The following is a 56,867-nucleotide window of genomic DNA, read 5'->3' as shown; positions in this document are numbered from 1 at the left end:
GCGGTATGCCACCGCCGAGCACTGGATGATGGCCTGCAAGGCCCGGCTGTTCGGCGACGCGGATGCGGAGCGACAGGCGATAGCCGCCGTCCACCCGAAGCAGGCGAAGGACGCCGGCCGCTCGGTGCGCGGCTTCGACAGCGCGGAATGGGAGCGGCACCGCTTCGAGTACGTGGTCGCAGGCAACGTCCACAAGTTCGGCCAGGACGCGGCCCTGCGCGACCATCTGCTCGGCACGGGCTCCCGCGTACTCGTCGAGGCCAGCCCGCTGGACCGCATGTGGGGCATCGGGCTGGCCGCCGACGACGAGCGCGCCCAGGACCCGGCGCGCTGGCGCGGGCTGAACCTGCTCGGCTTCGCCCTCATGGAGGCACGGCAGCGGCTGATGGCGGAAGGGGCGTCCGTGGAGAGCTAGGCCAGGGCGACGAGCTGGGTGCCGGACCGGGCCGGGAAGCCCGCGAGATCCGGGACAGCGGCCGGCCCGGGCGCGGTTGAGGGCGTGAGGGCGGCTTCGTACGTGCGGGGGGCCGGGGTGGGGGCGACCTCGTACGTGCGGGCCCTCGCGGTGGGTACGGTCCCGTGCGTACGGGGGCCGGCAGCAGGTGCGGCCACGTACGTGCGGGGGCCCGGGGCGGGTGCGGCCTCATACGTGTCCGGGTCCTCCTCGTCGTCGGAACCGGATCCGCCGGAGGTGGAGCCGCCGGGGCCCGAATCGTCGGAGTAGCCGGGGGTCCACGGATCGTCGTCGCCCTCGTAGGTGGCGCTCGCCACCACGACGTAGCCGACCATGAGCACGCTCAGCAGGATCGCCACACCACCCAGGATCATCCCGGCCAGCGCGCTTCCGCCGTTGTTCGCCTCCCTCCTGTTCGCCTTCATGCGCCCGACGCCGCCGAAAATGATCGCGAGCACACCGAGGGCGAGGCCGAAGACCATGGTGAAGAAGAGCGCGGCGCCGCTGATCCCGAGGACGAGAGCGGCCGTACCGAACCCGTTGTTCGGACCGGCAGGCATCCAGTAGGGCTGGTACCCGGGCGGCAGTTGCTGCCCCGGAAGGCCACCCGGGTACGGAGCATCGCCCCAGCCACCGGTACCGGCGGTGCCGCCGGGACGGGGCGCGGTGCCGTACGCGTGCATGCCGTCACCGTACGGCTGCTCCCCGGCCCCGTACGGGGCCTCGGGCCGCGCCCCGTTCGCCCCGGCGCCGGCTATCGGCGGCACTCCGGAACCAGGCGGCGCGTACCCGCCCGCCACACCGGGCGCGGGGGGCGGCGGCGGAACGTCGTACCGACCGCCTGGGGCGTTTGCCTTCCCCAGAACGGCGGGGCCGTCCAGACCATCCGAAGCGACTGGAGCACCTGGGGAAATTGGTGTGCCCGCGGCGCTCGGGCTGTTCAGGTCGTCCGGCTCGTCCGAAGCAGCCGGAGCACTCGGTCTGTCCGCAGCGCTCGGAGAACCCAGGGCGCCCGACTTGCACGACTTGTCCAGTTTGCCCGTCTGGTCCGGGGCCGCCGTGACACCCGGCTCGTCCGACGTCGCGTTAGCGCTCGGCTCGTCTGAAGCAGTATGGGCATCCGGCTGTTCCGAAACGGCCTTGGCGCCCACCTCATCCGAAGCAGCGTTGGCATCCGGCTCGCCTGAGGCAGCCTTGGCCCTCGGCTGTTCCGAAGACACGGCCTTGGTACCCGGCTGTTCTGGACGGGCCGAGGCGCCCAAGGCACCCGAAACGCCCGGCCGATCGGCAGCATCCGTCCGGTCCGCGACACCCATCTGGTCCGCAGCGCCCACCCGGTCCGCAGCATCCTCCCGATCTGCGGCAGCCGCCCGGTCCGCAGCATCCATCCGATCGGTAGCGCTCGCCCCATGCGTAGCGCCCGGGGCGGTCGCCCCATGCGGGTTTCCCCTGGCGCCAGGCCTGCCCGGGGTGCTCGCCTTGCCCGGAGCGTCGAGAGTCGGAGCGTCAGCCCTGTCCGGAGTCCCCGGGGTCTCCTGTCCGTCCGTCGCAGGTGCAGCCACCCCGGCGCCTGCCTCGGCAGACTCGTGCGCCGCGGGCGCGGCCGCCGCCGGAGCAGGCGGCCGCGGTCCGGTCTGCACCGGCGCACCCGACACCGTCCGCACGCCCGCCGCCCGCACACCCGCCGGCGGCGCGGCCGACCGGCGTCGGTCCTCCGGCGGCGCCCACGGGTCGCGCGGCTCAGGCTGCTGACTGTCGGACATCGACACCCCCACATTCCCCCCACTTTTACTGTCCGACCATGCTAAGACCTGCACCGTTTCACCAAGACCTGCACCGTTCGGGCGACAGGCGCCCGCATACGTACGATGGCCCCCGTCCGCAGCATGCCCCGCTCGCCCTTCGCCAGGAGGAACCGTTGTCCGATCTCGACGCCTTCATCGCCGGACTGCCCAAGGCGGAGCTGCACGTCCACCACGTCGGATCGGCGTCCCCCCGCATCGTGGCCGAGCTGGCCGCCCGCCACCCGGACTCCGCGGTCCCCACCGACCCCGAAGCGCTCACCGACTACTTCACCTTCCGCGACTTCGCCCACTTCATCCAGGTCTACCTCTCCGTCGTGGACCTCATCCGCGACGCCACGGACGTCCGGCTGCTGACGTACGAGGTGGCCCGCGACATGGCGCGGCAGAACATCCGCTACGCCGAGCTGACCGTCACCCCGTACAGCTCCACCCGTCGCGGCATCCCGGACGAGGCCTTCGTCGAGGCCATAGAGGACGCGCGCCGTGCGGCGGAGACCGAGCTGGGCGTGGTGCTGCGCTGGTGCTTCGACATTCCCGGCGAGGCCGGGCTGGCAGCGGCCGAGGAGACCGCGCGGATCGCCTGTGACCTGCGCCCGGAGGGCCTGGTCTCGTTCGGGCTCGGCGGCCCGGAGATCGGTGTGCCGCGCTCGCAGTTCAAGCCGTACTTCGACCGCGCCATCGCCGCCGGCCTGCACTCGGTGCCGCACGCCGGCGAGACCACCGGCCCGCAGACGGTCTGGGACGCGCTCACCGACCTGCGCGCCGAGCGGATCGGCCACGGCACCAGTTCCGTCCAGGACCCGAAGCTGCTGGCGCACCTCGCCGAGCACCGCGTCCCGCTGGAGGTCTGCCCGACCTCGAACATCGCCACCCGCGCGGTGCGCACCCTCGACGAGCATCCGCTCAAGGAGATGGTCGACGCGGGCGTCCTGGTGACGATCAACAGTGACGACCCGCCGATGTTCGGCACCGACCTGTGCCTGGAGTACGGCGTCGCCGCGCGCCTGCTGGACCTCGACGCCGCCGGGGTCGCCGCCCTGGCCAAGAACGCCGTGGAGGCCTCGTTCATGGATGCCTCCGCCAAGGCGGCGCTGGCCACGGAGATCGACGACTACACCGCGGCGTGGCCGCGGTGAGGGCCGGGCGCCCCGCGCCCGCCCCGTCCCCGGCCTCGGAATCGGCGCCGGGTCCCGTCCCTGTCCCCGCCCCGGCGGCGCGAGCTATGTCGACCGGCCACGCCACACTGGCGTCCGCCGCCGGGCGGGTCGCGGTCATCGGCCATCGCGGCGCCCCGTACGACCACCGTGAGAACACCCTGGCCTCGCTCCGCGCCGCGCTCGAAGCAGGCGCCGACGCGGTGGAGGTCGATGTACGGCTGACCGCCGACCGGGTACCGGTCCTGCTGCACGACCCGACGCTGGAACGACTATGGGGCCACGACCGCCGTCTCTCCTCGCTCACGTATGCCCAGGTGCACGAGGCGACGGCCGGCGGTGTGCCCACGCTGCGCGACGCCCTCGCCCTCACGGCCGAGTACCCCTCCGCCCGGACTCTGGTCGACCTTCCTGACCCCGCGGCCGCGCAGGCCGCCGTCGGCGAAGTTCGCGAGTCCGGGACCGCCGACCGCGCGTACTACTGCGGCGGCGGGCTGTCCATGCTGGCCGTCCGCGCTGCCGACCCCACCGCCGAACTCGCCCTGTCCTGGAGCCGGACGGCCCCGCCCCGCCCCGAACTGCTGGCCCGCGTCCGTCCCCGCTGGCTCAACTACCATTTCGGCCTGGTCACCCGCGACCTGGTCGAACGGGCCCATGGCGCCGGCTACTTGTGCGCCGCCTGGACCACTGACACGCCCCGCGCCGCGCGCCGCCTCAAGCGCGCGGGCGTCGACGCCGTCACGACCAACCGGGTGGCCGCCGTACGCCCCGTGCTCTAACGCGCACCGGCCCCACCACCACACGCCGCCGCGCTCCGACGCGGCCGGTTCCGCCGCCGGACGCGCCATGCTCCGTCAGGCCCCGGCCCCACCACCGCACGCACCGCCACGCTCCAACGCGTACCGGTGCCGCCGCCGCACGCGCCAAGCACCGTCACGCCCCGGCCCCACCACCGCACGCGCCATGCTCCGTCACGCCCCGGGCCCACCACCGCACGCACCGCCGCGCTCCGACGCCTACCGACCCCGCCGCCGTACGCCCCGCGCTCCGACGCGTGCGGCATGCCGCCTGATTCGACCTGCGCGCACGGCTTGCCGTCCGCTGGCTCAGCGCCTGATCAACCGTCGCGCCACGATGTGGGACAGTGCCGTGGCCGCTCCGGCCGTGACCAGCCCGCTCACCGTGCCGCGCAGGTCCGTGGGCCTGATGCGCCCCGCGCGCCGCAGCCTGCCGCGCGCCCACAGGGCGTACGGGATGACGATCAGTGGTGAAGTGACCGAGCCGGGGGTGTAGCCACGTACGGCGGCGGCCTGTGCGAGGTGCACCAGGCCGTGCAGCCCGAATCCGTCCACCGCGCCCTGGAAGAACGCGGAGCGGCCGCCGGTACGGTGCCCGTGCGCCGACGCGGTGGCCACGATCGCCGCCATGGCGCCCACCGCGAGCGTGAACTCCCGCTGGTCGACGTTTTCCAGAGCATTCCAGAGCCGTTCCGGCGCTCCAGGGAATCGTTTCCTCAGCTCCGGCAGGCTCTGCCGGATCCAGCGTGGCCCGAAGGCCACCTCCTCCGCGTCGTGCACCGCCCAGGCGGCGAGCAGCCCGAAGGTGACGGCGGGACTCAGATCCTGCGAGGTCTTCGACATGAGCGTCGAGTCTGGCACGGCCCCAAAGCTCGATCTCATACGGCCACTTACGAAAGCTCTTGACCTTGCCACCGTGTCAAGCCGTCCACTGAGAGACGCCCCACCCCGTCGGACACCCCGCAACCAACCACCCGCGCCCCATGCCCCGTGCGCCATGCCCCAGCGCCCCACTCCCCAGGCCCAGGCCCCACGCGCCATGCCCCAGGCCCAGGCCCCACGCGCCATGCCCCAGACCCAGGCCCCACGCGCCATGCCCCAGACCCCACCTCCCTCTTCTCTTCCTTCCCCCCAACCCTTCACCCGAGGACCCCATGCTCACCTACACCGGCTCCGGCCCGTATTGCTACAGCAGTTCCCTCGCGATGGTGCTCGGCTCCGGCGCCGCCCCGTCGACCGCCGTCATCGAGACCCTCACGGGCTCGCCGTTCGGCTTCCAGCTCATCGGCGGCACCATGCCGCTGTTCGACCCGTACGGCTGGTACCCGGAAATCGGTCTGGACGCGGCCGTATCGGCGCTCGGCCTACGCTGTGTACGCAGCGCGGGCGGCACACAGGACGAGGCACTGGCCCGACTGGCCGCCGCGTGCGCCGATGGCCCCGTCCTGGCCGGCCCGCTGGAGATGGGCCTGCTGCTGCACCAGTCCGGCTCCGGCACCGCGGTCGGCGCCGACCACTACGTGGTGGTCCTCGCCGTGGAGAACGGCACCGTCCTCCTCCACGACCCGCACGGACACCCGTACGCGACGCTGCCCGCCCCGGCGTTCGCCAGCGCATGGCGCGCGGAGACGGTGCCGTACGCCGACGCCCCGTACGGGATGCGCTCCTCCTTCGTACGCGAGCGGGCCGTCGATCCGGCGGACGCCCTGTGGCAGACGCTGCCCGGCGCCGTGCGGTGGCTGGCCGGCCGCGACGACCTGCCGATGCCGCCCGGATCGCTGGGCGGAGCCGCCGCGAGCGAGGCACTGGCGGAGCAGGTCGCCACGGGCGACGTGTCCTCCGAGACCCGCGATCTGTTGACCACCTTCGCCATCCGGGTCGGCGCCCGTCGCCTCAACGACGCGGCCGCGTGCCTGGCCCCGCTGGGCCTGACCGTCCCGGCCGCCCTCCTGGCCGAACAGTCCCGCATCCTCGGCAGCTTGCAACACCCCGCCGTCTCAGGCGACGACCAAGCGCTGGAAGCGGGACTCCGACGGCTCGCCCCTACGTACGAACACCTGCGTACGGCCCTGGAGAAAGCCATCGCCCGGGGCGCGCCCCGCTGAACCGCGCGGCGGCCCGCCGCCTCACAGCCCCACGATGCCGTTCCACTCCTTGGCGAACGCCGGGCGTTCCTTGGAGGTGATGTCGCGGGCGATGGCGAGGCGCTTGCGCATGGTGCCGTCCGGGAAGATCAGCGGGTCCTCGGCCAGCGCGGCGCGTTCCTCGTCCTTGGAGGAGGCGAGGACGTCCCGTGCGGCCGGTACCGGGCAGACGTAGTTGACCCAGACGGCCAGCTCCGCGGCGATCTCCGGCCGGTAGTAGAAGTCGATCAGCCGTTCCGCGTTGCGCTTGTGTTCGGCGCGGCCGGGGATCATCAGGCTCTCGGCCCACAGTTCGGCGCCTTCCTGCGGCACCACGAACTCGATGTCCGGGTTGTCCTCCTTGAGCTGGATGACGTCACCCGAGTACGCCTGGGCCGCCAGCACGTCTCCCGAGGCCAGGTCCTTGATGTAGTCGTTGCCGGTGAAGCGCCGGATGTGCTTCTTCGACACGAGGCGGCGGATCCGGCCCGTCATCCGGTAGAAGTCATCCTCCGTCCACCGCGTGATGTCCACGCCGTCACCCTGCATGAGCATGGCGAAGGACTCGTCCAGCCCGGACAGCAGCGTCACCCGGCCGCGCAGGTCGTCCTTCCACAGGTCCGCGGTGTGCTGGATCTCCCGGCCGAGCTTCTTGCGGTTGTACGCGATGCCGGTGATGCCCGACTGCCACGGCACGGAGTGCCGGCGCCCCGGGTCGAAGTGCGGGTCCCGCAGCAGCGGGTCGAGGTGCCGCGCGACGTTCGGCTGGCGGGCCCGGTCCATCTCCTGCACCCAGCCGAGGCGTACGAAGCGGCCGCACATCCAGTCGCTGATGACGATCAGATCGCGGCCGGTCGGCTGGTGGTTCATCAGCGCCGGGCTGATCTTTCCGAAGAACTCGTCGTTGTCGTTGATCTCTTCGGTGTACGTCACCGTGATGCCGGAGTGCTTCTCGAACGCCTCCAGGGTGGGCCTCCGCTGCTTGTCGCGCTCGTCCACGTCGATGTACAGCGGCCAGTTGGCGAAGGTCAGCCGCCGGTCCCGGGCGGAGCGGTCCGGCGCGGCGCGGTCGGCCGGCCCGACGTACGCGGCGGGCACCCCGCATCCGGCCGCCGCCAGGGCCAGCGCCCCGACCGCTCCCGTACCGACCGTGCCCCGTAGCAGCGAACGCCGCGAAAGTTCAGCCATGGCGAGCACTCTCACGCGTGTGGGCAGCGGCGGCAAGCGACAGAACGTCGACTGCCGGGCCGCCGCCCACGACGGAGTGACGGGCGGCACACCGCGGTGCGCCGCCCGGCGGACGGGCTCAGCCGTCCAGCGACGTCATCACGTGCTTGATGCGCGTGTAGTCCTCGAAGCCGTAGCCCGAGAGGTCCTTGCCGTAGCCGGACTTCTTGAACCCGCCGTGCGGCATCTCGGCGACCAGCGGGATGTGGGTGTTGATCCACACGCATCCGAAGTCCAGCTTCTTGGACATCCGCATGGCGCGCGCGTGGTCCTTGGTCCACACCGAGGACGCCAGCGCGTACTCGACGCCGTTGGACCACTCGACGGCCTGGTCCTCGTCCCGGAAGGACTGGACGGTGATGACGGGGCCGAAGACCTCCTGCTGGACGATCTCGTCGTCCTGCTTGAGGCCGGAGACGACGGTCGGCGCGTAGAAGTAGCCCTTCTCGCCGACCTGGTGGCCGCCCGCCTCGATCTTGGCGTGCGCGGGCAGGCCGTCGATGAAGCGCTTGACCTGCGCGAGCTGGTTGGCGTTGTTCAGCGGGCCGTAGAGCACGTCCTCGTCGTCCACCGGGCCGGTCTTGGTGTCGGCTGCGGCCTTGGCGAGCGCGGTCACGAACTCGTCGTGGATGGTCTCGTGGACGAGCACGCGGGTCGCGGCCGTACAGTCCTGTCCGGCGTTGAAGTAGCCCGCCACGGAGATGTCCTCGACGGCCTTGGCGATGTCGGTGTCCTCGAAGACCACGACCGGCGCCTTGCCGCCCAGCTCCAGGTGGACCCGCTTGAGGTCCTTCGACGCGGACTCGGCGACCTGCATGCCGGCCCGCACGGAGCCGGTGATCGAGGCCATCGCGGGGGTCCGGTGCTCGACCATCAGGCGGCCGGTGTCCCGGTCGCCGCAGATGACGTTGAAGACGCCGCGGCTGTGGCCCAGTTCGTCCAGCACGCCGCCGATGATCTCGGCGATCAGCACCGACGAGGCGGGCGTGGTGTCGGACGGCTTGAGGACGACGGTGTTGCCCGCGGCCAGCGCCGGCGCGAACTTCCACACCGCCATCATCATCGGGTAGTTCCACGGCGCGACCTGCGCGCAGACGCCGACCGGCTCACGGCGGATGATGGACGTGAAGCCGTCCATGTACTCGCCCGCCGCGCGGCCCTCCAGCATCCGGGCGGCCCCCGCGAAGAAGCGGATCTGGTCCACCATCGGCGGGATCTCCTCCGAGCGCACGAGCGCGACCGGCTTGCCGCAGTTCTCCGACTCGGCGGCGATCAGCTCCTCGGCCCGCTCCTCGAAGCGGTCGGCGACCTTGAGCAGTACCTTCTGGCGCTCGGCCGGCACCAGGTCGCGCCAGGCGGGGAACGCGGCCTCGGCGGCGGCCATCGCGGCGTCGACGTCCGCTGCGGCGGACAGCGGGGCGGTGGCGTACGCCTCACCCGTGGCCGGGTTGACCACCTCCGTGGTCCGCCCGTCGGCGGCGTCCCGGAACTCCCCGTCGATGTAGTTGCGCAGCCGACGCAGTTCGGTGGTCACGGGCGACCCCTCCTAGTCAGGTGTCCAGTGGTTGAGATGCCCACCCTAGCCAGGGAGGCGACGTTTTCGACATACCCACAACGGATGAACAACGAAAACAGTGGCGCCGCGATCTCCAGACAACTGATTTCATCGAATCGGGGTTGCGGGACTGACGAGGCTCGTGCACAGTGAGGGCCGTGGCCACTCGTGACAGAAACGGCACCCAGTCGATCGACTCCGTCTCCCTGGCGATCATCGAGCAGCTCCAGGAGGACGGCCGCCGTCCGTACGCCGCGATCGGCAAGGCCGTGGGCCTGTCCGAGGCGGCGGTGCGGCAACGCGTACAGAAACTGCTCGACCAAGGCGTGATGCAGATCGTCGCGGTCACCGACCCCCTCACGGTCGGCTTCCGGCGGCAGGCGATGGTCGGGATCAACGTCGAAGGGGACCTCGACCCGGTGGCCGACGCCCTGACGGCCATGGAAGAGGTCGAATACGTCGTCATGACCGCGGGCTCCTTCGATCTCCTCATCGAGATCGTCTGCGAGGACGACGACCACCTCCTGGAAATGATCAACAGACGGATCCGCACGCTGCCCGGCGTCCGGACCACCGAGAGCTTCGTCTACCTCAAGCTCCGTAAGCAGACCTACACCTGGGGAACCAGATAGCCATGACTGCTGACCTCTCGAAGACGGCCTACGACCACCTGTGGATGCATTTCACCCGCATGTCGTCGTACGAGAACGCCCCCGTGCCGACGATCGTGCGCGGTGAGGGCACGAACATCTACGACGACAAGGGCAAGCGCTACATCGACGGCCTGGCCGGCCTCTTCGTCGTCCAGGCCGGGCACGGCCGCGCCGAACTCGCCGAGACCGCGCTCAAGCAGGCCCAGGAACTGGCGTTCTTCCCCATCTGGTCGTACGCCCACCCCAAAGCCGTCGAACTGGCCGAGCGGCTCGCGCACCACGCGCCCGGCGACCTGAACAAGGTCTTCTTCACCACCGGCGGCGGCGAGGCCGTCGAGACCGCGTGGAAGCTGGCCAAGCAGTACTTCAAGCTCACCGGCAAGCCCACCAAGCACAAGGTGATATCGCGTGCCGTGGCCTACCACGGCACGCCGCAGGGCGCCCTGTCCATCACCGGCCTGCCGGCCCTCAAGGCCCCGTTCGAGCCGCTGGTGCCCGGCGCGCACAAGGTGCCGAACACCAACATCTACCGGGCGCCGCTCTTCGGCGACGACCCCGAGGCGTTCGGCCGGTGGGCGGCCGACCAGATCGAGCAGCAGATCCTCTTCGAGGGCCCGGACACCGTCGCCGCCGTCTTCCTGGAGCCGGTGCAGAACGCGGGCGGCTGCTTCCCGCCCCCGCCCGGCTACTTCCAGCGGGTGCGCGAGATCTGCGACCGCCACGACGTGCTGCTCGTCTCCGACGAGGTCATCTGTGCCTTCGGCCGGCTCGGCACGGTCTTCGCCTGCGACAAGTTCGGCTACGTGCCGGACATGATCACCTGCGCCAAGGGCATGACCTCGGGTTACTCCCCCATCGGCGCCTGCGTCGTCTCCGACCGGCTGGCCGAACCGTTCTACAAGGGCGACAACACCTTCCTGCACGGCTACACCTTCGGCGGCCATCCGGTCTCCGCCGCCGTCGCCTGCGCCAACCTCGACATCTTCGAGCGGGAGAACCTCAACCAGCACGTGCTGGACACGGAGGAAACCTTTTTCTCGACGCTGAAGAAGCTCCACGACCTGCCGATCGTCGGCGACGTCCGCGGCAACGGCTTCTTCTACGGCATCGAACTCGTCAAGGACAAGACCACCAAGGAGTCCTTCAACGACGAGGAGACCGAGCGCGTCCTGTACGGCTTCCTCTCCAAGGCCCTCTTCGAGAACGGCCTGTACTGCCGCGCCGACGACCGAGGCGATCCGGTCATCCAGCTCGCCCCGCCGCTCATCGCCGACCGGCCGGTCTTCGACGAGATCGAGCAGATCCTGCGGGGGACGCTCACGGAGGCGTGGAGCAAGCTCTGACGCTCTGACGGGGCTGCCAGGCCAGGAGGCTTCGGTGGGGCGGCGGGCACCGGGCGGCGGGCACCGGGGGATCCGGGGCCCGGCGCCCGCACGCCTGCCACTACGCGAGCGGCTTTACGAGTGCACGCGCCCGCCCTCGATGCGAACAACGCCACGCACGTGCGGACCCGCACGCCCGACATGGGGGCGCGGAGCACGCGGCGCCGGGGCGCGAGGCGCGGGCAGGCGCGGCACGGGGCGCCAGAGTGCGGGTCACGGGCGGGCGCGGCATGCGGCGCCGGGGGGGGGCGGGGCGGCGCGGGCTGCGCCCGGGGGGGGTGTGGGTCACATGAGGCACGGGCCGGGCGCGGGGAACGGCGAACGCGGCATGGGGCGGGCGCGGGGCGGGACTTCGGCAGCGGGGCGTGGGGCACAGGCGAGCGCGGGTCACGGGCGGGCGCGGCACGGGCCTTTGGGGCATGGGGCGCGGGACACACTGGGCGCGGCACGGGCGCGGGGCATGGGCGAGCACACGGCATCATGGGGCATGGGCATGGGGCATGGGGCGCGGGCCAAGCGCGCTGCCTGGGGCACAGGGCCTGGGATACGGGCCGGCCCCGTGCCCCAGGCGCCCGCCCCGTGCCCCGGCATGGCGCGCGTGGCATGGAGCATGGGCCGGGCGCGGGCCCCAGGCGCCTGCCGCGTGCGCCGCGCTCCGGCGCCGCGCCCATCCCGCCTCGACGGTCGACCACTCACGCCGCTGCCACCGAGCCCCTCTCCTCCGGCTGCCACCGCCCCTCCTCCCCCTCCTTCTCCGTCGGTCAGGATTCTTCATATAAGCCACCATTTGAGTGAACCTGTGCCGCGGTAAGCGGCGAGCGCCGAATACCGAGGGTCGCCACTCCTTACCGTGCCAGTGACCGATACTCTCCATGGTCGTTCACCCGGTTGGGGGAACGATCGGACGCGACGAGCATGAGGTGCGCAGATGGTGGCCCCACCTGACAACGACGTTCTCTGGGCGCGCGGCCTGCACCACACGTACGCCGGCTCCCCCGCGCTCGCGGGGGTTTCCGTCGGTGTCCGCGAGGGCGAGATCCTCGCTGTCACCGGGCCTCGCGGCTGCGGCAAGACGACCCTCCTGCGATGCCTTTCCGGCCAACTTGCCCCGGACAGCGGCGAGATCTGGTTCAACAGTTCACCCGTGCACACCCTCTCCCCCATCAGCCGTGAACGGCTGCGCCTGGACCGCTTCGGCTGGGTCGACACCGAACCGCACCTCGTCCCCGAACTGACCGCCTGGGAGAACGCCGCCCTCCCCCTGCTGCTGCGCGGCGTCAGTCACCGCACCGCCAAACAGACCGCCGGCGAATGGCTCGACCGGCTGGACGTGGGCATGTGCGCCCGCCAACGCCCCGGCCGCCTCGACCAGTCACAGCGCCAGCGCATCGCCATCGCCCGTGCCCTGGCCTGCGCACCGCAGGTCATGTTCGCCGACGAGCCCACCGCGCCGCTGCACCGCGCCGACGCCGCCCAGGTGCTGCGCGCCATCACCACAGCCGCCCGCTCCCACGACATCACGGTCGTCCTCGCCACCCACGAGCCCGAGGCCGCCACCCTCGCGGACCGCACCGTGGCACTCCTCGACGGCCGCCGTGTCGGCCCCAGGGCCCCCGCCGCCGACAAGGAAAGCAGGGCAGAGTGCTCGCTCTCCGTCTAACCCGCGGGGCCCATCCCCTCGTCCTGTTGCGCCGTCTGCTCGTGGCCACTGCTTCCGCCGGCACCGGCTTCCTCCTGCTGGCCGCGCTAGGCCATGCCGCCGCCCACCCGGCGACGGCCACGGACTCCTTCGTACGCCTCCTCTGGTGTGCCGTCCCGGTCGCGGCCACCATCCAGCTCGCCGTGTCCGCGGCCCGCACCGACCCCGCCTCACGCCCTCAACGGGGCATGTCCGCCGCTGGATTGGGCCCTGTCCGGCTGACCCTGATCGCCGCCACCTCCACCGCCGTCTCCTGCGCCCTGGGCAGCTTCTTCGCCCTGCTCGTCTTCCTCGCGCTCCGTGGCGACCTGGGCGGCGCGACCGCCACCGATTCCGCCGGCCGACTCCTCGGCGCCGGCCATCCACTCCCGCCGGCCGGCACACTGTTGCTGCTCACCGTCGTCCCCCTGCTGGCGGCCGCCGCCACCGCCGTCGTCCTACGGCCCCGCAAGAACGCTCGCGGTGCCCGGCATGGGGCCGGGGCAGCCACCGGAGCCGGCGAGCCCCTCACGGCCATGGCAACCAACAGCACCGGCTCCGCCATGCCCGCCGCGCTCCCGTGGGGAATCACGCTGACGGCCGCCGGTCTCGCCCTGGAGACCTACGTCAGCCGAGGCGCGCCCGAGTCCGACGCTCTCCTCCCGTTGCCCGAGCGCCTCATCGGCAGCCCGCCCGGAGTTCTGGCGGGCTGGGCACTGTCCACCCTCGGCCTGGTGCTGGCGGGCCCAGGCCTGACGCAGTTGTCCGGCCGCCTGCTCGCCGCCGGCCGCCCGGGCGCCGTCCGCCTCCTCGCGGGCCGCGTCCTCCAGGAGGAGGCCCGGCGTATCGGCCGTCCGCTCGGCGTACTCTGCGCGGTCGCCTCCGGTACGTACGCGGCGGCGAAGGTGTACGAAGCCGCCCCCGCCCGGCCGTTCGGCCCCCTCGCGGGACTGGGCGGGGCCCTCGTCCTGGCCTGCGTCACCGCCAGCGCCCTCACGGCGGCCCTGGAGGCGCGTTGGGCCCGTACTCACACCACCGCCGCCCTCCGCCGCCTCGGTGCTCCCCGCTCGCTCCTCCACCGCGCCTCCGCCCTGCGCATCCTGGCCCTCCTTCTCGTCCTGGGCCCCCTGACTTGGGCCATCGCCGAACTCGCCGCACTTCCCCTTCTCCACTGACCCCGACACCCAGCCCACGCCCGCCTCGCCCCGTCCCGTCCCGCCCCCATCTCGCCCCGTCCTGCCCCGCCTCACCCCGTCCCGTCCCGCCCCCATCTCGCCCCGTCCTGCCCCGCCTCGCCCCGTCCTGCCTTGCCTCACTTCCAGCCCCCCCGCCCCCTCCCAGAGCCACCACGTCCACCGAGCCCACCGGAGCTACCGGACTCCCCGGCCCGCCAGGGCCACCGGGGCCAGGTCATTCAATGCCCAACGCCCTCATAGACGCCCCACGCGGGCGCCCCACCCAGCCCCCGGCCCTCGCCCCAGGCCTCGGCACCCCCCGCCTACCATGGCGGGCGTGCAGCCGAACTCCGAGTCCCCCACGCCCCACTGCCCCATCGACCGATCGCAGCGTCGCGGCAGCGACCGCGAGATCGAGACACTCGCCGCATTCGACCGCGTCCTGGCCGCGGGCAGCCTCCGCGGCTATCGCGTCCAGTCCGTGGACCTGACCGGCCGCACCTCCGCCCTGCTCGGCACGCCGGCCGCCGACGCCGTATTCCTCGGCTGCCGAATGGAGCCGGAGGCCGCCGCGAGCGTGCGCGCGGATGGCGCTCTGGTCTTCCCGCCGATACCGGATCTGCCCTTCGACCCGTACCGCGCCGGTCTCTACTCGCCCGGCGAACTCTTCGAGGCCCTCGCCACGGACACCGGCTACCCGGCCACTCCCGACGCCCAGGCCTACGACTGGTACCAGCGGACCATGTCGGACGGCGACGTCTTCGCCTCCATGCTGCGCGGCATCCACGACGACGCCATCTCCGACGCGCTGGACGAGCACCTCGCCGGCGCCCGCGTCGTCGGCATCATGGGCGGGCACGCGCTGGAACGCGGTTCCGACGCGTACGCCGGCGCGGCCCGCCTCGGGCGTCAGCTCGCCCGTACCGGCCTGACGGTCGCCACGGGCGGCGGCCCGGGCGCGATGGAGGCCGCGAACCTCGGTGCGTACACCGCCCCCTTCGACGACGCCATGCTCGACGAGAGCCTCGCTCTCCTCGCCAAGGTGCCGCACTTCAGCCCCTCGGTGACGGACTGGGCGCGGGCCGCCTTCGAGGTACGCGACCGTTGGCCGGACGGCGGCGACTCGGTCGGCATTCCCACCTGGTTCTACGGGCACGAGCCGCCGAACGCCTTCGCGACCCACGTCGCCAAGTACTTCGTCAACGCGGTCCGCGAGGACGGTCTCCTGGCGCGTTCCAACGCCGGAGTCGTCTTCCTGCCCGGGGCGGCGGGCACCGTGCAGGAGATCTTCGACAACGCGACCCCGAACTACTACGGCTCGCGGGGTGAACCGACCCCGATGGTCCTCGTCGACCGTGTCCACTGGACCGAGAGGCTGCCGGCCTGGCCGCTGCTGCAAGCGCTTGCCGCGGAGCGCGCCATGTCCGACAAGATCGCTCTGGTCGACTCGGTGGAACAGGCTCCGGAGGTGCTGGCCCGCCTCACGGACACTCCCGCTTCCGCTCCCGGAACGGGCCCGACGGCCTGACGGCTTGGCGGCTTGGCGGCTTGGCGGCTTGGCGGCTTGGCGGCTTGGCGGCTTGAAACGAACGAACCGCCGGAAGCCAGGGGCAGCTCGCCGACCGGCTCGTTGCGCCCCGCCGGAAGGTACCCGCCCGGTCCGGCCACCGGCCTGATGCGTCCTTTCCTTCCGCCCCGGATGCATCTGTCTGACCGTCCGAGGCAACTCCCGTCCCCGAATCCACGTCTGGCTAGCCAGGTAATGCACAGGTAAATCCATGCAGTGCGCGAACGGAGTTCTTGGTGGTCATCGGTCTTCTGACGGCGGTAGCGGCCTCGGTCTGCTACGGCACGGGGTCGGTCCTGCAAGCGGTGGGATCGCGCAAGTCCGCGCGCCGGGAGGCGGCTGCCGCGTCCACGACCGGCGTCACCCAGCATGGCGGGCCCAGCCTCTCCTCCACCGCCAAGGCTGCCGTGACGTGGGAGTTCATGGTCGGCACGGTGCTGGACTTCGTGGGGTTCGGCCTCGGCGCGCTGGCCGCCCGGCTGCTGCCGCTGTTCCTCTCGCAGACGGTCATCAGCGCCAACCTCGTGATCACCGCCGTACTCAGCATCAAGCTGCTCGGCATCCGGCTGAACCGGCCCGAGTGGGCCTCGATCGCCGTGGTCTGCTCGGCGCTGGTCCTGCTGGCGACGGCGGCCGGGCCGGAGGGCGGCGGTGACGCGTCGACGACCACGCATTGGTGGCTGCTCGTCGCCTCGATCGTGCTGATCGGCGGGGGCACGCTGGCCGTCCGACTGCTCGGCAGCCGCGCCGCGATTCTCGCCGGTCTGCTGTCCGGCCTGGGCTTCGGCGCGCTCGGTGTCGGAGTACGCGTACTGAGCGGCGTCGACCCGTTCCACCTGCCCACGCTCTTGGCCGACCCCGCCCTCTACGCCATCCTGGTCGCCGGGATCGGCGGGATGTACCTGCACACGGTGGCCCTACAGATCGGTTCGGTCAACGGCGCCACGGCGGCGCTGGTGGTGGGCGAAACGGTGGTGCCGGGCATCCTCGGCGTGCTGTGGCTCGGTGACTCCTCCCGCCCGGGCTTCGCGTGGGTCGCCGTACTCGGCTTCGTCGTCGCGGTGGCCGGCGCCGTCGCGGTCGCCTGGTTCGGCGAGCCGGAAGACGGCTCCGCCGCCGGATCGCCCGACGCCGCGGCGCCAGGCGCGGCGGGCGCCCCGGACGGGGCCCCGGGCGGCCGCTCGCACGCCCCTGGTGCGGCGACGGCGTCCACCGAGGGAGCGAAGGCACTGGTCGGGCAGCCGGCGAGCAGCGGCGACGACCGGTCCGGTACCGAGCAGGCCGACCCGGCAAGCAGCCGCACCAGCTCGTCTTAGGGCGGCCTCAGGCCCCACCCCTCACGACCCACGACCGTCCCTCCCCCCGGGGCCACGCGTGGCCCCGGGGGGAGGAGCATCCGCACGAGGGAGTCGGCGACCGCACATGGACTGTTGACTGCGGCCGTCGAAAACCGCCCCGTGCCTGCACGAAGATGGGCCTGCGCAACCGGGCTCGGGTGGGTGCTCCTCGCGTACGGACTCGGCCTGGTGGTGCGCAGGCCCAGCGGCTGACGCCCCGGTGAGCGCCCGATGGGCTGGCCCCGCGGGCAGTCCAGTCACCGGGGCCCCGCGCCCCGCCCGTACAACGCCGCCCGTCAGCGGTCCAGCACCACGATGTCTTCCGCCGCGAAGCGGACGCCCACCCGCTCCCCGTCCTCCGGGGCGTCGCGCAGCGCGCAAGCGGCCTCCACCTGCGGGCCGCCCGCAGGCTGGAGGAGGAGCGTGACGTGGGTGCCGCGGAAGGTGCGGGCCACGACCGTGCACGGAAGCCCTTCCGTCGCGGTCGTGATCCGTACCCCGGCCGGGCGGACGAGCAGTCGGCACGGACCGTCCGCCGTGCCCTCCGGCACGGGCAGCTTGCCCCACGCGGTGTCGGCGGACCCGCCCCGTACGGTCGCCTCCACCACGTTGTCGAAGCCGAGGAAGCGGGCGACGAACTCGGTGGCGGGACGCTGCCAGACCTCCAGCGGCGTGCCGCTCTGCGCGATCCGCCCCTCCTGCATGACCACCACCCGGTCGGCCAGGGCGAACGCCTCCCCCTGGTCGTGGGTCACCGCCAGCACCGTCGTGCCCAGCTCGCCGAACACCCGCCGCAGTTCTACGACCAGGCGTTCCCGCAGACCGCGGTCGAGCTGGCCGAGCGGTTCGTCCAGCATCAGCAGCCGGGGCTGCGGCGCGAGTGCCCGGGCCAGCGCGACCCGCTGCTGCTCGCCGCCGGACAGCGCCGCGACGGCGCGCCGCTGCGCGCCCGGAAGGCCGACGAGGTCCAGAAGGCCGGCCACCGTGCGCTCCTGCTCGGGGCGGGAGGCACCGCGCATGCGCAGGCCGAAGGCCACGTTGCCGCCCACGTCGCGCTGCGGGAAGAGCTGGTGGTCCTGGAACATCAGCCCGACACCGCGCCGGTGCGTCGGTACGCCCGACTGGTCCCGGCCCTCCAGGAACACGCGTCCCGCGTCGGCGGGCCGCAGCCCCGCGACGACCCGGAGGAGGGTGGACTTCCCGCTGCCGCTGGGCCCCAGAACGCAGACGATCTCCTGCTCGGCGACGTCCAGACGCACCGCGTCCAGCGCGGGCGGCTGCCCGTCGCGGAAGCGGACGGTGACGTCCTCCAGCCGCAGCAGCGCCTGGTCCGTCGCTGTGTCAGCGTGTTCCGCCATCTAGAATTCTCCGGCCTGATCGGTACGGATGCGCTCCAGCGCCAGCAGCGCGCCCGCGCACACCACCATCAAGATCGTGGACAGCGCCATCGCCTGCCCGTAGTTGAGTTCTCCGGCGCGTCCCAGCAGCCGCGCGACGGCCACCGGCAGCGTCGGGTGGTCCGGCCGTGCGATGAAGACCGTCGCGCCGAACTCGCCCAGCGACACGGCGAAGGCGAATCCCGCGGCGACCAGCAGGGCCCGCCGCACCAGCGGCAGGTCGACCTCGCGCCACACCCGCCACGGCGAGGCCCCCAGCACCGCCGCCGCCTCGCGCAACCGCTCGTCCACGGCGCGCAGCACGGGCAGCATGGTGCGTACGACGAAGGGGACACCGACCAGCGCCTGGGCCAGTGGCACCAGCCACCACGACGACCGCAGATCGAGCGGCGGCTCATCGAGAGTGATCAGAAAACCGAAGCCGACGGTCACGGCCGAAACCCCGAGGGGCAGCATCAGCAACGCGTCGAACCCCCGCACCAGCCTGCCGCCCCGCCTCGTCAGCGCGGCGGCCGCCAGCCCGCCCACCACCAGGGCGATCAGGGTGGCGGCGGCGCCGTAGGCGAGCGAGTTCCCCAGGGCGTTCAGCGGGGCGACGGCGAAGGTGCTGTCCATCGAGGCGGCGGACCGCAGCGCCCGGTAGAAGACCAGTCCGTAGCCGTCCGGCCCGGCGAAGGAGCGCTCGATCAGCACCACCAGCGGAACCACCAGCAGCAGCGTGATCACGGCGAGCGTCCCCCACAGCAGTGCCCACTGGCCGGCGCCGCGAGGCCGCCGCACGGTCTGCGCCGGGTCGACGAGCGTGAGGGTGGCCTCCCGGCGCCGTACGGTCCAGGCGTGCAGGGCCAGCAGGGCCAGTACGGCGGCGAACTGCAGCATGGTGAGGACGGCGGCCGTGGGGAGGTCCAGGAAATCGGCGGTCTGCCGGTAGATCTCCACCTCCAGCGTGGAGAACGTCGGGCCGCCCAGAATCTGCACCACCCCGAAGGAGGTGAAGGTGAAGAGGAAGACCATCAACGCGGCGGCCGCGACGGCCGGCGCCAGGGCGGGCAGCGTCACCCGCCGCCAGGCGCCCCAGCGGGACGCCCCGAGCACCCGGGCCGCTTCCTCCTGCCGCGGGTCGAGCTGCCCCCAGAGGCCGGCGACGGTCCGTACGACCACGGCGTAGTTGAAGAACACATGCGCCAGCAGGATCGCCCACACCGAGGTGTCCAGCCGTACGCCCCACAGGTCGTCCAGCACCCCGCCACGCCCGACCAACGCCAGGAACGCCGAGCCCACCACCACCGTCGGCAGCACGAACGGCACCGCGACCACGGACCGCAGCAGTTGCTTTCCGGGGAATTCGAAGCGCGCGAAGACATACGCGCCGGGGAGCGCGATCAGCAGCGTGAGCCCGGTCGAGGCCGCCGCCTGCCAGACGGTGAACCACAGGACATGCAGAACATCCGGGTCGGAGAGCACCTCCCCGGCCCGGCCCAGCCGCCACTGCCCGCCGTCCTTCAGCCCGCGCCCGACGATCGCGGCGACCGGGTAGGCGAAGAACAGTGCGAAGAAGGCGAGCGGCAGGGCCATCAGGGCGAGCCGCGTGGCCGTGCCCCGTGCGCGGCGTGCCCGCTTCTCGGCGCCGGCTACTTCAGGACGAGCGAGGACCACTGCTTGATCCACTGTTCGCGGTGCTCGGTGATGTCCTCCGGAGCCACCGTCTCCGGCTTGTCGATCTTCTCGCCGTACTTGGTGAACAGCTCCGGCAGCTTCGCGTCCCTACGCGCCGGGTTGACGAACATCTGGAGCGGTACGTCCTCCTGAAACTCCTTGCTCAGCAGGAAGTCCAGCAGCGCCTGGCCGCCCTTCTCGTTCTTGGCGCCCTTGAGCAGGCCCGCGAACTCGATCTGCCGGAAGCAGGTGCCGGTCGCGACTCCGGTCGGGGCCTCCTCGGGCGCGGGCTTCTTGCCGAGCACCTCCACGGGCGGGCTGGACGCGTAGGAGACCACCAGGGGCTTGTCGCCCTTGCCCTGACCGGCCGCCGAACCCGAGAACCGCTCGTTGTAGGCCTGCTCCCAGCCGTCGACGACCTCCACGCCGTTGTTCTTGAGCTTCTTCCAGTAGTCCTGCCAGCCGGACTCGCCGTACTTGGCGATGGTGCCGAGCTGGAAGGCGAGCCCCGGCGACGACGTGGCGGAGTTCTCGGTGACCAGCAGCCCCTTGTACTCGGGCTTGAGCAGGTCGTCGAAGGTCCGCGGCGGTGCGATCTTGTGCTCCGCGAAGTAGGCCCGGTCGTAGTTGACGCAGGTGTCGCCGTAGTCGACCGGCGTCACCCGGTGTTCCGCCTTGTCGAGCTGCAGTTCCTCGGGGACGCTCGCCAGCCCCTTGGTCTGGTACGGGCTGAAGAGCCCCTCCTTCAGGCCGCGCGACAGGAGCGTGTTGTCGATGCCGAAGAAGACGTCGCCCTGGGGGTTGCTCTTCGAGAGGATCGCCTGGTTGACGGCCTTGCCCGCGTCCCCGCCCTTGAGGACGTCGACCTTGTAACCGGTCTGCTGGGTGAACTTCGCCAGCACGGACTTGGAGACGTTGAAGGAGTCGTGGCTGACGAGCGTGACGGTCTTCGGGTCCTTGCCGCCGCCGCTGCCGCCCGAGCCGCATGCGGCGAGCGCCGTCATGCCGGCCGCGACGGCCAGCGCCGTGACGGCGATCCTTCTGGTGGTGCTCACTGGATTCCTCCTGGCTGGCCAGGAAGAGACGCGGCCCCACCCGGCGCTGCACGGAGCAGTCCGGATGGGGCGCAACAGCATGAGTGACGACCGAACTTCCTACCCGGAATGACCCGGGCGAGGTTCAAGGGTCTGCGGCACCTCGGTGTCCGTGACGCTCGGTCCGTGACACTGCCGCACTCTCAGCGCTGTGGCGCTCCCCTGTCGGAATGTGCATTTGTTCGATCACACAGTACCAGCGGGCCCTCAGCGCTCCGAGGCGGCGAGCTGCCCGCAGGCGCCGTCGATCTCCTGCCCGCGCGTGTCGCGGACGGTCACCGGCACCCCGTGCGCGGCGATGGCCTCGACGAACGCCTTCTCGTCCTCGGGACGCGACGCGGTCCACTTCGAGCCGGGCGTCGGGTTCAGCGGGATCAGGTTCACGTGGACGCGCTTGCCCTTGAGCAGACGGCCCAGGAGGTCACCACGCCACGCCTGGTCGTTGATGTCCCGGATCAAGGCGTACTCGATCGAGATCCGCCGGCCGGACTTCTCCGCGTACTCCCAGGCCGCGTCCAGCACCTCACGCACCTTCCAGCGCGTGTTGACCGGGACGAGGGTGTCACGCAGCTCGTCGTCGGGCGCGTGTAGCGACACCGCGAGCCGGCACTTCAGGCCCTCGTCCGCGAAGCGCAGCATCGCCGGGACGAGACCGACCGTGGACACCGTGATGCCACGCTGCGACAGGCCCACCCCGTCCGGCTCGGGGTCGGTCAGCCGCCGGATCGCGCCCACGACCCGCTTGTAGTTCGCCAGCGGCTCGCCCATGCCCATGAAGACGATGTTGGACAACCGGGCCGGCCCACCCGGTACCTCACCGTCGCGCAGCGCCCGCATGCCGTCGATGATCTGGTGAACGATCTCTGCGGTGGAGAGGTTCCGGTCCAGGCCGGCCTGCCCCGTCGCGCAGAACGGGCAGTTCATGCCGCACCCGGCCTGCGACGAGATGCACATCGTGACCCGGTCCGGGTAGCGCATCAGCACGGACTCCACGAGGGTGCCGTCGTGGAGCTTCCACAGCGTCTTGCGGGTGGTGTCGTCGTCACAGGAGATGTGCCGCACCACACTCATCAGCTCGGGCAGCAGCTCCGACGCCAGCTTCTCCCGCGCCGCGGCCGGGATGTCGGTCCACTCCGCCGGGTCGTGCGCGTACCGCGCGAAGTAGTGCTGCGAGAGCTGCTTGGCGCGGAACGGCTTCTCACCGGCCGCGGCCACGGCTTCGCGCCGCTCGGCGGGGGTGAGATCGGCAAGGTGCCGCGGGGGCTTCTTGGCTCCGCGCGGCGCGACGAAAGTGAGTTCTCCGGGCTTAGGCATGGTTCATCCAGTGTCGCAGACGTACGAAGTGACGATCGCCGACGCGATCCGCGGGCGCTCCCGGGACGTACGTAGGGCCCGCCACGCGGAGTGGCGGGCCCTACGTACGTCCGGAAAACCGCTGGTCAGCCGGAGCCGACGAAGATCACGTACAGCAGCCAGACGATCGGGGCGGTCGGCAGCAGGGAGTCCAGGCGGTCCATGATGCCGCCGTGGCCGGGCAGCAGCGTGCCCATGTCCTTGATGCCGAGATCCCGCTTGATCATGGACTCGCCGAGGTCACCGAGCGTCGCGCTGGCCGCCACGGCGATACCCAGGAGCAGGCCCTGCCACCAGACGCCGTCCTTGATGATCAGCTCCATGCACAGCGCGCCCGCGACCATGGCGAACAGCACCGCGCCCAACAGCCCCTCGCGGGTCTTGCCGGGGCTGATGCGCGGGGCGAGCTTGTGCTTGCCGAAGCGCCAGCCCACCGCGTACGCGCCCGTGTCGCTGACGACGGTCAGCAGCAGGAACGTCAGGACGCGCTGCGGTCCGTCGTCGGCGGCGAGCATCATCGCCACGAACGTCGCCAGGAACGGCACGTAGAACGCCGCGAAGACGCCTGCCGTGACGTCCCTAAGGTAGTTGTCGGGAGCCTCCGTCATGCGCCATACGAGGGCGGCGAGCGCGGTGAGCGCCATCGCCACCCACGCGCCCTCGGCGCCGCGCACGTAGCCGGCGACCACCATCGCCGTACCGCCGAGCGCCAGCGGGACCAAGGGGACCTTGACGTCCTTGCGCTCCGCCAGCCGCGAGGTCAGCTCCCACAGGCCCACGACCACCGCGATGACTATCACGCCCACGAACAGCGGCTTGTAGACGAAGAGCGAGAAGAGGATGACCGCGCCGAGGCCGACGCCGACCCCTATGGCGGCCCGGAGATTACGTCCCGCGCTCTTCTTCTGCGGCTTGTGGGGTTGCTGTGAGCTGTCGGGCCCCGGCAAAGAGGTGGGCATGGGCTCCTGCGGCTGTTCGTCGCGGAACGAGGGGCCGCTCAGCCGAGCGGCCCCCCTGTCGTCCCGGTGGTCCCGGACGTCGTCCAGAGAGCTCCGGTCGTCGTCCTGGTGTCCGCCTGCGTCGGGCACGATGGGCATGGGGCGAGTCTGCGCCGCCGCGCCCCAGTCGTGCACGGGACCCGCCGAACCGGCGGGCCCCTGGTCGGGTGGTCCCCATTGACCGGCTTGGCCGACGCCAGGCGGGGCCCCCCAGGATGACTCGTTCATCAGACCTCGAGGAGCTCGGATTCCTTGTGCTTGAGGAGCTCGTCCACCTGCGCGACGTACTTCGCGGTGGTGTCGTCGAGCTCCTTCTCCGCACGGCGCACCTCGTCCTCGCCGGACTCCTTGTCCTTGACGAGCTTGTCGAGGGTCTCCTTGGCCTTGCGCCGGATGCTGCGGATCGAGATCTTCGAGTCCTCGGCCTTGTTCTTGGCGACCTTGATGAACTCCCGGCGGCGCTCCTCGGTGAGCTCCGGGAAGTTCACGCGAATGATGTGGCCGTCGTTGCTCGGGTTGACGCCCAGGTCGGAGTCCCGGATCGCCTGCTCGATGTTGCGCAGCGCGCTCTTGTCGAACGGGGTCACCACGGCCATCCGCGGTTCGGGCACCGAGAACGACGCCAGTTGGTTGATCGGCGTCATGGCGCCGTAGTAGTCCGCCACGATCTTGTTGAACATCGCCGGGTGCGCACGTCCGGTGCGAATCGCGGCGAAGTCCTCCTTGGCGACCACGACGGCCTTCTCCATCTTCTCCTCGGCCTCGAGGAGGATCTCTTCGATCACCACTTGCTCCTGGTCTTTTCGGTAAGAAGCAGAGCCTCGCCCCTGCCGCGCGTCTTCTCCTGCACGGTGTCCGACCGGCAGGCCATTGTCCATCCCCGTGCCGAGGTCTTCCCCCGGCCCGGGGTTGCCGCCCGTACGGAGCCCCGCCCGTACGGCAATTCGGCAGTTGGTGCCGTCAGGCCCGGGTGCCCTGATCGCTGACGAGCGTGCCGATCTTCTCACCCTTCACCGCGCGCGCGATGTTGCCCTCGGCGAGCAGCTCGAAGACGAGGATCGGAAGCTTGTTGTCACGGCAGAGCGTGATGGCGGTGGCGTCGGCGACCTTGAGATCGCGGGTGATGACCTCGCCGTACTCCAGGGCGTCGAACTTCACCGCGTCCGGGAACTTCTTGGGGTCGGCGTCGTAGACCCCGTCCACCCCGTTCTTGCCCATCAGCATGGCCTCGGCGCCGACCTCGAGGGCGCGCTGGGCCGCGGTGGTGTCGGTGGAGAAGTACGGCATGCCCATGCCCGCACCGAAGATGACCACGCGGCCCTTCTCCATGTGGCGGACGGCGCGCAGCGGAATGTACGGCTCCGCGACCTGCCCCATGGTGATGGCGGTCTGCACCCGGCAGTCGATGCCCTCCTTCTCCAGGAAGTCCTGGAGGGCCAGGCAGTTCATGACCGTACCGAGCATGCCCATGTAGTCCGAGCGGGCGCGGTCCATGCCGCGCTGCTGCAGTTCGGCGCCGCGGAAGAAGTTGCCGCCACCGATCACGATGGCGATCTCGTAGCCGTCGCGGACCACGGCTGCGATCTCGCGGGCGATGGCGTGCACGACATCGGGGTCGACACCCAGTCCGCCGCCGCCGGCGAACGCTTCGCCCGACAGCTTCAGCAGGAAGCGTCCCTTCCCGTCACTGTCGGCTTTGTGGGCTGTGTCCGCGCCGTCGGCACCCTGATTCATCACGCTCTCCTCGTGCACATACGAAGAAGGCCATTGCCGGGGGTCTGGGTCAGATCCCTGTACGGCAATGGCCTCCTCGTCACATCTGCGGCCGGCCGGTACGCGGCCGACTGCGTACGACCCTAGCGGGGCCGTAGGTCATTCGCTGGCCTTGGCGACAAGGCTCACGGCTGGGCTCAGGCGCCGACGCGGATGCGCGCGAAGCGCTTCAGCGAGACACCGGCCTCTTCCAGGACCTTCTCGACGGACTTCTTGTTGTCCTTCGCGAAGGGCTGCGCGAGCAGCGTGTTCTCCTTGAAGAAGCCGTTGACGCGACCCTCGACGATCTTCGGGAGGGCGGCCTCGGGCTTGCCCTCCTCGCGCGAGGTGGCCTCGGCGACGCGACGCTCGTTCTCGACGACGTCGGCCGGGACGTCCTCACGGGTGAGGTACTTCGGCGCGAACGCGGCGATGTGCTGCGCGACGTCCTTGGCGGTCTCGGCGTTCTCCTTGTCCAGCTCGACCAGGACGCCGACCTGCGGCGGGAGGTCGGGCATGGTGCGGTGCATGTAGGCGGCCACGTAGCCACCGGAGAACTGCGCGAAGCGGTCCAGAACGATCTTCTCGCCCAGCGTGGCGTTGGCCTCGTCGACGTACGCCTGGACGGTCTTGCCGGCCTCGATCTCGGAGGCGAGCAGCGCCTCCAGGTCGGCCGGGGAGGTGGCGGCGACGTGCGCGGCCAGCGCGTTGGCGACGGCCAGGAACTTCTCGCCCTTGGCGACGAAGTCCGTCTCGCACTTCAGCTCGAGCAGAACGCCGGAGGTCTTGTCCTCGGAGATGAGGGAGACGACGGCACCGTTCTCGGCCGAACGGCTCTCGCGCTTGGCGACGCCCTTCTGGCCCTTGACGCGGAGGATCTCCACGGCCTTGTCGACGCTGCCCTCGGCCTCGTCCAGGGCCTTCTTGCAGTCCATCATGCCGGCGCCGGTGAGCTCACGGAGCTTCTTGACGTCCGCGGCGGTGTAGTTCGCCATGGTCTGTGTATCTCTTCTCGAAATCTCGACAGTCGAAAGATCTACGGGTGGACGGCGGGGGCGGCGCTCGTCGCGCGCTCCCCCCGCCGTCGTCAACCGGTCGTGCGGCGTCAGCCCTGCTCGGCAGCCGGCTTCTCGGCCTCGGCGGCGGGCGCCTCGGCAACGGGAGCCTCAGCGGCGGGGGCCTCGGCAGCGGGAGCCTCGGCAGCGGGAGCCTCGGCGGGCTTGTCCTCGGCCTTGGCGGCGTCGTCGGAGTCGGCCTTCTTGTCGCCCTCGAGCAGGTCGCGCTCCCACTCGGCGAGCGGCTCGCCGGCCTTCTCGCCCGGCTTCTGGTCGCCGGTGGCGACGCCGGAGCGGGCGATGAGGCCCTCGGCGACGGCGTCGGCGATCACGCGGGTGAGCAGGGTGACGGAGCGGATCGCGTCGTCGTTACCCGGGATCTTGTAGTCGACCTCGTCCGGGTCGCAGTTCGTGTCGAGGATCGCCACGACCGGGATGTTGAGCTTGCGCGCCTCGCCGACGGCGATGTGCTCCTTCTTGGTGTCCACGATCCAGACGGCGCTGGGCACCTTCTGCATCTCGCGGATACCGCCGAGGGTCTTCTCCAGCTTGGCCTTCTCCCGCGAGAGGACCAGGAGCTCCTTCTTGGTGAGGCCGGAGGCGGCCACATCCTCGAAGTCGATCTGCTCGAGCTCCTTCAGGCGCTGCAGGCGCTTGTAGACGGTCGAGAAGTTGGTCAGCATGCCGCCGAGCCAGCGCTGGTTCACGTAGGGCATGCCCACGCGGGTCGCCTGCTCGGCAATGGCCTCCTGGGCCTGCTTCTTGGTGCCGACGAACATGACCGAGCCGCCGTGGGCGACGGTCTCCTTGACGAACTCGTAGGCGCGGTCGATGTACGACAGCGACTGGAGCAGGTCGATGATGTAGATGCCGTTGCGCTCCGTGAAGATGAAGCGCTTCATCTTCGGGTTCCAGCGGCGGGTCTGGTGCCCGAAGTGGACGCCGCTCTCCAGCAGCTCCCGCATCGTGACGACGGCCATGGCCGTACTCCTCGTGTTACTCGGTTCCACTGCGGCCGGGCGGCCGCGGTGCCTGACGCCCCGGCGCGCTCTGCCGGGGAAGGAGCCTTGCGGGGCCTTCCGAGGACCGAGGGGCGCGGCCACCGTGCTGCCCTAAGGGGGACTGTTGCGCTGGTGGCGGGGCGTGCGAAGTCGACCCGGTGACCCGGATCGCCACAAGAAGTGTACGGGACCGCCGAAGGGGCGGGCGACACGCTCCTTTCGGCCAGGTGGTGGGGGTGAGGCCGGAGGGGTGAGGGCCGGCGAGGAGGGAGCGGAGTCGCCGAGGATTTCCGGGGCGTGCGGGGGTCTGCGAGGCATCTCGCAGCCTTGTGTCCTGCGGACCTCTGGACCTCCGGAACTCTTCAGGGCCCGGGGCTGCCCGGGATCAAGCGTGGAGGTTGTGAGCGCTCTGGTCGGCGCTCCCAGGCGCCTGGCGAGGTCTCGCACGGGTGACGCGGTTGTACACAACCCGTCGGTAATCCACCGATCCAGCTCAAGATCCCCAAGCCCCGGCCGGTCGAGGCACCGTCGTGACATGCGACAACGAACCGTTTTCGAGACCGTACGCGCCGTAGTCACCTGGCGCCCGGCGCGTGCCGTACGCGCTGTGCGCACTACCGTCACCCGCCACCCGCGGGTATGGCCCGGACGCGTGCGCCCGGCCGTCCCCGCCACCCCTGTACGTACCGGGTGCGCTAGACGTGCTCCCCTCATCGGACACACCAGCGGTGCCGGACAGGCCGGCCTTGCTCTCCCCCACGCCGGCGTCAGGTGGACCGCGTACGCCCGGCGCACCTCTCCCCCAGCCATCCGTCTCCTGGCCCTTTGCGTGATGGGCACCGCATCGGCCGTGCTGCTGGCCGGAGCCGCCGCGGTGGGGGTGGCGTTCGCCGAGGGCGCTCCACCCAGTTCCCCCGAGCCTCCGAGATCAACAGAACGTCATCCGCCGCCCGGCCGCCCACTCGACTCCGGTCCGGTTCGCACCGCTCCGGCAACCACCGACAACCGGGCTTGGCCCGTCGCCGGACCGACCGGCGCGCGGCCCACTGTCGCGCGCGGCTGGGAGCCTCCACCCGCCCCTTGGGCGCCCGGCCATCGGGGTGTGGACCTTCTCGCGGCCAAGGGCGCGACGGTACGAGCCGCCGCCCCCGGGCGTGTGCTCTTCGCCGGCAAGGTGGCGGGCCGTGGCGTTCTGTCGATCGAGGTCTCGGAGTCCGGCAACCCGCCGCTCCGCACGACGTACGAGCCGGTGACCCCGACCGTCCGTAAGGGTGACCACGTCACCGCGGGTCAGCCGGTGGCCACGCTTGGCCCAGGCCCGTACCACTGCTCCGACCCGTGCCTGCACTGGGGCCTGCTCCGCGACAAGACCTATCTGGACCCGCTGTCGCTGCTCCCCGCCTCGATGCTGCACCCCGGCCCGGCACGGCTGCTCCCGGTCATCGGCGTGCCTGAGCCGAGCGATGAACCAGGACACCGCGACCCACCGTTCGCGCGTCAGTCACGCCATTCGACATCCGCCGATACGGACCGTTCCCGGAAGCAGGCCCTGCCCCGCCCTACCGGCCAACCGAGCCCTGATCTGCGGCGGCGCACAGCCGCCACATCCATGCACCACCTCACGAAAGGAGGTACGGCTCGCGAAGGACGGACGGCTCGACCGGTCAGCCCCTTACGCCCCCCAGGACCATGGCGACCGCAGCCTCCGTGATCTGCGTGGGGTCTTCCGCGGCCCCGAGTTCGATACGACGAACGGCGGCGTCGACAATTCCCTGAAGCAGCATGGCGGCGAGCCGCGGCTGCTCGTGACCGAGGCCGGCCAAGGCCTCCACGATCATCGCGATCAGTCCACCGTGCGCGGCACGGATCTTCTCCCGCGCGCCTGCGTCCAGTTCACCTGCCGAGATCGCGACGACGGCCCGGTGGCGGCGGTCGCCGACCAGTGCGAGCTGTTGGCGCACATACGCCTCGATCTTGGCCTCGGGCGTCTCGACCCGCTCCATCGCCGCCTCGACCTCAGCCGCCCACACCGGGAAGTCGACAGCGCAGAGCTCTTCGACGACAGCCGCGCGGGACCGGAAGTACTCGTAGACGGAGGAGCGCGCGAGACCCGTTCGCTCAGCGAGGGCGGGGAAGGTCAACGCCTCGGTCCCGCCTTCGGACAGCAGGGTGCGGGCGGCGTCCAGAAGGGCGCCACGCTGCATCGTCCGGTGCTCGGCCACAGAGGCCGCTCGAATCCTGGGCACGTCACCACTGTACGGATGGCACGCCGAGCACGGCACTCCGCATCACGATGTGTCCATGCCGACACCCGAGGAAACGACGCCGAACGATGCCGACGAAGGGGGGAGCCGCGACAAGCCGACGGCAGGAGGCATCGAGAGGGGACCGCCGAGACCGGACCGACTCAGCAGGAGACGGGGCGCTGAGGGGCCACCGTATAGGTCGCCTGGATAGGCGTACGCACGTTAACGGAGCGGGAGGGCGCGGTAGGGCCGGTGTGGCGCGGGGCGGGCGAGGGTGTCGGGCGCTGGGCGCCTGTGCTGGGCGCCGGTTCGCGTTCAGATTGCTGGCGGCGGGCCGGTTACGAGTGCGTTTGGTCTTGCGCTTAGGCCTCTACAGGGGCGGTGCCCCAATGCGGGCGAGCGCGCTGACCGACGTCGAGCCAGAAGCCTGGATCGGTGATGGGCCGAGTGCGGTGACCAGGCTTAGCGCGCCGAACGTTCCATGAGGGGGCCCAGGCCGAAGCCAGCTCTTGTGCGGCGGCCTCCGGCTACAGACGCGCCGCCGGAGGGGAGGCCGCGCCCGGGAACCGAGAGGGCGGGGGCCAGGGGGCGGGAGGTGGAGGAGGGAGGGGGGAAGTAGCGGCGGAGGTGGTGGCGGTGGGTGGGCGAGGGGGGAGGGAGGGAAGAGGAAGCCGGCGAACGAACGCAAGGCCCCGATAGACCAAGCCCCGAAGGAAAGGCAAGGCCGAACAAATAACCAAGCGACGAGCCATAACGCAAAGCCGAGCGACGAAAGAGCGCCGCCGCAGAGGCTTTACGACATCGAGCGCATCCACTCACGAGCACCCACGTGCCCAGGGGCCCTAACTGCTTCCTCCCCCAACCGGCCGCCCCGGCGACGAAAGCACCATCGCACCATACGAAAGCGCACGCCCCAGCCCAGGTCAGCTCCGGGGCCCCACGCCCAGACCTGGCTCACCGCCCCACGTCAGCCAGTTTGGCGCGGAGCTGGAGTACGGACTTGGTGTGGATCTGGCTGACCCGACTCTCGGTGACCCCGAGGACATTGCCGATCTCGGCGAGGGTGAGGCCCTCGTAGTAGTAGAGCGTGACCACGGTCTTCTCACGCTCGGGAAGCGTGTTGATGGCCCGTGCGAGCAGCCGCCGCAGCTCGCGGTCCTCGGCCACCTCGACCGGGTTGTCGGCAGCGGTGTCCTCCAGGGTGTCCATCAGGCTCAACCGGTCGCCGCCCTCACCGCCGACGTGCAGCAGCTCCTCCAGAGCGACGACGTTGGCCAGGGACAATTGGCTGAAGACTCCGTGGAGTTCCTCCAGCGCGATGCCCATCTCCGTGGCCACCTCCGCTTCGGACGGGGTGCGTCGTAGCTGCGCCTCCAGCGTGGCGTATGCCCGCTCGACCGCTCTGGCCTTCTGCCGGACCGACCGCGGGATCCAGTCCAGTGCCCGCAGTTCGTCGATCATTGCTCCCCGGATGCGGGTGATGGCGTACGTCTCGAACTTGATCGACCGTTCTGGGTCGAACTTCTCGATGGCGTCGATGAGCCCGAAGACCCCGGACGAGACGAAGTCGGCCTGTTCGACGTTGGGCGGCAAGCCGACGCTGACCCGGCCGGCGACGTATTTCACCAGAGGCGAGTAATGCAGGATCAACTGCTCACGCAGCCGTCCGTCGCCCGAGGCCTTGTAGGCACGCCACAGCTCCTCCAGTGAGGTGGGCGCAGCGGGGCGCACGCTACCGCGCGCGGCGGGGGGCGCGGCGGCGCGGTCGGACCCGGAGGTGTGCTGGGGCATTCGTTGCCTTGAGCCGTTCTGCCGAAACACTGGGGAACACGTGCGTGAGGTTCAATTACTCGTGAGCGTAGCGTGACCACGGTGTCGCGGTGTGCGATGAAGGGGTACCCGGGGGTGCGCAGATACGTTCCGCTGCCTGCACCTCCGGGTTACACGGGGCGAGGTCGAATCCACTCGCAGGGGGATGGAAGCGTCGTTACGGGCGCCCGGCGCACGCTCCCCCGTACGCGGCTTCACCACCGGCCGCCATGGCGGCGGCCGACACGCCCCACCGCCATCCAGCGACGACTGGATTTCGCGAGCCGAAGCCCGGCAAACCTGGATCCTGCGGTCACTCTCCTCACCTTTTCACCCGTTCGCCTCAGGTCAAGTACCGCCTCGCCGGGAACCTGCGGCCGCCGTGGAACCTCGCGCCAACTCCCAGACCGCACCACACCTTTGAACGAATCCCAGCGACTGCAGCTCCAAGAGCTTGCCTTGCGCGACTTCCTCTGCCGTGCCCGAGTCCCGCGCCAGCCACCGGGAATCCGCGCCGCCTCGCGCGGGGATCGCTTCGAGTACCCGGGACGCCACCGGATCAAGGAGATCGCGTGCGACAACCGGCCCGCGCCGGGTGGGAGCAAGATCTCCGATACTGCCGACCAGTTCGATGACTTCGGCGGCGTCGGTGACCACTATGGCTTCGCCGCGAAGAAGTTGGTGGACACCGGCCGACAGACCGCTGGTGACCGGCCCCGGCATCCCCATGGTGAACCGGCCCAGCTCCGTCGCCCGCCGGGCGGTGACCAGCGATCCACTGCGCAGTTCGGCCTCCACCACCACAGTGCCCCGGGTCAGGGCCGCGATGACCCGGTTACGCAGGATGAATCGGCTTCGGGTCGGATGATCGCCCGGCGGCAACTCCGCCACTACCAAGCCCTGTTCCGCCAGGCGGCGGATCAACTCGGTATGCCCCCGCGGATAGGCGTAATCGACTCCGGAAGCCAGAACGGCGACCGAGGCCCCCTCTGCTGCCAGGGCACCCCGATGAGCCGCGCCGTCCACTCCGTAAGCGGCACCAGACACTACCGTCCAGCCGCGATCGGCCAGGCCGGCGCCGAGGGTGGCCGCCAAATGAGCCCCGTACTCAGTGCAAGCGCGAGCGCCGACGACCGCGACGGACCTCAGGGCCCACATGCGCAGATTCGCGCTCCCGCGCACCCACAGGCCGACGGGCGTCCCGTCCCCCAAGTCGTTCAATTGCTGGGGCCACTCGTCGTCTCCCGGGCAGATGAACCGGCCGCCGAGTGCGGCAACAGTCGCAAGATCCGTTGCCGACCTGTTGGCGTCCGTCCGGGCTGCCCGTAGGCGCAAGCTCTTGACCTTCTCTTTCGACACTCCTGGTGGCATGTCCCGCTCACCCCGCAGAGCCTGTACGAGGTGCACGGGCGTCGTCTGCCGCAGCCACCGCCCGACCGCTTCGTCACCGGGCTCAGCGATACGCGTCAACGCCGCGCGCGCAGTCCTCTCCTCCTCTCCTACTTCACTCATGTGCCGACTCCCTGGCGCTCATCGCAGAAAAACCCTCAATCCCCCGCATGTCCCTCTCCCTTCTCTCTTTCGTTCGTACTCCATGGCAGTCGGGCAGCGCGGTGTAGCCGAAAGTGGTAACTGGGCCGCCGCGCGTCGGCCTGCCGGACCGATGTCCACGGCCAGTCCTCACTGCTGATGCCCTTCAACCGTTTGGCCCTGCAGCTCAGAGCACGGGCGTTCCCCCCGCCGAGGTACGGCTGGGTGTGAAACGTGGGTGGGCGCCTGGAGGCGCCTGGTCGTGTGGCGTCGGATCGCGCTCGCACTTCTCCTTTCCCCTCCCCCGCCCACCCGCCCCGCTCCTCCTCCCCTCCAACGCCTCCGTCCTCGCATCCCAATGCCGCCGCATCCCGCACCCTTCGTGCCTGCGTGTCCTCACCCGCCGCCACACCGACGCACCGTCACGCCTCACCACCGCATCGCGGCCACCACAGCACCACACTGCTGCCACCGCAGCGCGGCCACCACAGCACCGCACTGCTGCCGCCGCAGCGCCGCGCCACCGCCCCACCACAGCACCGCGCCACCGCGCCACGACATCGCATTACGGCTACCGCAACGCTGCGCCGCCACGTCTGGCCCCGCGTGCCCAGCGACTCCCTACCCCGTGCCACAGCGGCGCCGGCATTGGCTCCCCCTCACCCGGGGTGGCACCACGGCGCACCTGCCCCGTAAGGCAGCCTCATCGCCCCGCAGCCCCACCGACCGCTGCACTCCCCCAACCTGGGCTCGCCGCGGCCCGCCCCGCAGCCCCGCCCAGACAACGACCGACCGCCCCAACCCACCCCCTCCGGCCCATGACCTACCGACCCACCCCTCCCACCGCATCCGCCCAAACCCCCGCCCTCGCCCCCCTAGCCAACTCCCCCCCCCCGCCGAGCCCCACCTCTCCCCTATCCCCTCTCATCCCACCCCCGACGTCAAAGGCACCCCCCGCCTGATTCCCGTCCGCAGTTCCAGAGCCCAGTTGATGTCCTCGGCCGTCGGGCGGTCGTGGCCCGCGAGGTCGGCTGAGGTCCAGGCGACCCGGAGTACGCGGTCCATGCCGCGGGCTGTCAAAAGACCGGTCTCCAGGTCGCGTTCTGCCTGTGCCATCGCTCCCGGCGCCACCTGCCAGCGTGTACGCAATTCGTGGCCCGGGACCTCGCTGTTGGTGCTCCACGGGGTTCCCGCCAAGCGGACTGCGGCGCGGTCGCGTGCCGCTCGTACGCGTTCGGCCACTTCAGCGGTGGTTTCGGCGCCCTGGGCGAGGGAGAGCAATTCGGATCGCGCGACCGGCTCCACCGCCACTCGCAAGTCGACACGGTCCATCAGCGGGCCCGACAACCGGGCGCGGTAGCGCCGGATGGTGGACGGGCGGCACTCGCAACCGCCACCGAGCGTGCCGTGACGTCCGCACGGGCAGGGGTTGGCAGCCAGCGCCAACAGGAACTTCGCCGGCATGCGCATCATCCCGGCGGCCCGAGCGACCACGACGTATCCGGATTCCAGCGGCTGCCGCAGTGCGTCCAGGACGCGGGCGTTGCATTCGGCGGCTTCGTCGATGAACAACACGCCGTGGTGAGCCAACGACACGGCTCCCGGCCGGGGCAGGCCGCTGCCTCCCCCCACCAGCGAGGCCATCGTCGCGCTGTGGTGGGGCGCGCAGTACGGCGGGCGGTCCACCAGTGGCTGCCCCGGCGGCAGCGCGCCGGCCACCGAATGCACCGCCGTCACCTCCAGCGACTCCTTCGGCGAGAGCCGGGGCAGCAGCCCGGGCAGGCGTTCGGCCAGGAGGGTCTTCCCCGCTCCCGGAGGGCCCAGGAAGAAAATGTGATGGCGTCCGGCTGCCGCCACTTCCAGGGCTCTCCGCGCGCTGTGTTGCCCGGCGACGTCCGACAGGTCGGGCAGCCGGTCGCCGCGCATACGCTCCGACTCCAGCCCGCTGCCGGGTACGGCCAGCCCTGCCAGCAGCGAATCGGGACGTCCCTCGATGTTCGCGTCCTCGTCCTCCTCCGGCACCGGCTCGTCGGTGAGCACCGCGATCAGTTGTCTGAGGCTGCGTACGCCGAGGACGGAGACCCCCGGGACGAGCGATGCTTCGGCCACGGTCTTTTCCGGCACGACCACCTGGCGGTATCCGGCGTCGGCCGCGGCGAGGACGGCCGGGAGAACTCCGCGTACCGGTCGGACGCGGCCGTCCAGCCCCAGCTCGCCGATCATGACGAGGTCGGACAGCTCGCGCGGATCGATCCGTTCCGCCGCGCCGAGCACCGCGCAGGCCACGGCGAGGTCGAAGCCGCTGCCGCCCTTGGGCACGGAGGCCGGGCTGAGGCCGACCGTGAGCTTCTTCTGCGGCCATTCACCCCCGGAGTTCACGACAGCGGCCCGGACTCTGTCCCGCGATTCGATCAGGCTCTTGTCAGGCAGTCCGACCAGCGCGAAGGCCGCCACTCCCGGCTCCAGGTCCGCCTGGACCTCGACGACCACGCCCTCGACCCCGACCAGCGCCACCGAGCACGTACGGGCGAATCCCATCTCAGGTCACCCCCCGCACATGCTCCAGGAGCGGCGCGCCGCGTGCGGGCAGCAGCACTCCGACCACGTCGATGCGCACACCGCCGGGCGGCGGGCCGCCATGTCCCTCCAGCCAGCGTTCCGCCAGCCGGAGGAGGCGGGCGGCTTTCTCGGGCCGTACGGCTGCCATCGGGTGTTCGTACGAGCCCGCGCGACGGGTCTTGACCTCGCAGAGCACCAGCGCGTCGTGGTCGGCGGCCACGATGTCGATCTCGCCGTCCTGGCATCGCCAGTTGCGGGCCAGGATGCGCATGCCCACAGCGGTCAGGTGTCGTGCCGCCAGTTCCTCCCCGTATCGCCCGAGCGCCCGTCGCGCATCGGTGACGGGCGGGTCACCAGGGGCGGCGGCCTGGCCGCCGGGGTGTCGAAGGCGGCGGGGGCGGGATCGTCGGGAGCCGCTTCGGGGTGCGGACAGGCCGTCCCCGCAGTGCGTGATCCTTCGACTGCCTCGGACCCGCAGCGCACCCCTCTGGTCCTGCGGCGTTCCTCTCAGGTTGCGTAGGCTCCCGGGACCATCCGCGGTGTCCGTCCCCGGAGCGCTTTCCTCGCGCAGATGCTCCTGAGTTTCTTCTCCGTGCGGCTCCGGATGGCGATTCTTCTCGTTCGTGGCGTTCACTCGGCACCACCTCCGGCACCGACTGTGACGCTTCGGCCACGAACTGTTGGATCTTGGTGGACAACCGAGGGGTTGTGGACAACCGCGTCACCCGGTCCAGTGACGCACCGGTGTTCCCACGGTCCCGGCGCCCGCCACGGAAGGTCTCGTCCTCGACTCGGCAGCCTAGGGCCAGCCCCTCAGCTCCCGGGAAGATCCAGATCGCTCTTGTTCAGTTCCTCGATGTTCACGTCCTTGAACGTCAACACCCGCACCTGCTTCACGAAGCGAGCCGGCCGGTACATGTCCCAGACCCAGGCATCAGCCATCGAGACCTCGAAGAAGACCTCGCCCTGTACGGAGTGCACCTGCATCTCGTAGTCATTGGTGAGGTAGAAGCGGCGCTCGGTCTCGATCACGTACTTGAACAGCCCGACGACATCGCGGTACTCCCGGTAGAGCTTCAGCTCCATCTCGGTCTCGTACTTTTCGAGGTCCTCGGCGCTCATGGCAGATCCCCTTCAGCCGTGCGTCCCCCTATTGTGCGTCAGACGCTCTCGGTAGCCAGCAGCACCGGCGCGTCAGGGGGCCCATCGTCGAGCAGCCTGCGCAGCAGCTCGGCGAATCTCGTCGGATACACCGTCTCATGCGACGCGGAAAGATCTTCCGATGTCCACCACCTCAGTCCCGAGACACTGCGCCGCTCAAGATCCGTCTGCCCCGACATCTCGGTCGCAGTCCCGTCGGTGCGCGCCAGGTAGTACCACTCGTCCTGCTCCCAGCGCCGGCCGTCGAAGGGGAAGGAGCAGCGCCGTTTCCACAGCACCGGCCCCAGCCGTACGTCGGTGATCCCGGTCTCCTCGGCCAGCTCCCTGCGTGCGGCTTCCGCACGGGTCTCCGCGCCCTCCAGGCCGCCACCCGGCGTGAACCACCACGTACGGGTCGGATCACCTGGTTCGTAACCGTGCAGCAGCAGGACCCGGTTGTCGGGGTCGAGCAGCACTACCCGGGAAACCTGACGCACCTCCGTAGGCAGGCCGTCATCGGTCGCCTCATCCGACTCTTCGGTCACTCCTGCGCCTCCCCCTCCGCGCCAGCGGCCCGTACGCCGCACCGCCCAGGATCATCACGGCACCGACGACGACCGCGACGACGATGACGCGTACCGGCCCGGGCTGCGACGTGCCACCGGGCATCGCGGCGAAGCTCTCCGGCCGTTCCACCACACCCATGCTGCCGATCGGCCACGCCCTGGCGTCCACCCGCGCGTCCACGGCGGTGCGCGACACGGAGCCGTGATCGGCGTCCTTGAGGTGCGTCCGGGAGTCCAGGGAGCCGTTGCGGTGATCGCCGAGGAGGAAGAGCTGGCCCACCGGCACCTGCGAGCTGAAGCCGGTCGGCGAAGCCGGGCCAGTGGCGTGCAGATACGGTTCTTCGACGGGCTTGCCGTTGATCGTCAACCGGCCGTCCTTGCTGCAGCAGGCGACCGTGTCGCCGCCCACTCCGACGACCCGCTTGATCATCGGCACATCGCCCCACACCGAGTCCCGGAAGACCACCACGTCACCGCGCCGTACCTCGGAGCCGTCCACCCGCTCGGCCAGTACCCGGTCCCCCACCCCGATCGTCGGGGCCATCGAGTCGGTCGGCACCGTATAGGGGAGGTAGGTCAGCGCTCCCCATACGAAGCCGCCCAGGAAGAGCACACAGCCGACGGCCACGACCAGACCGGACAGCACACTGCCCGTCGTCCGGCCGCGGCCGTCGCCCGTACGTTCCTTGCTGCTGCTCATCCCAGCGCTCCCGCCCCGTGAACGACACGCGTCGAAGATCTGGGACGGCACCCTACCCGGGGGTACGTTCCCCAGTCAGCACCATGCGCCAGGGCAACGGGACACGACGTACGCACACGATGCCCACGGGGTGGGCATCCGGCGCCGTCGGCTGCGGACCGCCGGGGCCGCGCACCTCGTACGCAGCCCGGGGTGCGGTCACCCGCTCAGTCGGACGCCTGCTCCACCGGCTGCGCCGCCTTCGCGGCCCGCTTGCGGCGGCGCCACAGCACGATCGGCACCGCACCCGCGAGACCGAGTGCCGCCGGCGTCGCCGCCATGGCCTTGTTCAGCGCGGGCTGATCGAAGGTGTCCGGCACCGACAGCCACGACCAGCGGTTGATCGGCCAGGCGATCGTGAAGGCGCGCCCCACGACCTGCTTGACCTCGACCGTGCCGTTGCCCTTGAGGTTCGTGTGGTACCGCGAGTCGAGGGAGTCCTGGCGGTGGTCACCCATGACCCAGATGCTGCCCTCGGGCACCTTGATCGGCCCGAACGGCTTGTCGCCGCACGGCGTGTTGCCGGGGAAGAGGTAGGAGTCCTCCTTCAGAGCCGTGCCGTTGACCTTGACCGGCCCGGTGCCCTGGCACTCCACGGTGTCGCCGCCGACGGCGATGACCCGCTTGATCAGATCCTTCTCCTCGGCCGACGGCATCAGGCCGATGAAACTGAGGACCTGCTGGATCGCGTTGGGCTCGGGGGTGGGCACCTCGTTCAGCCAGCCGCCCGGGTCGTGGAAGACGACAACTTCGCCACGTTCCGGTTCGGAGCCGAACCACGGGGTGAGCTTGTCCACCAGCACCCGGTCCCCGCGCTGCAGGGTGTCCTGCATCGAGTCGGACGGAATGGAGAACGCCTGCACCAGGAACGTCTTGATGATCAGCGCGAGGACCAGCGCGATCCCGATGAGGATCGGCAGCTCTTTCCAGAAGGCACGCGGCTTCTTGCCCTTCTTCACGCTGCCGCTCTCCTCCTCGCCCACCGGCTGTTCCTTGTCCATCGACACCCCCGGGCCCGTCGGCCGCCCGGGGCCGGCCGGCTGTGCCGGGTCCGTCGCCCACGTCGGGTCGGCCGGTCCTCCGGGCGCTCCGGACGCAGCGGGCTGTGAGGACTCACCGTTTCCCGCCGGCTCTTCGGGCTCTCCGGTTCCGGACCGCGCGCCGACCGCCAAGTCCCCCACATCCACTCCTTACTCCACGCCACTGCCTGCCCGATAGCCGGTGCAGGCCCACCACTCCCATAACGAGCGGGAGTTCCGCAGGGGTCGGGAGTTCGGACAAACCGTCGGGGGACACACTATGCGGAGCCCGTCCCGCCGTCGCCCCCACGTCCGGCGCGTCGCGCACGGTCGCGTAGGTGTCAGGCTCCTCCAGACGGCGCCAGTGTCCCACCGGCCAGGCGATGACCACGGCCCGGCCGACCACGCTGTCCACCGAGATCGTCCCACGGTACGGCTCGTCCAGGTGATACCGCGAATCCGCCGAATTGGAGCGGTGGTCGCCCATCACGAAGATCCGGCCGACCGGAACCTTGACCTCGAAGGTGAACTGCGAGGGCGGATTGCCCGGATGTATGTATGGCTCATTCAGAGGCGTTCCATTGACCGTGACATGCCCTTGCTTGTCGCAGCACTTGACGGTGTCGCCCCCGACACCCACCACTCGCTTGATCAGGTCCTGCTCGTCGGCCGACGGGAGCAGACCGATGAAGGTCATGAACTCCTTGATCTGCTTGACCACGATCGGATCGTCGGAGGTCTTGACCTGCTCGTCCTTGAGCCAGCCGCCGGGGTCCTTGAAGACGACCACGTCACCGCGCTCGGGTTCCGAGCCGAACCAGGGGGTGAGCTTGTCGACCAGGACGCGGTCGCCGATCCGGATGGTCTGCTCCATGGAACCGGACGGGATCACGAAGGCCTGGACGAGGAAGGTCTTGAGCACCAGGGCGATGGCCAGGGCCACGCCGATGAGGATCGGTATCTCTTTGAGGTAGGAGCGACGCCTGCGGCGTTTGATGCGGCGCGCCTGGCGCCGCCGATCGGCGCGCCCTCCAGTGGCGGGCCTGCCCCTCCGCGTGCTGACGCGCACGCCTCCGTCGGATTCGGAGTTCCCACCGTACGGTCCGTCTCCGTATCCGACGCTTTCGTACGGTCCGTCCCCGTACCCCGCGCTTTCGTACGGGGCCTCCCCTGGCCCTCGGTGCGCGCCTCGCCCGTAACCCTCTTCCGCGTCCGCCTCACCCGCGCCCGCGACCCCCTGATGCCCGTGCCGGGGCCGCCCCCGGTTACCCACGGCTGCCTGCCGCGCCCGGTATGCCGTCGAAGGCACGTGGGCGGTCCAGGGCCGTCCAATGGCCCACCGGCCAGGCGATCCAGTCGGCGCGGCCGATCACCTTGTCGACCGGGACGGTGCCGCCGCCCGGTTCGCCGAGGTGGTCCCGTGAGTCACGTGATCTGCCGCGGTGATCTCCCATGACCCACAGTTTTCCCTCCGGCACCACGATGTCGAACGTGTCGGAGGACGGCGCGTCCCCCGGAAACAGGTAGCCCTCGTCCACCGGTTCGCCGTTCACCTTGATCCGTCCCCGTTTGTCGCAGCAGGTCACGCGGTCCCCGCCGACGCCGATCACGCGCTTGACGTAGTCGGTGGCCGCGGGCTCGGCCAGCCCCAGCGCCGCGCCCGCTCCCCTGATCAGGCCGGTCACCGGGTTCTCGCTCGGTTCGCGCTGCAGGAACGAACCGGTGCCGTCGAAGACGATCACGTCGCCCCGGCGCGGCTCGCCGCCGAAGCGGTACGCCAGCTTGTTGACCAGTACCCGGTCGCCGATCCGCAGCGTGTTCTCCATGGAGGAGCTGGGGATCAGGAAGGGCTGTACGACGAAGGCGCTGAGCAGCAGGACGAAGGCCACGCAGGCCGCGAGCAGCAGGACGGGCCGGTGCCACAGGGCGGACGCGCCTGCCGCCAGCCAGGACCCGAACCGCCGGAGCCGGGGCGGTCGCTGCTGCGGTGCTCCCTCCTGGGGCCGCGCGCTCCGCCCTGGCGGGACCGCAGGCCCCTCCGGTAGTTCCGGGGGCTGTGCGCCCCGTTGCGTGCGCGCCTCGGGCCCGAGCTGTTCGGCCTCATCCGCCGGCACCTCCGGCCCGGAGGTGGCGCGCCCGGAAAAACGCGCGGAGCGCGACCCCTGCTCCGGCCCCTGTGCGGGGGCGGGAGAGCGGTCGCGCTCCGAAAACTGTGCGTCGGTGTCCATCGGACCCTGAGCCTATCCGGCCGGTCCTGGACGCCGGACGTCTGTTCAGTTGTCGCGCTTCTCCTTGATCTTCGCGGCCTTGCCGCGCAGCTCACGGAGGTAGTACAGCTTGGCGCGACGCACGTCACCGCGGGTCACCAGCTCGACCTTCTCGACGATCGGGGTGTGCACGGGGAAGGTGCGCTCGACGCCGACGGAGAAGCTGACCTTGCGGACCGTGAAGGTCTCGCGGACGCCGGCGCCCTGGCGGCGGATGACGACGCCCTTGAACTGCTGCACACGGGAGCGGTTGCCCTCGATGACGCGCACGTGGACGTTGACGGTGTCACCCGGGCGGAAGGCCGGGATGTCGCTGCGCAGCGACGCGGAGTCGACGGAGTCGAGAAGGTTCATGACCCACTGCTTTCTTCGTTGATGCCACAGGTCATCAACGGAACTGGAGAATTGTTTGAGGTTGCCGTTCCGCCGGGCGGGCGTCGTTCCCCCTGTGGCAGGGGCGCGCGCCGGACGCACACAGCAGCGGCCTATTCTTCCACGCCGTCGCTCGTACGCCCAAATCGACCGTCCGTTCCCTCGGCCCACCCGAGGATCGAGAGGGTCTCGCGGTCCTTCTTGTCGAAGGCGGCCGGGTCGGCGCGCTCGATGAGGTCGGGGCGGTTGCGGTCGGTACGGCGGAACGCTTCGTCCCGGCGCCAGCGGGCGATCTTGCCGTGGTGGCCGCTGAGCAGCACCTCGGGGATGCCTCGGCCGCGCCACTCGGGCGGCTTGGTGTAGACGGGCCCCTCCAGGAGGTCCGCCATCGCGCCGGGGGCGAAGGAGTCGTCCTGGTGGGAGGCCGAGTTGCCCAGCACGCCCGGCAGCAGCCGGGCGATGGCCTCGACCATCACCAGGACGGGCGCCTCGCCGCCGGCCAGGACATAGTCGCCGATGGACACCTCGCGCACGTCCACGCGGTCGCCGTACTCCTCGATGACGCGGCGGTCGATGCCTTCGTAGCGGGCCGGCGTGAAGATCAGCCAGGGCTTCTCGGAGAGCTCCACGGCGAGCTGCTGGGTGAAGGGCCTGCCGCTCGGCGTGGGGACGACGATGACCGGGTCGCCCTCCTGGGAGTCGATGACCGCGTCCAGCGCCTCGCCCCACGGCTCGGGCTTCATGACCATGCCGGGGCCGCCGCCGTACGGCGTGTCGTCGACGGTGTTGTGCTTGTCGTGGGTCCATTCCCGCAGGTCGTGGATGCGGACGTCCAGCCGGCCGCGGGCGCGGGCCTTGCCGACCAAGGAGACGTTCAGCGGTTCCAGGTACTCCGGGAAGATCGTGACGACATCGAGCCGCATTACGCGTCCTCACCGGCGTCGCGGGACGAGGCCGTGCCCTCCGTCTTCGGGCGCTTCTCTGCCGCCTTCGGGGCCGCGACCTCGCCGGAGGCGTCACGGGCCGAGGCCACCTCGGCCTCACTGTCGTCCAGCAGGCCGGGCGGGGGGTCGATGACCGCCTTCTGCTCCGCGAGGTCGATCTCCGGCACGATCTCGGAGACGAACGGGATCATGATCTCGCCGCCGTCCGGGCGACGGACGATCAGTAGATCCTGGTAGGGCAGGTGGGAGATCTCCGCGATACGGCCGATCTCCGTGCCGTCGCGGGTGACCACGTCGAGGTCGACGAGCTGGTGGTCGTAGAACTCCTCGGGGTCCTCGGGAACCTCTTCGGGGTCGACCTCCGCGATCAGCAGCGTGTTGCGCAGCGCTTCGGCGCCCGTACGGTCCCGGACGCCCTCGAAGCGCAGCAGCAGGCGCCCGCTGTGCACCCGGCCGGTCTCGATGGTCAGCGGGCCGGTGGCGGGCGGGTCCGTGGCGAGTACGGCGCCGGGCGCGAGCCGCAGCTCCGGCTCGTCGGTACGCACCTCGACGGTGACCTCGCCCTTGATGCCGTGGGCGCGGCCGATCCGCGCGACTACCAGATGCACAGTGCCCCTCTTCGCGGCCGACCGACCACCGCTCGCCGCGGTGGCGGTCCTTGCCTCGTGAATCGTCAATCGGTGATAACGGTCATACGTGCATCGTCGCAGATGCCTACGACAACGGGCCGGGGTGAGCCGTAGCCCTCCCCGGCCCGTGCCGGTACTGCCTGGTCCGGGGAGAATCCCGGTGCCCCGGTTCTGCTCAGCGGACCTGGTCCACGTCGACGAGGTCGACCCGGATGCCACGGCCGCCGATGGCGCCTACGACCGTCCGCAGGGCACGCGCGGTGCGGCCGTTGCGGCCGATCACCTTGCCGAGGTCGTCGGGGTGGACCCGGACCTCCAGAACGCGCCCGCGGCGCAGGGTGCGCGAGGCGACCTGCACGTCGTCGGGGTTGTCGACGATGCCCTTTACGAGGTGCTCGAGGGCCTCCTCGAGCATGATCAGGACTCGGTCGACTCGGAGGTGGACTCGGCCTCGGCCTCGTCCGCCTTCTTGTCAGCCTTCTTCGCCTTCGGGGTGATGGCCTCACCCTTGGGCTCGTCGCCGGCGTCCTTGGCCAGAGCCTCGAACAGGGCGCTCTTGTCAGCCTTCGGCTCGGCGACCTTCATCGGCGCCGGGGCGGGCAGGCCCTTGAACTTCTGCCAGTCACCGGTGACCTTGAGGATGGCCATCACGGGCTCGGTCGGCTGCGCGCCGACACCCAGCCAGTACTGGACACGCTCGGAGTCGACCTCGATGCGCGAGGGGTTCTGCACCGGGTGGTACAGACCGATCTCCTCGATGGCCCGGCCGTCACGGCGGGTGCGGGAGTCGGCGATGATGATGCGGTAGTGAGGCGCGCGGATCTTGCCCAGACGCTTCAGCTTGATCTTGACTGCCACGGGAGTGGTGTCTCCTGGTCTTGACGTGGTTGGGCACAACGGGATGCCACGTGGGGTTGCGGTACTCGGGTGCCCGATGGACGCGCCAGCCGGAGGAGAGAGGGGTCCTGTGCGACTGTCGAGTACAGCTCACCATTGTGCCACACCACTCCAGGTCAGCCGACCGCGGCCACCTCGGGGATCCGGAACGGCTTGCCGCAGCCGCCGCAGACGATGGGCGCCTGGGCCAGCACGGACGGGACGACCCGGACATTCCTGCCGCAATCACAGACGGCCTTGACGCGCACACCACCACCGGAGGAGCCGTGCCGGGCGGCCGGCCCCCGGAAGCTGCGGGCGCTGTCGGCGGTGGTCGCGGCGGAGTGCGCCTTGAGGGCTCTGGCGAGCCGCTCGATGGTGGGGCGGTAGCGCCTTCTGGCCTCGGGATTGAGCGAGACCAGCGAGAAGCCGCTGCTCGGGTGCGGCTCGTCGACATGGTCGAGGCCCAACTCCTCGGCGATCGCGAGGAATCGGCGATTGTGGTAACGGCCGGCGCGCGAGGTGTCGCGGACGCCGCGGGCGGCGGCGATGCCGTGGACTGCCTCGTGCAGCAGCCGTTCGAAGGAGAGCTCGGCCCCACAGGCGGACGAGGATTCTCCGATCAAGGACTCGGGCGCGGCCAGGTCCGGCAGCTCGGGGTGGTGCCGTTGAATGTCGGCCCACGCGAGCGCCAGCTCGGCGGCGAGAACAGGCGGTGTCGTGCTCACGTCGTGACAACGAGCCGGGCCCACTCAGTGTTCCGATTACAGGGCATCTCAAATAATTTGCACGTACCGGTCAGTTTCTGGTCATGGGTTTCGAGGACGGCGTGTGCGCAGAACTGCGGAGAAGGTGCGCGTCGGGTGGCAAGCCGGGGCGTACCCGCGCGTACGCCCCGGCGCGTAAGAGATGGGTACGCGCCGGGGCAACCGTTGCCCATGGGCCGCGACGTGACACCGGTGGAGCCCGATGGGGCTCAGTAGGCGCGCGCGACGACCACGATGCTATCGGGGGCGTCGTCCGCGTCGGGCACCGACCCGTCCTCGGCTACCAGACACCGTACGGTCACCGCCTGCTCGGCGAGCCGAGCCTCACCGTCCGGGCCGAGCGCCGCCCACGGGATGCGGGCCAGCCGCCGGCGCTCGCCACCTCTGCGGCCTCCTCCACGGAGGTGACGTCCGAGGTGCGTGACCGCTCACGGGACTGCCGCAGAAGGAGCACTCGGCCCTCCTCCAGTAGTGCGAGGAGGAGGGAGGCTGGCGCGTCGAGCCGAACCGGCTCCTTGCCACCGGGGATACGACGGACCAGCGCCGCGGTGCCGCTCTCCAGGTCACGCGGACCGACCTCGCCCCGGAACGGCACGCCCTTCAGTTCCCGGTCCACCGCGCGGCGCCCGAAGGGATGTCCGTACGGTCGTCGACCTGGACGCGTACGCCGGCCGCCCTCAACGTGTCACCGATCCGTCGGGCCTCTGCGACTACGGTGTCGTCGCCCTTGACCGCCAGGGCCACCACCTGGACCGGGGCCGGCCGGGGCGGGACACGCAGGCCGTGGTCGTCGCCGTGCGCCATGACGAGCGCGCCGATCATGCGGGGGGAGCCGCCCCAGGAGGTCTGCCAGTCCAGTTCCTGCCGGCCTTCCTCGGAGAGGTACTGCGTGTGGAAGGCGCGCGCGAAGTTCTGGCCCAGCTCGTGACCGGTGGCCATCTGCAGGGCCTTGCCGTCGCCCATCATCGCTTCGAGAGTGAGGGTGTTGACGGCGCCGGCGAAGCGTTCCGCCCGCCCTCCTGCCAGAGGAATTCCGTCGCACAAAGGAACACCCGCGGCCGCAGCTCCCAACGGACGACGTCGGCCCACTGGTTGATGAGCAGCGGGAGATCGCGGTAGCTCCGCACCCACTTGGAGAAGTACTCGTTGACGATGGTCTCGGAGGTGGGCCTGATGACGGCCGGTTCCTCCAGTTCCTTGCCGCCGCCGTGGGTGACCACCGCCAGTTCCGTCGTGAAGCCTTCGACGTGCTCGGCCTCCTTGGTCAGGTACGACTGCGGGATCAGGAGCGGGAAGCAGGCGTTCCGGGCACCGGCCTCCTTGATGCGCGCGTCCATCTCTTGCCGCATCCGTTCCCAGAGTCCGTACCCGTACGGTCGGATGACCATGGTGCCGCGTACCGGCCCGTTGTCGGCCAGTTCGGCCTTGCTGATCAGAGCCCGGTACCAGCGGGGAAAGTCGTCCGCCTGGGGTGTGAGAGCGGGGGCCTTTGCCATGGCGCGCATGGTAGGGGCGCGACTCCCGGCGTCGGCCAACGGATTTGTGCCCCGGCGCACTGAGGGGCGCGCGGGAGACAACCCCGGCGCACCCCTGGACTCCGAGCCGGATGGGGAGTTGTCTGGAATGCGGGGGCGCACGACGCGGACACAGGGGCGGGGCACGGGGGAGATCCACCACTGACAGCTTCGGGTTCTCGGCGGATTGGGGCGCTTTCGATGACACCCACGCTCGTACGGCATCACCTCCGGCAGTCCGGCTCTCCCGGTTCTCATGACCCATCCGCACCGGCCGACTCCTGTGGGCGCGCCCGTGACTGGGCCGAGATCCAGGAACGGATGCTGGTGCCGCTGTACGAGGCCGTCTACGACCGGGTGGATGTCGGACCGCACAGCAGGCTGCTGGGCCTGGGCTGCGGTTCCGGGCTCGCGCTGCTGATCGCGGCGGCCCGCGGCGCACAGGTCTGCGGTGTGGACGCGGACGAGGAGCGGCTGGATCTGGCGCGGGAACGGCTGACTCCCGACTCCTCGCGCGAGGCGCGTGACGGTCCGGCGGGGGCCACCGTGCTGGCGTGCGGCGGCCCCGAGCAGGCGGCCGACCCGAGCGGCTCCGCGTTCAACCTGGTGACGGCCTTTCACCCGGTGGGCTGTGTGAGCAGCATCGAGGGGCTGACGGCTTCGCTGGTGACGGCCGCCGGGCTGGCGGAGCGCGGCAGCCCTGTGGTGCTGGGCGGCTGGGGGCCGGTGGAGCGGTGCGCCACGGCGAGTGTGCTGCGGGTGGCCCAGCGGCTGGCGGACCCGTTGCGCACGGCGGGCGGCTGGCGGCCCAGCGGCCGGGACGACCTGGAGGACCTGGCCGACCGCGCGGGGCTGCGTCCCGACGGGTCCGGTCGGGTGGCCTGCCCGTTCGGTTACGGCGACCTGCCGAGCGCGGTGCGTGGGCTGCTGTCCACGGGGCTGTTCGACGCGGCGCTGGAGGTCGCCGAACAGGCTCAGGTGGAAAAGGAACTGAGTGAGGCGCTGCATCCGCACCAGCGCCCGGACGGCACGGTCTGGATGGCGAACGTGTTCCGCTACCTCATCGCCCGCACGTGATTCTTTCTGCTTTTCCGCTTCCTCGACTTCCTCGACTTCCTCGGCCTTCAGCTTTGCCGCTGCTTCGGCCTCCTGCCCTTTCGCCCCTCGCGGCGCTCTGACCTCCGGAGCCGGTCATGCACTGTCCGGCTGGTCCGGTCCTGCTGCGGTGTGCGCGGCCGGGCGCCCATCGGCGCCCGGGCCGGTGCCTCCCCCTTCGCCGGAGTCGGGCGCGCATGTCAACGCCACGGCGTCGGGCTTCACTCGTGCGAGGTATGCCCAATATCCAGAATTCTGTTTACTGTCATTTCCATGAACAGCATCGACGAACGGTTCCTGACCCGCAACGGGCACGCCGCCCGGCGGCTCGCCGCCCTTCTCATCAACCAGCCCACCGAGGGCGACGCCGCGCGACTCCCCCGGGTCCGTGACCTCGCCGCGAAACTCGGGGTCGGCAACGGGACGGTGCAGGCCGCCCTCCACCTACTGGAGGACTCGGGCGCGATGGAGACCGTGGCCCGTGGGCATCTCGGCACCTTCCTGGTGCGGGCGGACCGCGCCATACTCTGGCGCCTCGCCGGGCTGGGCACCGTTCTCGCCGCGATGCCACTGCCCCACTCACGCCGTTACGAAGGCCTGGCGACCGGGCTGCGGACCGCGTTCGAGAAGGCCGGGGCGCCCTTCGCCATCACGTTCATGCGCGGCGCCGCCTCACGGGTGTCCGCTCTGCTGGACGGCAAGGTCGACCTGGCGGTGCTGTCCCGCTACGCCGCCGACCAGATGGCGGAGCGGCATCCCATCGACTTGATCGCGGATCTGGGGCCGGCCACCTACGCCGGGGCCTACGGGCTGCTGCTGCGGCACGGGGCCCGGCTCGACACCGACGGCCTGCGGGTCGCCGTGGACCCCTCGTCGGAGGATCAACGGGCGCTGTCCGAGCGGGCTTTCGCCGGGCGACAGGACGTGACATGGCTGGAGAGCTCGTTCCTGCGACTCCATGACCTGTTCGCGCAGGACCGGGCCGACGCCGCCGTCTGGAACCTCGACGAGGTGCAGGGGCAGTTGGGCGACGAGGTGGAGGTGCTGCCGCTCGGCGACGAGATCTCCGGCGATGTGTCGCCACGTAGTTCCAGCGCGGCGCTGATAGCCCGCAAAGACGGCAGCGAGGCGCTGGCAGCCGTGAGCGGATCGCTCGATCTGGGTGCCGTCACCAGCCTCCAGTCCGAGGTGCTGCGAGGGGAGCGTGTTCCTTCCTACTGAGGGCGGTCGCTCATCCCCGTTCTGGCGGGGCGGCCGACCGGGGCAGCGAGCCAGCGTGCCGGGCCGAAACTGTCATCGGGAGGCCTGCCTCAGGCGCCTCCCAAAGCCTCACGTCCATGCGCAAGAAACCGCGTTCTGACTACCGATAACCAAGGGGGACGAGCATGGAAGCCCTGCTCGCACAACGGATCCGGCTCTTCGTGGACAGCGGTCAGGTGCGGCCCGAGATCGCTGAGTTCGTACGGTCCGAACTGGACGCGCTGGCCGCCGAAGGGTGCGTGGTCACCGAGGGATCCGCGGGAATGCTCACCAGCCATCTGCTGATGGCGCTGACCCGACTGCGAAACGGCGAGCCGGTGGCGGACTTCCGCTCCGACGACATGGCGGCCGCGGAACTGGCCGACCACCCCCAGGCCGTCCGACGGGCCCACACCGTCTCCGTACGGGCCGAGAGCGCCCTCGGCTCTCCACTCCCCGAATCCGAAATCAACTTCCTGGCGATGCATTTCGCCCTCCTGCGAAGGGACACACCATGACGACCATCCTCACCGGCGGTGTCGGCAAGGCCGAGGTCGCGGACACCGTGGAGCGGCTGGCGCTGGACGGCGTCGAGGTCGTGGTCAGCAACGACATGGACGCGGCAGCACGGCTGCGGGCCGGCCGGGCCGACTACTTCCTGGGCACCTGCCAGACCGGGGCCGGGGCGTCGCTGGGCGTGCTGGTCGGGCTCCTGGGCTCCACCGTCTGCCACACCTTCGGCCGCTCGGTCCCTTCGGAGAGCGAGATCGGCACCCTGCTGGACCAGGGCAAGAAGGTGTTCGGCTTCGCCGTGGACCAGATCGACGCGATCACGCCCGCGCTGGCCGGAGCCATCGCCGCCCGTACCTGACCGTACCGGGCCCGCCGCCAGGCCCGGCGACCCGGCCCCGTGGGCCGAGCACCCCGACGACGTGCCAGGGCACAAAGGAGTGACCCGTGAGCAGCACCGTTCTCGCCGCGAGCACCGGACTCGACTTCTCGCTCGCGCAGCAACTGACCGTCGTGGCCCTGTGCGCCCTGACCGCTTACCTCTCACACCTGGCGCTGGCCGTCTTCAACGACGGGGTCCGCCCGTTCATGCTCGACTTCATCCAGGGCCGTACGACGCGCAACGCCACCGCGGCGGTGTCCTTCGGGCTCTCCGCCGGGTTCATCTTCGGGCTGGGGGCGCCGATGGCGCTCTCCTCCGGGGTGCTCAACCCCTGGCTGGTGTTCCTGCCCACCGATGTCCTGGGCATCCTCGCGCCGAAGAAGTGGCTCGCGCCGTTGCTCGGCGGTGCGTGGGGCGCGGTGGTCGTGTTCGGTCTGGACGGGGCCAACGACCTCGCGCACGATCTCCCGGTCGACTTCCTGACCGCCATGCAGCAGATGGCGACGCCGATCCTCTTCCTCTTCACGCTGTTTCCGGTGCTGGCGATCACCAAGCAGTTCGGGAGGCTGCGCGGCGCCCTGGCCGGTGGGGTGGAGCTGGTGCTCGTGGTGCTGACCATGAAGGCATGGCCCGATGTGTTCGCAGGGGCACCGGCCATGGCGGTCGGGGTGCTGCTCCTCATGGGGTTCGCGGTGACCAAGGACGTACGGCAGCGCCGGGCGGAGCGAGTCGCTGCGGGCGCCGCGACGTCCGCGGCCGGGAAGGCCCCCGGTCGAGGTGCCGGTGGGGCGCCGGGCGAGGTGGAACCGATGGTGTCGCTGTTCGGCGCCAGTGCGGCCCGGTTGCGCCGGCATCTGCCGTGGTTCATGGTGCTGGGCGCCGGGGTCTGTCTGCTGGCCCAACTGCATGTGTTCGGTGGTGGGGAGGCGACCAGCTTTCTGATCGCCAAGGGACAGTACGCGGAAGCGGCGCAGGTCGACTTCTACCGGGCCCTCGGGTTCATCCCTTTGATCGCCACCACGGCCCTGGCCTCCGGTGCGTACGGCATCGTCGGTTTCACCCTCGTCTATCCGATCGGGTATCTGCTGCCGAGCCCCTGGCCGGCGATCGCCTGCGGGGCGCTGGTCTTCGCCGCCGAGGTGCTGGCCCTGAGCTGGCTCGGGAAGGCCCTGGGCGGATTGCCTTCGGTGCGCGACTCCTCGGAGCACTTGCGCGGCGCCATCGGCGACACCCTGCAACTGGCCATCCTCTTCGGCTCCTTGATAGCGGCCAACGCCATGGGCGGCGGACTGGGGATTCTGATAGCCGGCGGCCTCTATCTGCTGAACGAGGCAGTGGGCCGGGTGGTGGTCCGGATGGCCGCCGCTCCCGCCGCGGTCGTCGTCACCGGCATCGTCCTCAATCTTTTCCATTGGCTGCACCTCTTCACCCCGGTCAAGAGCTGAGCAGGCGTACGTGGGACGCCAGAAAGGCAGTGCGTCATGAACTCTCCGTTGCGGACCGTCACCGGGCCGCTGCCCGTGAGCGCCGTGCGGGGCCCCGTACTCGCCCATGAGCACCTGGCCCTCGACCTCAGCCGGGACACCGATCGCACGGCCTCGCTGGGAGTCCGGCACGCCGCGGCGGTGGCCGGTGAACTGTCCGACCTGCGGGAGCGGTTCGGGCTGTCACTGGTCGTCGAGCTGACCTGCCGCGGCATGGGGCGGGATTTCGCGGCGCTGGCCCGTATCTCCCGGGCGTCGGGGGTGGCGGTCGTCGCGGGCACCGGCTGGTATCACGAGGCGTTCCACCCGGCCGAGGTGGAGGGCGCGAGCGTCGAGGAACTGGCGGACATCCTGATCGAAGAGGTCACGGCCGGGCCGGATGGTGACAGCGTCCTTCCCGGCGTCATCGGGGAGGTCGGCAGCCATGGCCACGTGCCGAGCGGGCCGGAGGTCCGTACGCTCACCGCGGCCGCCCGTGCTGCCGTCGCGACCGGGCTGTCGCTGGCAACCCATGCGCGGCTGGGGCGCGGCGGCCTCGTCCAGTTGGAGCTGTTGGCCGCGACCGGTCTGGCGCCGCACCGGGTCAGCATCGGGCATCAAGATCTGCTCGACGATCCCGTGACCCATCGGGAGCTGGCCGCGGCGGGCGCGTATGTGGCCTTCGACACCATCGGCAAGCAGCGCTACCAGAGTGATGCCACCCGGTTGCGGTTACTGCTGGCGCTGCTGGAGGCCGGGTACGCCGATCGCGTACTGCTCAGTTGTGACATCTCCCGGCACAGCTATCTGATCGGATCGGGCGGCCAGGGGTACGGGCACATGTTCCGGTCGTTCCTGCCGCGCGTCCGGGCCGCCGGAGCCGACGAAGAGCTGATCGACCTGCTGACCCGCCGCAACCCGCTGCGTTTCCTCACCGGCGGGGGCGGGGCGGCCGAGTCCGGGAAGTCAGAGCAGTCGGCCGGCCACGGGACTGCGAGGCGGTCGGCCGAGCACGGGGGGAAGGAGCAACCCGCCGGGCATGGGGTGGTGGGGCGATCGGCCGGGCACGGTGCGGCGGGGCAGTCGGCCGGGGCGCCGGACACCGTACCGGCCTCAGGGCTCGGGCCGGGTCCCAGCCCGAGCCCAGCCCGGGCCCCCGCACCGGAAGCGGCTCGACGGGGCGGGAGGCGCTGACATGAGTGTGCGGCTGCCCAGGACGTTCCCGCTGCCGACGGTCGCGGTGGAGGACGCGGTGGCGAACCAGTTCCGGCTGGTGGAGTGCGTTGCCCGGCACTTCGAGGGCCGGCAGCTCCTGGAGACGGACGCTGGAGTGGTGCCGGGGCTGGGCCGTCCGCGCACCACCGCGCGGGTCGAGGCCGTCCTCGCGGACTTCTTCGGGGCTCCCGCAGCGGCGTTGGTGCAGGGGGCCGGTACGGGAGCCATCCGGGCCGCGCTCGGCTCCGTGCTCGGTGCGGGCGATCCGCTGCTCGTGCACCGCGCCCCCGTCTACCGCACAACCGGTGTCACCTTGCGCGGGCTGGGAGTGGAGGCCGTCGAGACGGACTTCAACGACCGCGCCGCGCTGGGCCGGGCGCTGGCTTCCGGCCGGTTCCGGTGGGCCTTCGTGCAGCACACCCGGCAGCGCGCGGCAGATTCCCATGCCCCGGGCGAGGTGCTCGCCGCCTGCCACGCCGCCGGCGTACGCACCATCGTCGACGACAACTACGCGGTCTTCCGTGTCCCGGCGTGCGGCGTCGAACTGGGCGCCGACGCTTCCTGCTTCTCGCTGTTCAAGCTGCACGGTCCGGAGGGGGTGGGGGTGGTCGTCGGTGCACGCGATCTGGTGGAGCGGGTGCACGACGACAACTACTCGGGCGGCGGCCAGGTGCAGGGGCATCAGGCGCTGGACGCGCTTCGGGCGCTCAGTCACGTTCCGGTGATGTGGGCGGTGCAGTCCAGGACGGGTACGGAGGTCGCCGAGCGACTGACGGCCGGGGAGGTGCCGGGGATTGCCGAGGTGCGGATCGCCAATGTCCAGGACCGTTGTGTGCTGGTGCGGCTGGACCGGCCCCTGGCCCGCGCGCTGCCGGCCGCCGCGGCCCGGTACGGCGCCGCGTCGTACCCGGTCGGCTCCAACTCCCGATACGAGATCACTCCGCTCGTCTACCGGATGTCCGGCTCCGCTCTGGAGGACGCGCCGGAGCTGGCCGAGTGGACGGTGCGGGTCAATCCGATGCGGGCAGGCGCGGACCTGGTCATCGACATCCTCCGCCGCGCGCTGCGCGACCTGGGTGCCGCCCGCACCGCGCCCGACGTTCCTGCACACACGGAAGGGAGCTGACCGCCGTGTTCCTCGACACCGTTCTGGCACGCAACCCGAAGCTGGTCGATTACGCCGCCGAGTTGCACCGTACCGGTGAGGTGCAGCCGGACACGTACGTCATGGATCTGGACGCTGTCGAGGCCAATGCCGCGCTGTTGGCGAGAGACGCGAAGCGGTGGGGCCTCGGCCTCTGGCCCGTGTCCAAACAGTTCGGCCGCAATCCCGAACTGATCCGGGCCGTGGCCCGGTACCTGCCCCGCTTCGCCGCCATCGACGCGCCTGAAGCCCGCGCTCTGCACGCGGCGGGGGCCCGGGCCGGGAATGTGGGCCACCTGGTGCAGGTCCCGCACCGCGCGCTTCCCGGGGTTCTGGCCCGGCGTCCTGAGGCGGTGACCGTCTTCGACGCGGCCAACGCCCGTGCCGTCTCGGACGCCGCGCGCCAACTGGGCTGCGTGCAGGACATTCTCGTACGGATCGAGGGGGCGCCCGGATGGGTTCATCCGGGGCAGGAGGGCGGTGTACCGCTCGGTGGTCTGGCGGAGTTCGCGGCCGAGGTGGAGCAGTTGCCCGGGGTCCGGGTCGCCGGGGTCACCGGCTTTCCCTGCGTCCAGTGTGTTCCCGGGTCGGGACAGCCGCGTCCCACCGCCACCTTCGCACTCGTCCGCGAGGCCCATGCGGTGCTGGCCGTGCGGGGACACACCGGCCTGAAGCTGAGCGCACCGGGCGTGACCTGCACGGCAACCCTGCCACTGCTCGCCGAGTCGGGTGCCACGCACGGCGAGCCCGGCCACGCCCTCACCGGCACCACTCCCCTCCACGCCGCCGACCGGAACCAGCCGGAACAGCCCGCCTACGTCTACGTCACCGAGGTCGCGCATGTCCTCGCCGACGGGCGGCCCGCTCTGTACGGCGGCGGCTTCTACCCCAGGTCGGGGGCCGAGTCGGCGCTGATTCCCCGTACCGGCGCCCGGCTCGCCGTCCAGCGGGCCCCTGCCGAGCACATCGATTACTACCGTTTGCTGGCTCCCGGTGACGCCCGGCCCGGTGACACCGCCGTCCTCGCGTTCCGTACCCAGATCTTCGTCACCCGCAGCACGGTCGCCGTCGTCGCCGGCCTCGCCACCGGCTCGCCGCGGCTGACCGGCCGCCATGACGCGCTCGGCCGCCCGCTCCCGGAGAGCGCGGGGAGCACGGGCGGGGAAGGCACGGGTGGGCCATGAGCAGGGCCGTCATCGTCGTCCTCGACGGCTTCGGCGTCGGGGCGATGCCCGACGCGGACGCGCACCGCCCCGGCGACGCCGCCGCCGACACGCTCGGCCATCTCCTCGACCATCACCGTGCGGCCACCGGCCACCGCCTTCCGCTGCCCACTCTGGAGGCGCTCGGTCTCGGGTTCGTCCATCCGCATCCGGGTCTCTCGCGGCGACCGTCCCTCCCGGTGGCCGCGGGCCGCGCGGCACTCGGCTATCCGGGCGCCGACACATACGCCGGACATCAGACCATGGTGGGGGCGGACTTCAGCCGGGTGGCGGTGGCCCGGCTCGCCGGGCATCTCGACGAGGTCGCCGCGGCCCTACGGGCGAACGGACACAACACGGATGACCTCGGCGGACGGCCCCTGCTGGTGGTGGACGGGCAGATCCTCGTCCACGACAACCTGGAGGCGGACCCGGGCGTCAACTGGAACGTCTCCGGCCGCCTGGAAGACGTCTCGTTCACGGAGGTGCTCCGCATTGCCCGGGTGGTGCGTTCGGTGGCGCCCGTCGCCCGGGTGATCGCCGTCGGCGGCCACGCCGACGCCCCGCTGCGCACCTTCGTACGGGAAGGCGCCCTCGGCACGGTCGGCCTGGACACCCCGGCGAGTGGCTTCTACCGGAACGGCGGGCTGGCGGTGCAGCACCTCGGCACACCGCTGGACCACGCCCGCCGGCTGCCGGAGCTGGCGGCGGGCGCGGGGGTCCCTGTCACGCTCCTGGGCAAGGCCGCGGATGTGCTGGCCTGCGACGCGGCGGTGTGCCGCCCCGCCGTCGACACCACCGAGGTCTTCGCGCTCACCCTCGACGCCCTCCGCGGGGCCCCGGACACGGCGCTGATCGTCAGCAACGTCCAGGAGACCGACCTGGCGGGGCACCAGCAGGACGCTCCGCGGTACGCCTGCGTGCTCCAGCAGGCCGATACGGGGTTGAGCGCGCTGCTGCCTCTCCTCTCCTCCCCCGGCGAGCCCGGCCACGCCCTCACCGGCACCACTCCCCTCCACGCCGCCGACCGGAACCAGCCGGAACAGCCCGCCTACGTCTACGTCACCGAGGTCGCGCATGTCCTCGCCGACGGGCGGCCCGCTCTGTACGGCGGCGGCTTCTACCCCAGGTCGGGGGCCGAGTCGGCGCTGATTCCCCGTACCGGCGCCCGGCTCGCCGTCCAGCGGGCCCCTGCCGAGCACATCGATTACTACCGTTTGCTGGCTCCCGGTGACGCCCGGCCCGGTGACACCGCCGTCCTCGCGTTCCGTACCCAGATCTTCGTCACCCGCAGCACGGTCGCCGTCGTCGCCGGCCTCGCCACCGGCTCGCCGCGGCTGACCGGCCGCCATGACGCGCTCGGCCGCCCGCTCCCGGAGAGCGCGGGGAGCACGGGCGGGGAAGGCACGGGTGGGCCATGAGCAGGGCCGTCATCGTCGTCCTCGACGGCTTCGGCGTCGGGGCGATGCCCGACGCGGACGCGCACCGCCCCGGCGACGCCGCCGCCGACACGCTCGGCCATCTCCTCGACCATCACCGTGCGGCCACCGGCCACCGCCTTCCGCTGCCCACTCTGGAGGCGCTCGGTCTCGGGTTCGTCCATCCGCATCCGGGTCTCTCGCGGCGACCGTCCCTCCCGGTGGCCGCGGGCCGCGCGGCACTCGGCTATCCGGGCGCCGACACATACGCCGGACATCAGACCATGGTGGGGGCGGACTTCAGCCGGGTGGCGGTGGCCCGGCTCGCCGGGCATCTCGACGAGGTCGCCGCGGCCCTACGGGCGAACGGACACAACACGGATGACCTCGGCGGACGGCCCCTGCTGGTGGTGGACGGGCAGATCCTCGTCCACGACAACCTGGAGGCGGACCCGGGCGTCAACTGGAACGTCTCCGGCCGCCTGGAAGACGTCTCGTTCACGGAGGTGCTCCGCATTGCCCGGGTGGTGCGTTCGGTGGCGCCCGTCGCCCGGGTGATCGCCGTCGGCGGCCACGCCGACGCCCCGCTGCGCACCTTCGTACGGGAAGGCGCCCTCGGCACGGTCGGCCTGGACACCCCGGCGAGTGGCTTCTACCGGAACGGCGGGCTGGCGGTGCAGCACCTCGGCACACCGCTGGACCACGCCCGCCGGCTGCCGGAGCTGGCGGCGGGCGCGGGGGTCCCTGTCACGCTCCTGGGCAAGGCCGCGGATGTGCTGGCCTGCGACGCGGCGGTGTGCCGCCCCGCCGTCGACACCACCGAGGTCTTCGCGCTCACCCTCGACGCCCTCCGCGGGGCCCCGGACACGGCGCTGATCGTCAGCAACGTCCAGGAGACCGACCTGGCGGGGCACCAGCAGGACGCTCCGCGGTACGCCTGCGTGCTCCAGCAGGCCGATACGGGGTTGAGCGCGCTGCTGCCTCTCCTCTCCTCCCCCGGCGACCGCCT

The 56,867-nt window shown here is 71.0% G+C and carries 51 protein-coding genes, 2 pseudogenes and 1 riboswitch (2 of these 54 only partly in view); of the genes and pseudogenes, 21 read left to right on the top strand and 32 right to left on the bottom strand.

Annotated elements, in window-relative coordinates; genetic code table 11:
* On the top strand, window positions 1-415 hold the 3' portion of the coding sequence (locus ACH4EB_RS29065; RefSeq protein WP_398350860.1) for an NADAR family protein. Its footprint begins 257 nt before the window's first position; only the last 415 of its 672 coding nucleotides appear in the window; the start codon falls outside the window, past its left edge; the stop codon is at window positions 413-415.
* Here the strand turns inward: ACH4EB_RS29065 and ACH4EB_RS29060 are convergent.
* Complete coding sequence (locus tag ACH4EB_RS29060; protein ID WP_398350859.1) at window positions 412-1,137, bottom strand: DUF4190 domain-containing protein; 726 nt, start codon at window positions 1,135-1,137, stop codon at window positions 412-414. The two genes, ACH4EB_RS29065 and ACH4EB_RS29060, sit on opposite strands and share 4 nt — an antisense overlap.
* A gap of 1,118 nt (window positions 1,138-2,255) precedes the next feature.
* On the opposite strand from ACH4EB_RS29060, the gene ACH4EB_RS29055 reads away from it, so the two are divergent.
* On the top strand, window positions 2,256-3,395 hold the full coding sequence (locus ACH4EB_RS29055; protein WP_398350858.1) for an adenosine deaminase: 1,140 nt from the start codon (window positions 2,256-2,258) through the stop codon (window positions 3,393-3,395).
* A gap of 86 nt (window positions 3,396-3,481) precedes the next feature.
* Entirely contained in the window at window positions 3,482-4,192 is a 711-nt protein-coding gene (locus tag ACH4EB_RS29050; protein WP_398350857.1) for a glycerophosphodiester phosphodiesterase, read from the top strand.
* A gap of 327 nt (window positions 4,193-4,519) precedes the next feature.
* On the opposite strand, the gene ACH4EB_RS29045 is transcribed toward ACH4EB_RS29050, so the two are convergent.
* Window positions 4,520-5,053 (bottom strand): HXXEE domain-containing protein, encoded by a 534-nt coding sequence (locus tag ACH4EB_RS29045; RefSeq protein ID WP_398350856.1) that lies wholly within the window; start codon window positions 5,051-5,053, stop codon window positions 4,520-4,522.
* Window positions 5,054-5,364: 311 nt separating this feature from the next.
* On the opposite strand from ACH4EB_RS29045, the gene ACH4EB_RS29040 reads away from it, so the two are divergent.
* On the top strand, window positions 5,365-6,315 hold the full coding sequence (locus ACH4EB_RS29040) for a hypothetical protein (protein WP_398350855.1): 951 nt from the start codon (window positions 5,365-5,367) through the stop codon (window positions 6,313-6,315).
* 21 nt (window positions 6,316-6,336) lie between these two features.
* On the opposite strand, the gene ACH4EB_RS29035 is transcribed toward ACH4EB_RS29040, so the two are convergent.
* Complete coding sequence (locus ACH4EB_RS29035) at window positions 6,337-7,521, bottom strand: spermidine/putrescine ABC transporter substrate-binding protein (RefSeq protein WP_398350854.1); 1,185 nt, start codon at window positions 7,519-7,521, stop codon at window positions 6,337-6,339.
* A gap of 118 nt (window positions 7,522-7,639) precedes the next feature.
* Window positions 7,640-9,094 (bottom strand): gamma-aminobutyraldehyde dehydrogenase, encoded by a 1,455-nt coding sequence (locus tag ACH4EB_RS29030; RefSeq protein WP_398350852.1) that lies wholly within the window; start codon window positions 9,092-9,094, stop codon window positions 7,640-7,642.
* A 179-nt stretch (window positions 9,095-9,273) separates the two neighbouring features.
* Here ACH4EB_RS29030 and ACH4EB_RS29025 point away from each other — a divergent pair, with 179 nt between their 5' ends.
* The 6 genes from ACH4EB_RS29025 to ACH4EB_RS29000 all read left to right on the top strand — a co-directional run bounded on the left by ACH4EB_RS29025 (window position 9,274) and on the right by ACH4EB_RS29000 (window position 16,886).
* Window positions 9,274-9,747, top strand: coding sequence for an Lrp/AsnC family transcriptional regulator (locus ACH4EB_RS29025; RefSeq protein WP_398350850.1), 474 nt, complete (start codon window positions 9,274-9,276; stop codon window positions 9,745-9,747).
* Window positions 9,748-9,749: 2 nt separating this feature from the next.
* Window positions 9,750-11,111, top strand: coding sequence for an aspartate aminotransferase family protein (locus ACH4EB_RS29020; RefSeq protein WP_398350849.1), 1,362 nt, complete (start codon window positions 9,750-9,752; stop codon window positions 11,109-11,111).
* A 967-nt stretch (window positions 11,112-12,078) separates the two neighbouring features.
* The gene (locus tag ACH4EB_RS29015) at window positions 12,079-12,810 is read left to right on the top strand and encodes an ABC transporter ATP-binding protein (protein ID WP_398350847.1); all 732 of its coding nucleotides are present in this window, start codon (window positions 12,079-12,081) and stop codon (window positions 12,808-12,810) included.
* Complete coding sequence (locus ACH4EB_RS29010; RefSeq protein ID WP_398350846.1) at window positions 12,792-14,003, top strand: hypothetical protein; 1,212 nt, start codon at window positions 12,792-12,794, stop codon at window positions 14,001-14,003. Before ACH4EB_RS29015 ends, ACH4EB_RS29010 begins: the two co-directional genes overlap by 19 nt.
* 337 nt (window positions 14,004-14,340) lie before the next feature.
* The gene (locus ACH4EB_RS29005) at window positions 14,341-15,531 is read left to right on the top strand and encodes an LOG family protein (RefSeq protein WP_398350845.1); all 1,191 of its coding nucleotides are present in this window, start codon (window positions 14,341-14,343) and stop codon (window positions 15,529-15,531) included.
* 275 nt (window positions 15,532-15,806) lie between these two features.
* Window positions 15,807-16,886 carry a hypothetical protein gene (locus ACH4EB_RS29000; RefSeq protein WP_398350844.1) on the top strand — a complete coding sequence of 360 codons (1,080 nt, stop codon included), beginning with the start codon at window positions 15,807-15,809 and terminating at the stop codon, window positions 16,884-16,886.
* A gap of 317 nt (window positions 16,887-17,203) precedes the next feature.
* On the opposite strand, the gene ACH4EB_RS28995 is transcribed toward ACH4EB_RS29000, so the two are convergent.
* The 9 genes from ACH4EB_RS28995 to rpsB form a co-directional block, all read right to left on the bottom strand.
* Window positions 17,204-18,265, bottom strand: a complete 1,062-nt coding sequence (locus tag ACH4EB_RS28995; protein ID WP_398350842.1) for an ABC transporter ATP-binding protein — start codon at window positions 18,263-18,265, stop codon at window positions 17,204-17,206.
* Window positions 18,266-19,879 (bottom strand): ABC transporter permease, encoded by a 1,614-nt coding sequence (locus ACH4EB_RS28990; protein ID WP_398350893.1) that lies wholly within the window; start codon window positions 19,877-19,879, stop codon window positions 18,266-18,268. It lies immediately after the preceding gene.
* A 56-nt stretch (window positions 19,880-19,935) separates the two neighbouring features.
* Window positions 19,936-21,015, bottom strand: coding sequence for a thiamine ABC transporter substrate binding subunit (locus tag ACH4EB_RS28985; RefSeq protein WP_398350841.1), 1,080 nt, complete (start codon window positions 21,013-21,015; stop codon window positions 19,936-19,938).
* A 78-nt stretch (window positions 21,016-21,093) separates the two neighbouring features.
* Window positions 21,094-21,228: riboswitch (TPP riboswitch) on the bottom strand.
* 33 nt (window positions 21,229-21,261) lie between these two features.
* Window positions 21,262-22,368, bottom strand: coding sequence for a 23S rRNA (adenine(2503)-C(2))-methyltransferase RlmN (gene rlmN / locus ACH4EB_RS28980; RefSeq protein ID WP_398350839.1), 1,107 nt, complete (start codon window positions 22,366-22,368; stop codon window positions 21,262-21,264).
* 125 nt (window positions 22,369-22,493) lie between these two features.
* A complete protein-coding gene (locus ACH4EB_RS28975; protein WP_398350837.1) occupies window positions 22,494-23,633 on the bottom strand; it encodes a phosphatidate cytidylyltransferase in 1,140 nt (379 codons plus the stop codon).
* Window positions 23,633-24,190 (bottom strand): ribosome recycling factor, encoded by a 558-nt coding sequence (gene frr, locus ACH4EB_RS28970; protein ID WP_030017375.1) that lies wholly within the window; start codon window positions 24,188-24,190, stop codon window positions 23,633-23,635. Before frr ends, ACH4EB_RS28975 begins: the two co-directional genes overlap by 1 nt.
* Window positions 24,191-24,365: 175 nt before the next feature.
* Window positions 24,366-25,139, bottom strand: a complete 774-nt coding sequence (pyrH, locus tag ACH4EB_RS28965) for a UMP kinase (RefSeq protein ID WP_030017377.1) — start codon at window positions 25,137-25,139, stop codon at window positions 24,366-24,368.
* A gap of 176 nt (window positions 25,140-25,315) precedes the next feature.
* Window positions 25,316-26,152 (bottom strand): translation elongation factor Ts, encoded by an 837-nt coding sequence (tsf, locus tag ACH4EB_RS28960; protein ID WP_398350835.1) that lies wholly within the window; start codon window positions 26,150-26,152, stop codon window positions 25,316-25,318.
* Between the two features lie 110 nt (window positions 26,153-26,262).
* Entirely contained in the window at window positions 26,263-27,192 is a 930-nt protein-coding gene (gene rpsB / locus ACH4EB_RS28955) for a 30S ribosomal protein S2 (RefSeq protein ID WP_398350834.1), read from the bottom strand.
* Window positions 27,193-27,748: 556 nt separating this feature from the next.
* Here rpsB and ACH4EB_RS28950 point away from each other — a divergent pair.
* Window positions 27,749-28,924: a murein hydrolase activator EnvC family protein gene (locus tag ACH4EB_RS28950; protein ID WP_398350833.1), complete on the top strand. Its 1,176-nt coding sequence runs from the start codon at window positions 27,749-27,751 to the stop codon at window positions 28,922-28,924.
* Here ACH4EB_RS28950 and ACH4EB_RS28945 read toward each other — a convergent pair.
* From ACH4EB_RS28945 to ACH4EB_RS28855, 19 genes and pseudogenes are all read right to left on the bottom strand, one after another.
* Window positions 28,878-29,417 carry a helix-turn-helix domain-containing protein gene (locus ACH4EB_RS28945; RefSeq protein ID WP_365844826.1) on the bottom strand — a complete coding sequence of 180 codons (540 nt, stop codon included), beginning with the start codon at window positions 29,415-29,417 and terminating at the stop codon, window positions 28,878-28,880. The genes ACH4EB_RS28950 and ACH4EB_RS28945 overlap by 47 nt on opposite strands.
* Window positions 29,418-30,413: 996 nt before the next feature.
* Complete coding sequence (gene whiG, locus ACH4EB_RS28940) at window positions 30,414-31,250, bottom strand: RNA polymerase sigma factor WhiG (RefSeq protein WP_398350832.1); 837 nt, start codon at window positions 31,248-31,250, stop codon at window positions 30,414-30,416.
* Between the two features lie 366 nt (window positions 31,251-31,616).
* Window positions 31,617-32,780, bottom strand: a complete 1,164-nt coding sequence (dprA, locus tag ACH4EB_RS28935) for a DNA-processing protein DprA (RefSeq protein WP_398350831.1) — start codon at window positions 32,778-32,780, stop codon at window positions 31,617-31,619.
* 447 nt (window positions 32,781-33,227) lie between these two features.
* Complete coding sequence (locus ACH4EB_RS28930; RefSeq protein WP_398350829.1) at window positions 33,228-33,359, bottom strand: hypothetical protein; 132 nt, start codon at window positions 33,357-33,359, stop codon at window positions 33,228-33,230.
* 363 nt (window positions 33,360-33,722) lie between these two features.
* A complete protein-coding gene (locus tag ACH4EB_RS28925; protein WP_398350828.1) occupies window positions 33,723-35,336 on the bottom strand; it encodes a YifB family Mg chelatase-like AAA ATPase in 1,614 nt (537 codons plus the stop codon).
* Between the two features lies 1 nt (window position 35,337).
* Window positions 35,338-35,658, bottom strand: coding sequence for a YraN family protein (locus tag ACH4EB_RS28920; RefSeq protein ID WP_398350892.1), 321 nt, complete (start codon window positions 35,656-35,658; stop codon window positions 35,338-35,340).
* Window positions 35,659-36,170: 512 nt separating this feature from the next.
* The gene (locus ACH4EB_RS28915; RefSeq protein WP_003980220.1) at window positions 36,171-36,479 is read right to left on the bottom strand and encodes a DUF2469 domain-containing protein; all 309 of its coding nucleotides are present in this window, start codon (window positions 36,477-36,479) and stop codon (window positions 36,171-36,173) included.
* Between the two features lie 38 nt (window positions 36,480-36,517).
* Window positions 36,518-37,042, bottom strand: coding sequence for an NUDIX hydrolase (locus tag ACH4EB_RS28910; protein WP_398350827.1), 525 nt, complete (start codon window positions 37,040-37,042; stop codon window positions 36,518-36,520).
* Window positions 37,023-37,763, bottom strand: coding sequence for a signal peptidase I (gene lepB / locus ACH4EB_RS28905; RefSeq protein WP_398350826.1), 741 nt, complete (start codon window positions 37,761-37,763; stop codon window positions 37,023-37,025). The genes ACH4EB_RS28910 and lepB (ACH4EB_RS28905) overlap by 20 nt, the downstream gene beginning before the upstream one ends.
* A 206-nt stretch (window positions 37,764-37,969) precedes the next feature.
* The gene (gene lepB / locus ACH4EB_RS28900) at window positions 37,970-38,974 is read right to left on the bottom strand and encodes a signal peptidase I (RefSeq protein WP_398350891.1); all 1,005 of its coding nucleotides are present in this window, start codon (window positions 38,972-38,974) and stop codon (window positions 37,970-37,972) included.
* Window positions 38,916-39,890: a signal peptidase I gene (gene lepB / locus ACH4EB_RS28895; RefSeq protein ID WP_398350825.1), complete on the bottom strand. Its 975-nt coding sequence runs from the start codon at window positions 39,888-39,890 to the stop codon at window positions 38,916-38,918. Before lepB (ACH4EB_RS28895) ends, lepB (ACH4EB_RS28900) begins: the two co-directional genes overlap by 59 nt.
* Before the next feature lie 196 nt (window positions 39,891-40,086).
* Window positions 40,087-41,049 (bottom strand): signal peptidase I, encoded by a 963-nt coding sequence (gene lepB / locus ACH4EB_RS28890; protein ID WP_398350824.1) that lies wholly within the window; start codon window positions 41,047-41,049, stop codon window positions 40,087-40,089.
* A gap of 45 nt (window positions 41,050-41,094) precedes the next feature.
* The gene (gene rplS / locus ACH4EB_RS28885) at window positions 41,095-41,442 is read right to left on the bottom strand and encodes a 50S ribosomal protein L19 (protein WP_398350823.1); all 348 of its coding nucleotides are present in this window, start codon (window positions 41,440-41,442) and stop codon (window positions 41,095-41,097) included.
* A 131-nt stretch (window positions 41,443-41,573) separates the two neighbouring features.
* A complete protein-coding gene (gene trmD, locus ACH4EB_RS28880) occupies window positions 41,574-42,383 on the bottom strand; it encodes a tRNA (guanosine(37)-N1)-methyltransferase TrmD (protein ID WP_398350822.1) in 810 nt (269 codons plus the stop codon).
* Window positions 42,383-43,012 (bottom strand): ribosome maturation factor RimM, encoded by a 630-nt coding sequence (gene rimM, locus ACH4EB_RS28875; RefSeq protein WP_398350821.1) that lies wholly within the window; start codon window positions 43,010-43,012, stop codon window positions 42,383-42,385. The genes trmD and rimM overlap by 1 nt, the downstream gene beginning before the upstream one ends.
* Window positions 43,013-43,208: 196 nt before the next feature.
* Window positions 43,209-43,448 carry an RNA-binding protein gene (locus ACH4EB_RS28870; protein ID WP_003980229.1) on the bottom strand — a complete coding sequence of 80 codons (240 nt, stop codon included), beginning with the start codon at window positions 43,446-43,448 and terminating at the stop codon, window positions 43,209-43,211.
* 2 nt (window positions 43,449-43,450) lie between these two features.
* Entirely contained in the window at window positions 43,451-43,891 is a 441-nt protein-coding gene (gene rpsP, locus ACH4EB_RS28865) for a 30S ribosomal protein S16 (RefSeq protein WP_385229179.1), read from the bottom strand.
* A 155-nt stretch (window positions 43,892-44,046) separates the two neighbouring features.
* Window positions 44,047-44,637 (bottom strand): hypothetical protein, encoded by a 591-nt coding sequence (locus ACH4EB_RS28860; protein WP_398350820.1) that lies wholly within the window; start codon window positions 44,635-44,637, stop codon window positions 44,047-44,049.
* Between the two features lie 248 nt (window positions 44,638-44,885).
* Window positions 44,886-46,172 (bottom strand): annotated as a pseudogene (locus tag ACH4EB_RS28855) (His/Gly/Thr/Pro-type tRNA ligase C-terminal domain-containing protein).
* A 219-nt stretch (window positions 46,173-46,391) separates the two neighbouring features.
* Here ACH4EB_RS28855 and ACH4EB_RS28850 point away from each other — a divergent pair.
* From ACH4EB_RS28850 to ACH4EB_RS28805, 10 genes and pseudogenes are all read left to right on the top strand, one after another.
* Window positions 46,392-47,267, top strand: coding sequence for a methyltransferase domain-containing protein (locus tag ACH4EB_RS28850; RefSeq protein WP_398350819.1), 876 nt, complete (start codon window positions 46,392-46,394; stop codon window positions 47,265-47,267).
* 291 nt (window positions 47,268-47,558) lie between these two features.
* Window positions 47,559-48,506, top strand: a complete 948-nt coding sequence (yhfZ, locus tag ACH4EB_RS28845; protein ID WP_398350818.1) for a GntR family transcriptional regulator YhfZ — start codon at window positions 47,559-47,561, stop codon at window positions 48,504-48,506.
* A 164-nt stretch (window positions 48,507-48,670) separates the two neighbouring features.
* Window positions 48,671-49,042, top strand: a complete 372-nt coding sequence (locus ACH4EB_RS28840; protein ID WP_398350817.1) for a PRD domain-containing protein — start codon at window positions 48,671-48,673, stop codon at window positions 49,040-49,042.
* A complete protein-coding gene (locus tag ACH4EB_RS28835; protein ID WP_398350816.1) occupies window positions 49,039-49,395 on the top strand; it encodes a DUF2620 family protein in 357 nt (118 codons plus the stop codon). The genes ACH4EB_RS28840 and ACH4EB_RS28835 overlap by 4 nt, the downstream gene beginning before the upstream one ends.
* Before the next feature lie 86 nt (window positions 49,396-49,481).
* Window positions 49,482-50,861, top strand: a complete 1,380-nt coding sequence (locus ACH4EB_RS28830) for a YhfT family protein (RefSeq protein WP_398350815.1) — start codon at window positions 49,482-49,484, stop codon at window positions 50,859-50,861.
* Window positions 50,862-50,897: 36 nt separating this feature from the next.
* Window positions 50,898-51,818: pseudogene (locus ACH4EB_RS28825) on the top strand (phosphotriesterase); the annotation flags it as partial.
* A gap of 256 nt (window positions 51,819-52,074) precedes the next feature.
* Window positions 52,075-53,220, top strand: coding sequence for an aminotransferase class V-fold PLP-dependent enzyme (locus ACH4EB_RS28820; RefSeq protein ID WP_398350813.1), 1,146 nt, complete (start codon window positions 52,075-52,077; stop codon window positions 53,218-53,220).
* Between the two features lie 5 nt (window positions 53,221-53,225).
* Window positions 53,226-54,422 carry an alanine racemase gene (locus ACH4EB_RS28815; RefSeq protein ID WP_398350811.1) on the top strand — a complete coding sequence of 399 codons (1,197 nt, stop codon included), beginning with the start codon at window positions 53,226-53,228 and terminating at the stop codon, window positions 54,420-54,422.
* Complete coding sequence (locus ACH4EB_RS28810; protein WP_398350810.1) at window positions 54,419-55,861, top strand: phosphopentomutase; 1,443 nt, start codon at window positions 54,419-54,421, stop codon at window positions 55,859-55,861. The genes ACH4EB_RS28815 and ACH4EB_RS28810 overlap by 4 nt, the downstream gene beginning before the upstream one ends.
* Window positions 55,858-56,867, top strand: the 5' portion of a protein-coding gene (locus ACH4EB_RS28805) for a phosphopentomutase (RefSeq protein ID WP_398350808.1). The gene runs 241 nt beyond the window's last position; 1,010 of the gene's 1,251 nt are visible here — the first part of the coding sequence; the start codon lies at window positions 55,858-55,860; its stop codon lies beyond the right edge, outside the window. The genes ACH4EB_RS28810 and ACH4EB_RS28805 overlap by 4 nt, the downstream gene beginning before the upstream one ends.

The sequence above is a fragment of the Streptomyces sp. NPDC018045 genome (genome assembly GCF_044327445.1).
Taxonomy (GTDB): domain Bacteria; phylum Actinomycetota; class Actinomycetes; order Streptomycetales; family Streptomycetaceae; genus Streptomyces.
This window is presented reverse-complemented; position numbering and strand designations above follow the sequence as displayed.

Coding starts and splice junctions, on each gene's coding strand:
- ACH4EB_RS29060 (WP_398350859.1), bottom strand. CDS start 1,137: ATGCACGCGTACGGCACCGCGCCCCGTCCCGGCGGCACCGCCGGTACC.
- ACH4EB_RS29055 (WP_398350858.1), top strand. CDS start 2,256: ATGCTAAGACCTGCACCGTTTCACCAAGACCTGCACCGTTCGGGCGAC.
- ACH4EB_RS29050 (WP_398350857.1), top strand. CDS start 3,482: ATGTCGACCGGCCACGCCACACTGGCGTCCGCCGCCGGGCGGGTCGCG.
- ACH4EB_RS29045 (WP_398350856.1), bottom strand. CDS start 5,053: ATGTCGAAGACCTCGCAGGATCTGAGTCCCGCCGTCACCTTCGGGCTG.
- ACH4EB_RS29040 (WP_398350855.1), top strand. CDS start 5,365: ATGCTCACCTACACCGGCTCCGGCCCGTATTGCTACAGCAGTTCCCTC.
- ACH4EB_RS29035 (WP_398350854.1), bottom strand. CDS start 7,521: ATGGCTGAACTTTCGCGGCGTTCGCTGCTACGGGGCACGGTCGGTACG.
- ACH4EB_RS29020 (WP_398350849.1), top strand. CDS start 9,750: ATGACTGCTGACCTCTCGAAGACGGCCTACGACCACCTGTGGATGCAT.
- ACH4EB_RS29015 (WP_398350847.1), top strand. CDS start 12,079: ATGGTGGCCCCACCTGACAACGACGTTCTCTGGGCGCGCGGCCTGCAC.
- ACH4EB_RS28995 (WP_398350842.1), bottom strand. CDS start 18,265: ATGGCGGAACACGCTGACACAGCGACGGACCAGGCGCTGCTGCGGCTG.
- ACH4EB_RS28990 (WP_398350893.1), bottom strand. CDS start 19,879: ATGGCCCTGCCGCTCGCCTTCTTCGCACTGTTCTTCGCCTACCCGGTC.
- rlmN (WP_398350839.1), bottom strand. CDS start 22,368: ATGCCTAAGCCCGGAGAACTCACTTTCGTCGCGCCGCGCGGAGCCAAG.
- ACH4EB_RS28975 (WP_398350837.1), bottom strand. CDS start 23,633: ATGAACGAGTCATCCTGGGGGGCCCCGCCTGGCGTCGGCCAAGCCGGT.
- pyrH (WP_030017377.1), bottom strand. CDS start 25,139: ATGAATCAGGGTGCCGACGGCGCGGACACAGCCCACAAAGCCGACAGT.
- tsf (WP_398350835.1), bottom strand. CDS start 26,152: ATGGCGAACTACACCGCCGCGGACGTCAAGAAGCTCCGTGAGCTCACC.
- rpsB (WP_398350834.1), bottom strand. CDS start 27,192: ATGGCCGTCGTCACGATGCGGGAGCTGCTGGAGAGCGGCGTCCACTTC.
- ACH4EB_RS28950 (WP_398350833.1), top strand. CDS start 27,749: ATGCGACAACGAACCGTTTTCGAGACCGTACGCGCCGTAGTCACCTGG.
- ACH4EB_RS28945 (WP_365844826.1), bottom strand. CDS start 29,417: ATGCAGCGTGGCGCCCTTCTGGACGCCGCCCGCACCCTGCTGTCCGAA.
- whiG (WP_398350832.1), bottom strand. CDS start 31,250: ATGCCCCAGCACACCTCCGGGTCCGACCGCGCCGCCGCGCCCCCCGCC.
- dprA (WP_398350831.1), bottom strand. CDS start 32,780: ATGAGTGAAGTAGGAGAGGAGGAGAGGACTGCGCGCGCGGCGTTGACG.
- ACH4EB_RS28930 (WP_398350829.1), bottom strand. CDS start 33,359: ATGTCGTGGCGCGGTGGCGCGGTGCTGTGGTGGGGCGGTGGCGCGGCG.
- ACH4EB_RS28925 (WP_398350828.1), bottom strand. CDS start 35,336: ATGGGATTCGCCCGTACGTGCTCGGTGGCGCTGGTCGGGGTCGAGGGC.
- ACH4EB_RS28915 (WP_003980220.1), bottom strand. CDS start 36,479: ATGAGCGCCGAGGACCTCGAAAAGTACGAGACCGAGATGGAGCTGAAG.
- lepB (WP_398350826.1), bottom strand. CDS start 37,763: ATGAGCAGCAGCAAGGAACGTACGGGCGACGGCCGCGGCCGGACGACG.
- lepB (WP_398350824.1), bottom strand. CDS start 41,049: ATGGACACCGACGCACAGTTTTCGGAGCGCGACCGCTCTCCCGCCCCC.
- rplS (WP_398350823.1), bottom strand. CDS start 41,442: ATGAACCTTCTCGACTCCGTCGACTCCGCGTCGCTGCGCAGCGACATC.
- trmD (WP_398350822.1), bottom strand. CDS start 42,383: ATGCGGCTCGATGTCGTCACGATCTTCCCGGAGTACCTGGAACCGCTG.
- ACH4EB_RS28870 (WP_003980229.1), bottom strand. CDS start 43,448: ATGCTCGAGGAGGCCCTCGAGCACCTCGTAAAGGGCATCGTCGACAAC.
- ACH4EB_RS28850 (WP_398350819.1), top strand. CDS start 46,392: ATGACACCCACGCTCGTACGGCATCACCTCCGGCAGTCCGGCTCTCCC.
- yhfZ (WP_398350818.1), top strand. CDS start 47,559: ATGAACAGCATCGACGAACGGTTCCTGACCCGCAACGGGCACGCCGCC.
- ACH4EB_RS28840 (WP_398350817.1), top strand. CDS start 48,671: ATGGAAGCCCTGCTCGCACAACGGATCCGGCTCTTCGTGGACAGCGGT.
- ACH4EB_RS28835 (WP_398350816.1), top strand. CDS start 49,039: ATGACGACCATCCTCACCGGCGGTGTCGGCAAGGCCGAGGTCGCGGAC.
- ACH4EB_RS28820 (WP_398350813.1), top strand. CDS start 52,075: ATGAGTGTGCGGCTGCCCAGGACGTTCCCGCTGCCGACGGTCGCGGTG.
- ACH4EB_RS28810 (WP_398350810.1), top strand. CDS start 54,419: ATGAGCAGGGCCGTCATCGTCGTCCTCGACGGCTTCGGCGTCGGGGCG.